At 67.8% G+C, this 55473-nt stretch carries 56 protein-coding genes (2 of these 56 running past the window's edge); 29 read left to right on the top strand and 27 right to left on the bottom strand.

Annotation, left to right across the window (positions count from 1 at the left end; all coding sequences use genetic code 11):
* Positions 1-108, bottom strand: partial view of a sugar ABC transporter substrate-binding protein gene (locus tag ACSHZY_RS13970; RefSeq protein ID WP_435170106.1) — the 5' portion only. Its footprint begins 912 nt before the window's first position; 108 of the gene's 1020 nt are visible here — the first part of the coding sequence; its start codon is at positions 106-108; the stop codon falls past the left edge of the window.
* 116 nt (positions 109-224) lie between these two features.
* On the opposite strand from ACSHZY_RS13970, the gene ACSHZY_RS13965 reads away from it, so the two are divergent.
* The 3 genes from ACSHZY_RS13965 (at position 225) to ACSHZY_RS13955 (ending at position 3415) form a co-directional block, all read left to right on the top strand.
* A complete protein-coding gene (locus tag ACSHZY_RS13965) occupies positions 225-1385 on the top strand; it encodes an ROK family transcriptional regulator (RefSeq protein ID WP_435170104.1) in 1161 nt (386 codons plus the stop codon).
* Between the two features lie 187 nt (positions 1386-1572).
* The gene (locus ACSHZY_RS13960; RefSeq protein ID WP_435170102.1) at positions 1573-2598 is read left to right on the top strand and encodes a fatty acid desaturase; all 1026 of its coding nucleotides are present in this window, start codon (positions 1573-1575) and stop codon (positions 2596-2598) included.
* 115 nt (positions 2599-2713) lie between these two features.
* The gene (locus ACSHZY_RS13955; RefSeq protein ID WP_435170100.1) at positions 2714-3415 is read left to right on the top strand and encodes a TIGR04290 family methyltransferase; all 702 of its coding nucleotides are present in this window, start codon (positions 2714-2716) and stop codon (positions 3413-3415) included.
* A gap of 66 nt (positions 3416-3481) precedes the next feature.
* Here ACSHZY_RS13955 and ACSHZY_RS13950 read toward each other — a convergent pair whose 3' ends face one another.
* Positions 3482-4219: a pseudouridine synthase gene (locus tag ACSHZY_RS13950; RefSeq protein ID WP_435170099.1), complete on the bottom strand. Its 738-nt coding sequence runs from the start codon at positions 4217-4219 to the stop codon at positions 3482-3484.
* A gap of 209 nt (positions 4220-4428) precedes the next feature.
* Between ACSHZY_RS13950 and ACSHZY_RS13945 the strand changes: the two genes are divergently transcribed.
* A complete protein-coding gene (locus ACSHZY_RS13945; RefSeq protein ID WP_435170097.1) occupies positions 4429-5427 on the top strand; it encodes an NAD(P)/FAD-dependent oxidoreductase in 999 nt (332 codons plus the stop codon).
* 23 nt (positions 5428-5450) lie between these two features.
* On the opposite strand, the gene ACSHZY_RS13940 is transcribed toward ACSHZY_RS13945, so the two are convergent.
* The 12 genes from ACSHZY_RS13940 to ACSHZY_RS13885 form a co-directional block, all read right to left on the bottom strand.
* Positions 5451-6218 carry an ATP-binding protein gene (locus ACSHZY_RS13940; RefSeq protein WP_435170095.1) on the bottom strand — a complete coding sequence of 256 codons (768 nt, stop codon included), beginning with the start codon at positions 6216-6218 and terminating at the stop codon, positions 5451-5453.
* Entirely contained in the window at positions 6179-6499 is a 321-nt protein-coding gene (locus tag ACSHZY_RS13935; protein ID WP_435170093.1) for a hypothetical protein, read from the bottom strand. Before ACSHZY_RS13935 ends, ACSHZY_RS13940 begins: the two co-directional genes overlap by 40 nt.
* The gene (locus tag ACSHZY_RS13930) at positions 6489-6644 is read right to left on the bottom strand and encodes a hypothetical protein (protein WP_435170091.1); all 156 of its coding nucleotides are present in this window, start codon (positions 6642-6644) and stop codon (positions 6489-6491) included. Before ACSHZY_RS13930 ends, ACSHZY_RS13935 begins: the two co-directional genes overlap by 11 nt.
* 38 nt (positions 6645-6682) lie before the next feature.
* A complete protein-coding gene (locus ACSHZY_RS13925) occupies positions 6683-7093 on the bottom strand; it encodes a hypothetical protein (RefSeq protein ID WP_435170089.1) in 411 nt (136 codons plus the stop codon).
* A gap of 138 nt (positions 7094-7231) precedes the next feature.
* Positions 7232-7537: a PAS domain-containing protein gene (locus ACSHZY_RS13920; RefSeq protein ID WP_435170087.1), complete on the bottom strand. Its 306-nt coding sequence runs from the start codon at positions 7535-7537 to the stop codon at positions 7232-7234.
* 280 nt (positions 7538-7817) lie between these two features.
* Entirely contained in the window at positions 7818-8744 is a 927-nt protein-coding gene (locus tag ACSHZY_RS13915; RefSeq protein ID WP_435170086.1) for a pirin family protein, read from the bottom strand.
* 4 nt (positions 8745-8748) lie between these two features.
* The gene (locus ACSHZY_RS13910; RefSeq protein WP_435170084.1) at positions 8749-10329 is read right to left on the bottom strand and encodes an MFS transporter; all 1581 of its coding nucleotides are present in this window, start codon (positions 10327-10329) and stop codon (positions 8749-8751) included.
* A gap of 7 nt (positions 10330-10336) precedes the next feature.
* A complete protein-coding gene (locus tag ACSHZY_RS13905) occupies positions 10337-11023 on the bottom strand; it encodes a pirin family protein (RefSeq protein ID WP_435170083.1) in 687 nt (228 codons plus the stop codon).
* A 4-nt stretch (positions 11024-11027) separates the two neighbouring features.
* Positions 11028-11603 (bottom strand): alpha/beta hydrolase, encoded by a 576-nt coding sequence (locus ACSHZY_RS13900; protein ID WP_435170081.1) that lies wholly within the window; start codon positions 11601-11603, stop codon positions 11028-11030.
* Positions 11604-11730: 127 nt separating this feature from the next.
* Positions 11731-12330: a nitroreductase family protein gene (locus ACSHZY_RS13895; protein ID WP_435170079.1), complete on the bottom strand. Its 600-nt coding sequence runs from the start codon at positions 12328-12330 to the stop codon at positions 11731-11733.
* 28 nt (positions 12331-12358) lie between these two features.
* The gene (locus ACSHZY_RS13890; protein ID WP_435170077.1) at positions 12359-13291 is read right to left on the bottom strand and encodes a VOC family protein; all 933 of its coding nucleotides are present in this window, start codon (positions 13289-13291) and stop codon (positions 12359-12361) included.
* Positions 13292-13452: 161 nt separating this feature from the next.
* Entirely contained in the window at positions 13453-14289 is an 837-nt protein-coding gene (locus ACSHZY_RS13885) for an alpha/beta fold hydrolase (protein WP_435170075.1), read from the bottom strand.
* A 123-nt stretch (positions 14290-14412) separates the two neighbouring features.
* Between ACSHZY_RS13885 and ACSHZY_RS13880 the strand changes: the two genes are divergently transcribed.
* From ACSHZY_RS13880 to ureG, 14 genes are all read left to right on the top strand, one after another.
* Positions 14413-15312: a LysR family transcriptional regulator gene (locus ACSHZY_RS13880; protein ID WP_435170073.1), complete on the top strand. Its 900-nt coding sequence runs from the start codon at positions 14413-14415 to the stop codon at positions 15310-15312.
* Between the two features lie 270 nt (positions 15313-15582).
* Positions 15583-17946, top strand: a complete 2364-nt coding sequence (locus ACSHZY_RS13875) for a Hint domain-containing protein (protein ID WP_435170072.1) — start codon at positions 15583-15585, stop codon at positions 17944-17946.
* 107 nt (positions 17947-18053) lie between these two features.
* A complete protein-coding gene (gene hpxO / locus ACSHZY_RS13870; protein ID WP_435170071.1) occupies positions 18054-19208 on the top strand; it encodes an FAD-dependent urate hydroxylase HpxO in 1155 nt (384 codons plus the stop codon).
* Positions 19209-19457: 249 nt separating this feature from the next.
* Positions 19458-20807 carry a xanthine dehydrogenase small subunit gene (locus tag ACSHZY_RS13865; RefSeq protein WP_435170069.1) on the top strand — a complete coding sequence of 450 codons (1350 nt, stop codon included), beginning with the start codon at positions 19458-19460 and terminating at the stop codon, positions 20805-20807.
* Positions 20804-23188, top strand: a complete 2385-nt coding sequence (gene xdhB / locus ACSHZY_RS13860; RefSeq protein WP_435170068.1) for a xanthine dehydrogenase molybdopterin binding subunit — start codon at positions 20804-20806, stop codon at positions 23186-23188. The genes ACSHZY_RS13865 and xdhB overlap by 4 nt, the downstream gene beginning before the upstream one ends.
* Positions 23181-24119: a xanthine dehydrogenase accessory protein XdhC gene (gene xdhC, locus ACSHZY_RS13855; protein ID WP_435170067.1), complete on the top strand. Its 939-nt coding sequence runs from the start codon at positions 23181-23183 to the stop codon at positions 24117-24119. Before xdhB ends, xdhC begins: the two co-directional genes overlap by 8 nt.
* A 13-nt stretch (positions 24120-24132) precedes the next feature.
* The gene (locus ACSHZY_RS13850) at positions 24133-26265 is read left to right on the top strand and encodes a malate synthase G (RefSeq protein ID WP_435170065.1); all 2133 of its coding nucleotides are present in this window, start codon (positions 24133-24135) and stop codon (positions 26263-26265) included.
* Positions 26262-26582 carry a hydroxyisourate hydrolase gene (gene uraH / locus ACSHZY_RS13845; protein ID WP_435170063.1) on the top strand — a complete coding sequence of 107 codons (321 nt, stop codon included), beginning with the start codon at positions 26262-26264 and terminating at the stop codon, positions 26580-26582. Before ACSHZY_RS13850 ends, uraH begins: the two co-directional genes overlap by 4 nt.
* The gene (gene puuE / locus ACSHZY_RS13840) at positions 26579-27991 is read left to right on the top strand and encodes an allantoinase PuuE (protein WP_435170155.1); all 1413 of its coding nucleotides are present in this window, start codon (positions 26579-26581) and stop codon (positions 27989-27991) included. The genes uraH and puuE overlap by 4 nt, the downstream gene beginning before the upstream one ends.
* The gene (locus tag ACSHZY_RS13835; protein WP_435170061.1) at positions 27988-28806 is read left to right on the top strand and encodes a bifunctional allantoicase/(S)-ureidoglycine aminohydrolase; all 819 of its coding nucleotides are present in this window, start codon (positions 27988-27990) and stop codon (positions 28804-28806) included. The genes puuE and ACSHZY_RS13835 overlap by 4 nt, the downstream gene beginning before the upstream one ends.
* Entirely contained in the window at positions 28803-29291 is a 489-nt protein-coding gene (locus ACSHZY_RS13830; protein WP_435170059.1) for an ureidoglycolate lyase, read from the top strand. Before ACSHZY_RS13835 ends, ACSHZY_RS13830 begins: the two co-directional genes overlap by 4 nt.
* The gene (locus ACSHZY_RS13825) at positions 29288-29734 is read left to right on the top strand and encodes an urease accessory protein UreE (RefSeq protein WP_435170058.1); all 447 of its coding nucleotides are present in this window, start codon (positions 29288-29290) and stop codon (positions 29732-29734) included. The genes ACSHZY_RS13830 and ACSHZY_RS13825 overlap by 4 nt, the downstream gene beginning before the upstream one ends.
* Complete coding sequence (locus ACSHZY_RS13820) at positions 29724-30344, top strand: urease accessory protein UreF (protein WP_435170056.1); 621 nt, start codon at positions 29724-29726, stop codon at positions 30342-30344. The genes ACSHZY_RS13825 and ACSHZY_RS13820 overlap by 11 nt, the downstream gene beginning before the upstream one ends.
* Positions 30341-30955, top strand: a complete 615-nt coding sequence (gene ureG / locus ACSHZY_RS13815) for an urease accessory protein UreG (RefSeq protein ID WP_435170054.1) — start codon at positions 30341-30343, stop codon at positions 30953-30955. Before ACSHZY_RS13820 ends, ureG begins: the two co-directional genes overlap by 4 nt.
* On the opposite strand, the gene ureC is transcribed toward ureG, so the two are convergent.
* Genes ureC through urtA form a run of 10 tightly spaced genes read right to left on the bottom strand, consistent with a single transcriptional unit; the run spans position 30952 to position 40377 of the window.
* Entirely contained in the window at positions 30952-32658 is a 1707-nt protein-coding gene (gene ureC, locus ACSHZY_RS13810) for an urease subunit alpha (protein WP_435170052.1), read from the bottom strand. The genes ureG and ureC overlap by 4 nt on opposite strands.
* Positions 32648-32962 carry an urease subunit beta gene (locus ACSHZY_RS13805; RefSeq protein WP_435170050.1) on the bottom strand — a complete coding sequence of 105 codons (315 nt, stop codon included), beginning with the start codon at positions 32960-32962 and terminating at the stop codon, positions 32648-32650. Before ACSHZY_RS13805 ends, ureC begins: the two co-directional genes overlap by 11 nt.
* Positions 32963-32964: 2 nt before the next feature.
* The gene (locus ACSHZY_RS13800) at positions 32965-33519 is read right to left on the bottom strand and encodes a HupE/UreJ family protein (RefSeq protein ID WP_435170048.1); all 555 of its coding nucleotides are present in this window, start codon (positions 33517-33519) and stop codon (positions 32965-32967) included.
* Between the two features lie 6 nt (positions 33520-33525).
* Entirely contained in the window at positions 33526-33828 is a 303-nt protein-coding gene (locus tag ACSHZY_RS13795) for an urease subunit gamma (protein ID WP_271975774.1), read from the bottom strand.
* 10 nt (positions 33829-33838) lie between these two features.
* Entirely contained in the window at positions 33839-34615 is a 777-nt protein-coding gene (locus tag ACSHZY_RS13790) for an urease accessory protein UreD (protein WP_435170046.1), read from the bottom strand.
* A gap of 14 nt (positions 34616-34629) precedes the next feature.
* Positions 34630-35325 carry an urea ABC transporter ATP-binding subunit UrtE gene (gene urtE, locus ACSHZY_RS13785; protein ID WP_435170044.1) on the bottom strand — a complete coding sequence of 232 codons (696 nt, stop codon included), beginning with the start codon at positions 35323-35325 and terminating at the stop codon, positions 34630-34632.
* Positions 35322-36065 (bottom strand): urea ABC transporter ATP-binding protein UrtD, encoded by a 744-nt coding sequence (gene urtD, locus ACSHZY_RS13780; RefSeq protein WP_435170043.1) that lies wholly within the window; start codon positions 36063-36065, stop codon positions 35322-35324. Before urtD ends, urtE begins: the two co-directional genes overlap by 4 nt.
* Complete coding sequence (gene urtC, locus ACSHZY_RS13775) at positions 36062-37174, bottom strand: urea ABC transporter permease subunit UrtC (protein ID WP_435170042.1); 1113 nt, start codon at positions 37172-37174, stop codon at positions 36062-36064. Before urtC ends, urtD begins: the two co-directional genes overlap by 4 nt.
* A 1-nt stretch (position 37175) precedes the next feature.
* Positions 37176-39065 carry an urea ABC transporter permease subunit UrtB gene (gene urtB / locus ACSHZY_RS13770; RefSeq protein ID WP_435170040.1) on the bottom strand — a complete coding sequence of 630 codons (1890 nt, stop codon included), beginning with the start codon at positions 39063-39065 and terminating at the stop codon, positions 37176-37178.
* A gap of 16 nt (positions 39066-39081) precedes the next feature.
* Positions 39082-40377, bottom strand: coding sequence for an urea ABC transporter substrate-binding protein (gene urtA / locus ACSHZY_RS13765; RefSeq protein WP_435170038.1), 1296 nt, complete (start codon positions 40375-40377; stop codon positions 39082-39084).
* Positions 40378-40632: 255 nt separating this feature from the next.
* Here urtA and ACSHZY_RS13760 point away from each other — a divergent pair, with 255 nt between their 5' ends.
* A complete protein-coding gene (locus ACSHZY_RS13760; RefSeq protein WP_435170036.1) occupies positions 40633-40911 on the top strand; it encodes a DUF6525 family protein in 279 nt (92 codons plus the stop codon).
* Positions 40908-42110 (top strand): hypothetical protein, encoded by a 1203-nt coding sequence (locus tag ACSHZY_RS13755; RefSeq protein ID WP_435170035.1) that lies wholly within the window; start codon positions 40908-40910, stop codon positions 42108-42110. The genes ACSHZY_RS13760 and ACSHZY_RS13755 overlap by 4 nt, the downstream gene beginning before the upstream one ends.
* Before the next feature lie 3 nt (positions 42111-42113).
* On the opposite strand, the gene ACSHZY_RS13750 is transcribed toward ACSHZY_RS13755, so the two are convergent.
* Positions 42114-43526 (bottom strand): alkaline phosphatase D family protein, encoded by a 1413-nt coding sequence (locus ACSHZY_RS13750; RefSeq protein WP_435170033.1) that lies wholly within the window; start codon positions 43524-43526, stop codon positions 42114-42116.
* Positions 43527-43720: 194 nt separating this feature from the next.
* On the opposite strand from ACSHZY_RS13750, the gene ACSHZY_RS13745 reads away from it, so the two are divergent.
* The 3 genes from ACSHZY_RS13745 to ACSHZY_RS13735 all read left to right on the top strand — a co-directional run bounded on the left by ACSHZY_RS13745 (position 43721) and on the right by ACSHZY_RS13735 (position 47751).
* Positions 43721-46537, top strand: coding sequence for a GAF domain-containing protein (locus ACSHZY_RS13745; protein WP_435170032.1), 2817 nt, complete (start codon positions 43721-43723; stop codon positions 46535-46537).
* 15 nt (positions 46538-46552) lie between these two features.
* Positions 46553-46909: a response regulator gene (locus ACSHZY_RS13740; protein WP_435170030.1), complete on the top strand. Its 357-nt coding sequence runs from the start codon at positions 46553-46555 to the stop codon at positions 46907-46909.
* Between the two features lie 551 nt (positions 46910-47460).
* The gene (locus ACSHZY_RS13735) at positions 47461-47751 is read left to right on the top strand and encodes a flavin reductase (RefSeq protein ID WP_435170028.1); all 291 of its coding nucleotides are present in this window, start codon (positions 47461-47463) and stop codon (positions 47749-47751) included.
* Positions 47752-47785: 34 nt separating this feature from the next.
* On the opposite strand, the gene ACSHZY_RS13730 is transcribed toward ACSHZY_RS13735, so the two are convergent.
* Both ACSHZY_RS13730 and ACSHZY_RS13725 read right to left on the bottom strand, forming a co-directional pair.
* Positions 47786-48748, bottom strand: coding sequence for an alpha/beta hydrolase (locus ACSHZY_RS13730; RefSeq protein ID WP_435170027.1), 963 nt, complete (start codon positions 48746-48748; stop codon positions 47786-47788).
* A gap of 85 nt (positions 48749-48833) precedes the next feature.
* Positions 48834-49214 carry a winged helix-turn-helix transcriptional regulator gene (locus ACSHZY_RS13725; RefSeq protein WP_435170025.1) on the bottom strand — a complete coding sequence of 127 codons (381 nt, stop codon included), beginning with the start codon at positions 49212-49214 and terminating at the stop codon, positions 48834-48836.
* Positions 49215-49311: 97 nt separating this feature from the next.
* On the opposite strand from ACSHZY_RS13725, the gene ACSHZY_RS13720 reads away from it, so the two are divergent.
* From ACSHZY_RS13720 to ACSHZY_RS13695, 6 genes are all read left to right on the top strand, one after another.
* Entirely contained in the window at positions 49312-50403 is a 1092-nt protein-coding gene (locus tag ACSHZY_RS13720) for a 12-oxophytodienoate reductase (protein ID WP_435170023.1), read from the top strand.
* 163 nt (positions 50404-50566) lie between these two features.
* Positions 50567-51949, top strand: coding sequence for an ethanolamine ammonia-lyase subunit EutB (locus tag ACSHZY_RS13715; protein WP_435170021.1), 1383 nt, complete (start codon positions 50567-50569; stop codon positions 51947-51949).
* Positions 51946-52668 (top strand): ethanolamine ammonia-lyase subunit EutC, encoded by a 723-nt coding sequence (gene eutC, locus ACSHZY_RS13710; protein WP_435170019.1) that lies wholly within the window; start codon positions 51946-51948, stop codon positions 52666-52668. The genes ACSHZY_RS13715 and eutC overlap by 4 nt, the downstream gene beginning before the upstream one ends.
* A 116-nt stretch (positions 52669-52784) precedes the next feature.
* Positions 52785-53549 (top strand): SDR family NAD(P)-dependent oxidoreductase, encoded by a 765-nt coding sequence (locus ACSHZY_RS13705; protein WP_435170017.1) that lies wholly within the window; start codon positions 52785-52787, stop codon positions 53547-53549.
* Between the two features lie 175 nt (positions 53550-53724).
* The gene (locus ACSHZY_RS13700; RefSeq protein WP_435170016.1) at positions 53725-55095 is read left to right on the top strand and encodes an aspartate aminotransferase family protein; all 1371 of its coding nucleotides are present in this window, start codon (positions 53725-53727) and stop codon (positions 55093-55095) included.
* On the top strand, positions 55092-55473 hold the 5' end (the start) of the coding sequence (locus ACSHZY_RS13695; RefSeq protein WP_435170015.1) for an aspartate aminotransferase family protein. 992 nt of this gene lie beyond the right edge of the window; the window shows 382 of its 1374 coding nt (coding positions 1-382); the start codon lies at positions 55092-55094; its stop codon lies off the right edge, out of view. Before ACSHZY_RS13700 ends, ACSHZY_RS13695 begins: the two co-directional genes overlap by 4 nt.

Raw genomic sequence — 55473 nt, 5'->3', positions numbered from 1 at the left:
GGTGTCGGTCTTGGTGATCAGACAGACGGTCGTCGCGTCCTGCGCCAGAACCGGCGACGACAACGCCACCAGCGCCGTCGCGCCCAATGCGATCAGCGGATATTTCATGCGATCCCCTCCCAAGGATTGGCCCCTCCCGGGCCCGCAGGGCGATGTAACGCCATCGGAAAGAAGCTTGTCAATAATAAATCATTCCGATTTATATATTGGCAGGGGGGCCATGAATGACGGGCGCGGCGATCAGGGGATCCAATCAGGCGGGCGTTCGCATTCACAACGAACGCGTGGTGCTGTCGCTGATCCGCCGGCATGGGGAGCTGGCCAAGGCCGATATCGCCCGGCTGTCCGGCCTGTCGCCGCAGACGGCCTCGGTCATCATGCGGGCCTTAGTGGCGGACGGGCTGGTGCTGGCCGGCGATCCACGCAAGGGGAGGGTGGGGCAGCCTTCGGTGCCCATGTCGCTGAACCCGCGCGGCGCATTCTCGCTGGGGTTGAAGATCGGGCGCCGCACGTCCGAAATGGTGCTGATGGACTTCACCGGCACGGTGAGGGAGCGCCGCGCCATCTTCTATCCGCAACCCTTCCGGACCGAGGTGCTGGCCTTCGCCACCGAAGCCGCCCGCGACCTTTCCGGCGTCCTGCCGGAGGAGGAGCGGGCGCGGATCGCGGGGCTGGGCGTGGCGCAGCCCAACGATCTTTGGGCCTGGGGCGCCGACAAGGACTGGCGGCACGAGGATATCACCGACGATCTGGCGCGGGCGACGGGTCTGCCCCTGTTCCTGGCCAATGACGTGACGGCGGCCTGCGGGGCCGAACAGGCCTTCGGCAAGGAGGTGCCGTCGGATTTTGTCTACTTCTTCGTCGGCGCCTTCGTGGGTGGGGGGATCGTGATGGGCGGTCGGCTGATCCCCGGGCGGCTTGGCAATGCCGGGGCGCTCGGCTCCCTTCCGGTGCCGGACGGGAAGGGCGGGGTGCGGCAGCTGATCGACGCCTCCTCCATCCATCTTCTGGAACGGGCGGTGCGCGCGGCGGGTCTTGATCATGGGGACCTGTGGCATGAAGGGTCGCACTGGACGTCGCTGGGCGCCTTGCTGGACCGGTGGATCGACGGCGCGGCGGAGGGTCTGGCCTGCGCCATCGTCGCGGCCCTGGCCGTTTATGATTTCGAGGCGGCGGTGATCGACGGCAGCTTCCCGCCCGCGATCCGCGCGCGGCTTGTGCAGGCCACCGCGGCCGCGCTGTCACGGCTGGACCAGCGGGGGCTGACCCCGATCCGGGTGGCCGAAGGCACAATCGGCCGCACGGCGCGCGAGGTCGGCTCGGCCAGCCTGCCGTTCTTCGCGCGGTATTTCGTGGATCACCGCGTGCTTTATTCGGAACGCTGAGATCCCCGCGGAACGCCGCGATGACGACCTGCCGTCGCCTGACGAGGCAGGTTTCAAGACAAGCGCCCATGGCTGCGCGGGTGCGACGCGGCAATTCGTCCTGCCCTCGACAGATCAGCGTGGTTGTTCTTTGCCTTCCTATGGTAAATACCCCCCTGAGTTCCCTGCAGGACAGCGACACCCCTTGATGTTAGATACGCCTCCTCCACCCCGCACGGCGCGTGAGTGGCTCAGTGTTCTGGCCCGCTATCGCGAGCCGTCCACCCGCCGCAGCCTTTTCGAACTGGCGGTGACGCTGCTGCCCTTCCTCGTGCTGTGGGCTCTGGCCTGGAAGGCCTTGGCCGTCAGTTTCTGGCTGGGGGCGGCTTTGGCCATGATCAACGGGCTGTTTCTTGTCCGGCTGTTCATCATCCAGCACGATTGCGGGCATGGCGCGTTTCTTCCGAACCGGACGGCGCAGGACTGGGTGGGCCGCATCATGGGCGTCTTCACCCTGACCCCCTATGCCGTGTGGCGGCGCACCCATTCGATCCACCATGGCAGCCACGGCAACCTTGACCAGCGGGGAATCGGTGACGTGACCACGCTGACCGTCAAGGAATACGACGCCCTTTCCGCATGGGGGCGTCTCATGTACCGGCTGTACCGCAACCCGATCACGCTGTTCGTGCTGGGGCCGGGCTACCTGTTTCTTTTGCAGAACCGGGTGCCTCTCGGCCTCATGAAGTCGGGATGGCGGTATTGGGGCTCGGCCATGGGCACCAACGCGGTGATCGCGGGCCTTCTGGGGGTGGTCGCGTGGTTCGGCGGCCTGACACCCCTGCTTCTGGTCTTCCTTCCCACCTCCCTCGTGGCGGCGACGGTGGGGGTCTGGCTGTTCTACGTGCAGCACCAGTTCGAGGAAACCCACTGGGCCGCGGGCGAGGATTGGCAGTTGCACCATGCCGCGCTTGAGGGAAGCTCGCACTACGTTCTGCCGCAGCCGCTTCGGTGGCTGACGGGGAACATCGGCATCCACCATGTGCACCACCTTTATTCGCGCATCCCCTTCTACCGCCTGGGACAGGTGATCCGCGATCACCGCGAACTGGCCGAGGCGCAGCGGCTGACCATCCGCGAAAGCTTCGCGACCCTTGGGCTGCACCTGTGGGACGAAGACCGGAGAAAGCTGGTGTCCTTTGCCGACGCGCGTGTCCGGCCGGAGACGGCCTGAAAGGTCCAGGCAGACGCCGACGGGCCAGAGGCTGCCTTCGGCCTATGTAACACGAACGGGCGCGGTTTCCGGAAGGGAGCCGCGTCCGATCCGTGGACGACAAAGGCGAGCGCGTATGGACAATGAAAACCTGAAGAGCCGGATCGAGGATCTGGCGCCGTGGTTTCACAATCTCAGGCTGGGCGGCGTGCAGACCGCTCCGAATCACTTCCTGGGGGATTACCCGAGCTTCAAGTGGGCGGGCTTCCGCCACATCCTGCCGGACGACATGCAGGGCATGACGGTGCTCGACATCGGGTGCAACGCGGGCTTCTATGCACTTGAGATGGCACGTCGCGGGGCGGATCGCGTGGTGGCGGTCGACAGCGATCCGCGCTATCTGGCGCAGGCCCGGCTGGCGGCCGAGGTGGAGGGCGCGGCCATCGAATTCCGGCAGATGTCGGTCTACGATGTGCCGACGCTGGGGGAACGCTTCGACCTCGTCATCTTCATGGGGGTGCTTTATCACCTTCGTCATCCCCTTCTGGCGCTGGACATTATCCGCGAACACGTGGTGGGCGACCGCCTGCTGTTCCAGTCCATGCAACGGGGATCGGACCATGTGGCGGCCATTGCCGAGGATTACGACTTCAACGACAGCACCCCGTTCGAGGGGCCGGACGTCCCGCTGCTGTATTTCATCGAACGGCGCTATGCCGGGGATCCCACCAACTGGTTCGTGCCGAACCGCGCGGGGATGGAGGCGATGCTGCGCAGCGCGGGCTTCCGCGTGATCGAGCATCCCGAGCGCGAAGTCTATCTTTGCGGCCTCGCCTGAGGGCGTGCCATGTCGCCCTGCCTGAGCCGAGGGGCAGGAGGGGAGAACATATCCAGACGCGTGCGTTTACTGAAAGATCAGGGCGATCTCGTCCTCGCTCAGCAGCGTCCACTGACCGGGGGCCAGCCCGTCCGGCAGGGACAGGCCGCCCAAACGCTCGCGATGCAGCGCCTCCACGTGGTTGCCGGTGGCAGCGAACATGCGGCGCACCTGATGATACCGGCCCTCGGTGACCGTCAGCCGGGCTTCGGTGGCGGAGATCACGTCCAGGTCCGCCGGCGCCAGCGGTTTGTCCTCGCCCTCCAGCATAAGCTCACCCGAGGCGAACAGCGCGGCCTCGGTGCCCCTGAGGGGGCGGGCCAGCGTCGCATGGTAGACCTTCCGGACGTGGCGCCTGGGGCTGATGACGCGGTGCAGCAGGTCCCCGTCGTCGGTCAGCAACAGAAGGCCGGAGGTCTGCTTGTCCAGACGCCCGATGGTCGAGATCGCCGGATCGCGCCGCTTCCAGCGCTTGGGCAGGATGTCATACACCAAGGGGCCCGCTTCCTTGTGCGAACAGGTCATGCCCAAAGGCTTGTTCAAAAGGAGGACCATCCCGGCCACGGGATCCAGCGCCTCGCCGGCGATCTTCATGCGGGTCGGCAGATCCCTGGTGACCGGGATGCGCTTTGTGACGTTGGGAAGGCGAACACCGTCCAGGGTAATGCCGCCCGCCCTCGCCATGCGCGCCATCTCGGCCCGCGAGCCATAACCCATGGAGGAAAGGAGCCTGTCGACGCGGGAGGTCGGGATCTTGGCGGTCAACTTCGGTTCCTCCATCAGCCCGCAAGGCGGGTCATCGCGTGACCCCGCAAACGGGATGAACGGCGTTTTTGCAGGCGGAGAGATGCGGGCAGTCGGGCGCGGTGTCAACGCTTCCGTCCGGTGACCGGGCATCTCCGCACCGGGCGTATGTCGCGAAGGCGAGGGAACACCCGCCAAGGGCAGGGCTTTGCAACGGAAGGAACGCGGTGATGAGCCCGGGGAAGAGGTCGATGACGATGACGGACGAAGAACGCCTCGACTGCCTGATCGTCGGGGGTGGCCCTGCGGGGCTGACGGCGGCGCTGTATCTGGCGCGGTTCAACCGGCGTTTCCTTGTGGTGGACGGCGGGCAGGCCCGGGCGTCGTGGATCCCGACCAGCCACAACATCCCGTTGTTCGCCGAAGGCATCGGTGGCCCGGACATCCTCGCCCGTCAGCGGGACAGCGTGGAACAATACGGCCCCCATATCCTGAAGGGCCACGTGTCCGCGCTGCACAAGCGGGCGGACGGATTCACGGCCGAGATTCAATGCGCCACGGGAAAGGCGCGGGAGGTGCGGGCACGCCGGGTGCTGCTGGCCACCGGCGCCGTGGACATCGAGCCCGATCTGCCCGATCTTCCCGACGCGATCCAGCGCGGCCTCGTGCGCTACTGCCCCATCTGCGACGGGTACGAGGCGAGGAACCGCAAGATCGCGGTCATCGGCCATGGCGACCGTGGGCTGGGCGAGGCCGTGTTTTTGGCCCGCACCTATTCCCGCGACGTGACGCTGCTGACGCTTGGGCAAGGGATGAACCTTGACAAGGCGGGACGCGAGAAGGTGAAGGAGCACGCAATCAAGGTGGTGGAGGAGCCCATCGCCGCGCTGGATCAGGATGGGCACCGCATCTTGGCCATCCGCACCCGAAGCGGCACGGAGCATCGCTTCGACATCCTGTATTCCGCCCTGGGCATCAAGATCCGGTCCGATCTGGCCATCGGTCTGGGGGCGGAGCATGACGAGGCGGGGGCGCTGATCGTCGACGACCACAACCGCACCAGCGTGTCGGGGCTTTACGCGGCGGGGGACGTGGTGCGCGCCCTCAGCCAGATCGTGGTCGGGATGGGCCATGCGGCGGTGGCGGCGACGGACATCCACAACCGCTGCGAACTGCCGACGGAGGATGAGCCGGAATGGCCGACCCGCGCCCGCGCGGAAGGGTCCTGACGCCGGGCCATGAAGGCCGGACGCTACCGCCGCATCACGTTCCCGATCTCGGCCTGAAGGTCGTGTTGCTGATGGAATTTCGACAGCTTCGGCAGCCGGAGGTCGTTCTTTTCCGGCAGCTCCGCATAGCCGGTCACCAGCAGGATGGGCAGGTCCGGGAAAAGCTGCCGCGCCGCCAACTGGCCGCCGTGCATCTTCGCCTTGGAGAAGTCGGTGATAAGCAGGTCGAAGGGCGGCTCCGTTTGAAGGATCTCCAGCGCCTTCGCGCCGGGATAGACGGGGGTCACGATGTGGCCAAGGTCTTCCGGCATGTCGACACTGCTCATGAAGATCAGGGCGTCGTCGTCGACCATCAGGATGCGCAGGGAACGGGGGCCGTCCTCCGCCGACGCAGTTTCGGCCGGGGGCGGGTCCTGCACGGGGTTCGCGTCGGTCGCGGGCAGCCACAATTCGCTGGTCGTTCCCTTGCCCAGCCGGCCTTGCAGATGCAGCCGGCCGTTCATCTGCAAGGCCAGCCCGTGGATCATGGACAGGCCAAGCCCGCTGCCCTTGCCGACCCCCTTCGTCGTAAAGAACGGCTGCGTGGCCTTTTCCGGCGTGTCCTCGTCTATGCCCTGCCCGTCGTCCTTCACGGTCAGGCAGACATAGCCATGGGCGGGCGCCCACGGATCCTCCGGGGCCAGGCGATGATCCACCGCGACGGTGATGGTGCCGTCATCGGGCATCGCGTCACGGGCGTTCAGGACGAGGTTCAGCAAGGCCAGGTCGAACTGGTTGTCGTCCACCAGCATAGGGGGACGGGGCGGGCAAGATCCAGCTTCAGCTCGATATGGCCTCCCGCCGAACGTTGCAGAAGATCTTCCGCGCGTTCCACAAGACGGGGCAGGCTGTGCGGCCCCACCGTCAGTTCCTGTCGCCGGGCGAAAGCCAGCGTCCGCTGGGTCAGGGTCGCCTCGTGCTGCGCCCCCTGCATTGCCCCGTCGATCAGCCGGGCGTCTCCGCCGACCCGCTTTTCCAGCAGCTCCAGGTTCGACATGACCGCCATCGGCAGGTTGTTGACGTCATGGGCCACGCCGCCCGTCAACTGGCTCAGGGGCCTCCAGCTTCTGGCTTTGGCGCAGGGCGCGGCGCGCCTGCTCCAGATCGCGTTCGCGCACCTTTGCCTCCGTCAGGGCCCGGCCGACGGCGACGAAGGTCGTGCCGGCGGGATCGGGCACGACCGTCCAGCCGATCCGCTTGTAGTCGCCGGTGCGGGTCAGGATGTGGTTTTCATATTCGACCGGCTTGTCCGTTTGCCCATGCGGGCCAGGATGGTCAGGGTCGGCTGCAGATCCCCGGTGTGGATCAGGCCGGCATAGGGGGTGTTCAGGACTCCGGTTTCCGTGCAGCCCAACACGCGGGACCAGGCGGGGCTGACGGACAGCATCCGCCCCTTGCAATCGGCATGGGCCAGCATGTCGACGGACAGGGTGCAAAGCTGGTCGCACTCTGCCCTCCGGCCGGCGAGGGTCCGGGCCTGCGCCCGTTCCCCGGTGACGTCATGTCCGATACCGTAGATCACGTCCCGTTCCGGCTCGGGGGACAGCGTCCAGACAAAGGAACGCCACGTGCCGACCGCCGCCAGAAGCCGGTCCTCCACCATCATGGGCTGCCGCCGGGCCTTCATGTCGGCCAGAAGCGCGGTGATGAAGGGGATCTCGTCCGGATGGAGGAGTTCGTGAAAGGGCCGGGTCAGCAGACGCTCCTCGTCATGGCCGGCAGGCCGGGTTCACCCGCAGAAGCCCGCCATCATAATCCACCATGGTCAGCAAATCGGGGCTGAGCTCCCAAAGCTGATCCCGTTCCGCCGTGCGGGCCGAAAGGTTGGCGTCGCGCTGCCGCTCCTTGGTGATGTCACGGCCGGTGCAGTAGACCGGATCCCCTTCCGCACCCCCGCCCACGAGATCCAGCGGTAGCTGCCATCCTTGCAGCGGAACCGGTTCGGGAATTGCAGCGCGGGTTGCCCGGACAAGGTCAGGTCGAAGATCGACCGTGTCCGGTCCAGATCGTCGGGGTGCACCATCTCCCAGACCGACATGCGCGTGACTTCGGCTTCCGACCAGCCCAGCATCGTCGTCCATGCGGGGTTGAACGCTTGCAGATAGCCTTGGAATTCAGCGCCCCCATCAGATCGGGGCTGATCTGCCAAGTGCGTCCGCTCGATCGCCTGACATTACAGGTCCGTGTTCAGCTTGCGAAGGGCCGTTTCGCTGGCCTTCAGGCCCGCCGTGCCGCGAACCCGTTCGATATGCGCCCAAGACCGTTCGGTCACCTCGCGCACAAGCGTTGCGAGGGCGTGCCGAGGAAGATCGATGATCGCGCCGAACGCCGCACGTCACGCCGGGCGATCCTCAGGGCAGCGGAATGAACTCCGCATTGTCCCCCGGCGGTAGTTGGAAGCGGCCATGGGCCCAATCCCCCTGCCGCCACGCCTCTTTCGCGGCGTCGATGCGTTCCTGCGACGAGGCCACGAAGTTCCACGAGATGTAGCGCGGACCGTTCAGCGTTTCGCCGCCCAGCACCATCAGTCGGGCGCCGCGGTCGCCGGCGGTCAGGGTGATGTGGTCGCCGGGACGGAAGACCATCATGCGGCCGGCCTCGAACCTGTCGCCCGCCACGGTGATCGATCCTTCAGTGATGTAGACGCCCCGATCCTCGTGGTTGTCGGGGAGGGGCAGCTTCGCGCCCGCCGCCAGCACCACGTCGGCATAGAAGGTGTCGGTGAAGGTCTTCACCGGCGCCGTCTTGCCCCAAGCCGACCCAAGGATCAGGCGGACCTGCTTGCCGCCTTCCTCCAGGAAGGGCAGCGCGTCCTGCCCGTGATGCTCGAAACTCGCGGCCTGATCTTCGGCCTGTTCGGGCAGCGCCACCCAGGTCTGGATGCCGAAGAGCGATCCGGGCTTTGTGCGCATCTCCTCGCTCGTGCGTTCGGAATGGGTCACGCCGTTGCCCGCGATCATCCAGTTCACCTCGCCCGGATAGACCATCTGGTCGGCGCCGGTGCTGTCGCGGTGATGGAACTCGCCCTTGTAAAGATAGGTCACGGTGGCAAGGCCGATATGCGGGTGGGGCCTCACGTCGATGCCGCCGCCGGTCAGGAACTCGGCTGGGCCCATCTGGTCGAAGAAGATGAAGGGGCCGACCATCTGGCGTTGGGGCGCGGGCAGGGCGCGGCGCACCTCGAACCCGCCCAGATCGCGGGCGCGGGGGATGATCAGCGTTTCGATGCTGTCGAGGGTTTCGGGGCAATCGGGATTCTGGGTAGGGTTCCAGCTCATGCTTTCAAGCCTTTCCGATGGTGTGATGGATCTGGGGGGCGGCGGTCAGCAGGGCGCGGATACGGTCCTGAAGCGCCTGTTCGCTGACGCTGACGCGGTCGTGGTGGCGCAGGTGCGACAGCCAGGACGCCTCGTGCCAGGACTCGTACAGGCGCGTCGGCGTGGCGGTGTCCTGCCGCAGCACCCAGCCATAGGCGCCATGCGCGCGGCGGCTGGCCTTCTGTTCCTGCATGAGGGTGACGAAGTGCGCGTGATGGTCCACCGGCACGTCATAGGCGATCCAGATCGTCGTGGGCGCGTCGTTCGCCGGGGTGGCGTCGGGCTGCGGCCAGCTGTGGGCGGGGGTGTGATCCTTGCGCAAGCCGGACAGGCGGGCCCAAAGGGTCGCGGGGATCGCCAGCAGCACGCCCGCCGCGGCCACCAGCAGCGCCGTGGTGATGGAGGCGTGGGTGGCGACGGTGCCCCAGCCAAGGCTGCCCACCGACATCGCGCCGGAAAAGACGGTAAGGTAGATCGCCAGACCCCGCGCCCGCACCCAGTCGGGCAGGGCGGCCTGCGCGGCCACGTTCAGGCTGGACAGGACGGCGATCCAGGACGCGCCGGCCACAAGGCCCGCCAGCAGCGCCGGCAGATGGCCGGGCACGACGGCCAGCGTCACCAGCGCCACGGCGGTGCCGACGGTGCCGGCGATCACGGTCCGGTCCGGCCCCAGCTTCGCCCGAAGGCGCGGCAGTTGCACTGCACCGGCCACGGCGCCCACGCCCACGGCGGCCAGAAGCGCGCCGTACAGCCCCGCACCCCCGCCCAGAACGTTGCGGGCGACCAGCGGCAGCATGGCCCAGAAGGCGCTGGCGAACAGGAAGAAGCCCGCCGCACGCACCAGAACCAGCCGCAGCGGCTTCGTGTGGGCGGCATAGCGCAGCCCCGCGATCATGCCTCCGATCACGTGTTCGGCGGGAAGGGCGCGTGCAGGTTCGGCCGCGGGTTTCCACCAGATCAGCGCCGCGATCACCACCAGCGTGGAAAGGGCGTTCAGGGCGAAGGGCCAGACAAGGCCGAAGGCCGCGATCAGCATCCCCGCCACCGCAGGCCCGATGGCGCGGCTGATGTTGATGCCCATCGAATTCAGCGCGACGGCCGCCGTCAGATCCTCGCGCGGGACGAGCTTAGGCACGATGGCCTGCCAGGCCGGCGCGATGAAGGCGGCGCCGCTGCCCAGAAGGAAGGTGAAGATCAGCAAAAGGACCGGCGTCATCGCCCCGGCCTGCACGACCGCCGCGACCGCGAAGGCCACGACCGACAGGAAGACGTTCACGACCAGCAGCAGGCGGCGGCGGTCCACGATGTCGGCCACGGCCCCCGCAAGGATCGCGAACAGGAAGACGGGCAGCGTCGTCGCCGCCTGCACCATCGCCACGACCTGCGGCGAGGGGGCGAGGTTCGTCATCAGCCAGCCCGCGCCCACATCGTTCATCCAGGTGCCGATGTTGGACACGACCGTGGCCACCCAAAGCACGGTGAAGGCGGTCTGGGCAAAGGGGCGCCACGCGCCGGAGGGTGCGGGGGTGTGCGGGATCGCGGTCATGGCACCCTCACGCAGCCGGATAGGACAGGGGCATGTCGAAGACCAGCACAATCCCGTCGGTCTGCCAGTGCAGGTCGGGCGGCGTTTCGGTCAGCTGAAGGCCGTCGCCGCCGACGATCCGTTCGCCCTCCATGCGGGCCAGCCCCTCCACCAGGTGAACGAAGACGGCCCGGCCCTCGGCCACCTCGATCCGCGTCACGTCACCGTCCTTCGGGCGCAGCAGCGACAGGCGCGTGTCCGATCCCAGCACCAGCGGCCCGCTGGCCGAGGCGAGCAGCCCTTCCGTCAGCGGGGCCGACTGGTAGGCCGGCGTGCCGCCCCGCGCGTCGGGGATCAGCCAGATCTGCAGCACATGCGCCGCTTCGGTGTCCGAGGCGTTCATCTCGGAATGCGTGACGCCGGATCCGGCGCGCATCAACTGCATCTCTCCGGGCGCGATTTCGGCCACGTTGCCAAGGCTGTCCTCGTGCCGGATGGTCCCTGACAGGACCAGCGTCAGGATGTCCATGTCGGCGTGGTCGTGCGGGGCAAAGCCCGCGCCGGGCACGATCGTGTCCTCGTTCAGGACGCGCAGCCGGGCAAAGCCGGGACGGGTGGGATCGTTGAACTCCCCGAAGGAAAAGGTGTGGAAGGCGTCGGCCCAGCCCTTGCGCGAGCGGCCCCGGCTCATGTTTCCGTGGATGAGGATGGACATCGGATCACTCCTTGAAGGCGGTGCGAAGGGCGTCGATCTCGGCTGCCCGGATTTCGTGGCCGCCGTCATGCAGGTGCAGCGTCACGTCGGCGTTCTGGCGGCGGTAGTAACCGGCAAGCGCGTCGGTCAGCGGCCTGGGGCAGATCGGGTCGTGACGGCCGGCGGTGATCAGCACGCGTTGTCCCGCAAGGCCGGCCTGTTCGGGCGGCGTGAAGGGGATCAGCGGGTGCAGCAGCGCGATCCCGTCGAACAGGTCCGGCACCGCAAAGGACATGGAGGCGAGGATGTTCGCCCCGTTGGAATAGCCGAAGGCATAAGCGGGTACGCCGGGCGTCCGGTGGGTGCGCACGAACTCCACCATCCTGTCCGTCCGCACCGCAAGGTCGGCCATGTCGTAGCGGCCTTCGCCCGAGCGCCGGAAGAAGCGGTTGGCACCGTGTTCCGACACCTCGCCCCGGGGCGCGACAAGGCCCGCGCCCGGCCACAGGTCGCGGACCAGGGTGACGAACTGGTGTTCATCCCCGCCCGTGCCGTGGAAGGCGAAGATCAGGGGCGAACCCGATGTGATGAAGCTGTGCATGATGATTGTCCCATGATCTGGGCGAAGTGTTCAGGCCCTCCGCAGGAACAGGATGGCCTGAACGATTGTTGATGGGAATGACCTGATTTCGTCATTCACCGTTGCGCATTATGCAACGGTTAGAACCTTAGCTGAAGGTGTGGAATCGGTCGGCGTCGTTCATGAAGGTCTTTTCGCCGAACGGGGCTTCGTTCGAACCGAAGGGCATCTGCGCGCGCAGCTTCCAGGACGCGGGAAGGCCCCAGGTTGCGGCCACTTCCGCGTCGATCAGCGGGTTGTAGTGCTGAAGGCTGGCGCCAATGCCCACCTCGGCCAGCGCGGTCCAGACGGCCAGCTGCGCCATGCCGCCCGACTGTTCGGACCAGATCGGGAAGTTCTCGGCATAGGCGGCATAGTCGTGCTGCAGCTTGGCCACCACGTCCTGATCCTCGAAGAACAGGACCGTGCCCGCGCCGGCGGCGAAGCTGTCGATCTTGGCGTCGGTGCCCGCGAAGTTGTCGGCCGGCACGATGGCGCGCAGCGTTTCCTTCACGATGCTCCACAGTTTCAGGTGCGCGTCCCCGAACAGGATCACCGCGCGGGAGCTTTGGGAGTTGAAGGCCGACGGGGTCAGCCGGATGGTTTCGCGGATCAGGGCGTCAACCTCGGCCTGCGGCAGGGCAAGGGTCTTGCCAAGCGCGTATTGGGAACGCCGCTGGCGCAGCAGGGGGATCAGGGTGGATGTCATGGTCGTCTCCGGTTCTTTTTGCGCGCGATCAGTCGGTGATCGGCTGCAGGTGGTGTTCCAGACGGGCGCGAAGCGGCTCGTGCTGGTGGGGAAGCTTCAGGGACTGGCCAAGATGGGCGAGGTCCTCGTCGCGGTCGAAGCCGGGTGCGTCGGTGGCCACCTCGAACAGCACACCGCCCGGCGTACGGAAGTAGATCGCCCAGAAATAGTCGCGGTCAATGGGGGGCGTGACCTGCCAGCCGGTGTCCACCAGCGCCTTGCGCACCTCGTCCTGCGACGCGCGGTCGGGGACGGAAAAGGCGATGTGGTGCACCGATCCCGCGCCCTGTTCGGCATGTTCGGCGCCAGGAAGCGTTTCGATGTCGATGATGTCGGCGCCGTTGCCGTTCGCCACGCCGAAGCGGATCACGGAGCCGTCCCGCTCCCGCTCCTCATACCCCATGAAGCGGAGGAGTTCGGCCGTGGCGCCCGCGTCGCGCAGGCGCAGGCTCGCGCCGCGGAAGCCGCGCACCGCCTCGGCCGTGCCGACGCCGCCGGAGGTCCAGCCCTGCCGCGGATCGCCCTCCACCTCCACCAAGGCCAGCGCGTCCTGATCGGGGCCAAGGAAGCGCAGGCGCTTTTCACCGAAGGCGTCCGTCTGGACCATGCCCTGGACGCCCAGCCCGGTCAGACGTTCGGTCCAGAAGCCCATCGAGCCTTTCGGGACGGCGAAGACGGTCTCGCCCACCTCTCCGACACCCGGGCGGGCGGGGGCGATGTGGGGGAAGGGGAAGTAGGTCATCACGGTGCCGGGCGTGCCCCGTTCGTCGCCGTAATACAGGTGATACACGTTGGGCGCGTCGAAATTGACCGTCTTCTTCACGCGGCGCAGGCCCAGCGTCTTGGTGAAGAAGTCGCTGTTGGACTGCGGGTCCGAGGCGAGGGAGGTCACGTGGTGGAGGCCGTTGATGGGAAGGGTCATGGTGTGTCTCCTGATGCGTTGCCCCAAAGATGCGCCTTTCCCGCGTTGATGATAATACCACGCGTTCGGCATTCACCATTGCGATTGGCGCAATGGTGGGGGCGAAACGAAAAGCGCCACGCCCTTTCGGACGTGGCGCGGGTGACGGGATCGGTCCGGCGTCAGGCCTTCACGAAGTCCAGCAGGTCCTTGTTCAGCACGTCGGCGTTCACGGTCAGCATCCCGTGCGAGAACCCGGGATAGGTCTTGAGCGTGCCATTCCGCAGCAGCGTGATGGCCTTGCGGGCGGCGGCGTCGATCGGGACGACCTGGTCATCCTCGCCGTGCAGCACCAGCGTGGGGACGGTGATGGCCCGCAGATCCTCGGTCTGGTCGGTTTCGGAGAAGGCCTTGATCCCGTCGTAATGCGCCTTGGCCGAACCCGTCATCCCCTGCCGCCACCAGTTCTGGATCACACCCTCCTGCACCGCAGCACCTTCGCGGTTGAAGCCATAGAAGGGGCCCGCCGGCACGTCGCGGAAGAACTGGGCGCGGTTGGCGGCCAGACCGTTGCGGAAGCCGTCGAACACCTCCATCGGTGTGCCTTCGGGATTGGCGTCCGTCTTCAGCATCAGGGGCGTCACGGCGGACACGAGCACTGCCTTGGCCACGCGTCCCGCCGGCTGGCCATATTGCGCGACATAGCGGGCCACCTCGCCGCCCCCCGTGGAATGGCCGATATGGACGACGTTGCGCAGGTCCAGCGCTTCCACCACGGCCGCGGCGTCGGCGGCGTAGTGGTCCATGTCGTGCCCATCCGAAACCTGCGCCGAACGGCCGTGCCCGCGCCGGTCATGGGCGATGACGCGGAAGCCCTGCCCGACGAAGAACAGCATCTGCGCGTCCCAGTCGTCCGAGGACAGGGGCCAGCCGTGGTGGAACATGATCGGCTGGGCGTCCTTCGGACCCCAGTCCTTGAAGAAGATGTCGGTGCCGTCGGCGGTGAGGATCGTGGGCATGATATGTTTCCTTTTCATCTGAGCGGGTTGCGTGTCTTCGATGAGGAAAGGCTATGGCACTTGCCCGCCGTTGCCAAGGGCAATAATCATCACGAATGAGTTGCATGGAGTGAAACAATCGGGATGAACAACTACAAGGCGCTCCGCACCTTCCTTATGGCGGCCGAGAAGAAGAGCTTCGCGCAGGTCGCCCGCGAGCTGGACATGACCCCGGCCGCCGTGACCCGCGCCATCGCCGCGCTGGAGGAGGATCTTGGCGTGCAGTTGTTCGTGCGCACCACGCGGCAGGTGTCGCTGACGGCGGATGGGGCGGTCTATGCCGCGCAGATCCAGCCCGCCATGCAGGCGCTGGACGCGGCGCGCCGTGACGTGATGAACGCCCACAAGTCCGATCAGGGCCGCCTGCGGATCAGCGCGCCCACCTGGCTGGGCAAGACGGTGCTGCCGCCGATCCTTGGCGCCTTCCGCGACCTTTATCCGAAGATGTGCTTCGAGATTTCGTTGTCGGACGGCCTCGTGAACATCGTGGACGACGATTACGATCTGGCGATCCGGATCTCCTCCTCCCCTTCGGACAAGTTCACGATCTGGCGCAAAATCTGCGTCATTCCCCGCATCCTCGTGGCCGCGCCCGGAAGCCGCTTTATCGGCATGAAGCACCCGAACGAACTGACGCCGGACGAATGCCTCGCCTATAGCGGCGAAAGCCGGCGCGAGACGTGGAACCTGTCCGACGGCGGGTCGTCGATCACGCTGTCGGCGGGCCGCGCCTTCAGCGCCAACAGTGGCGAGGTCCTGGCCGACATGGCCGCGCAAGGCATGGGCGTGACGCTTCTGCCGGGATTCAACATCGTGGAGCATATCCGCTCGGGGCGGCTGGTGCACGTCTTCCCCGGCTGGACCCCTCCGGACCTTTGGCTGACGCTCTACTACCCGCCCTACCAGGCGCTTCCGCCGCGCGTCGCGACCTTTTCCAAGTTCTTCGAACAACAGGTCCCGGCCTATGTGATCGGGGAGTTCTGATCGGATTCGTCGCCGACCCGGGGCGCTGTTGCTTCCAAGGTCAGCACTCTGGGCGGCCATGCAACCTTAATGATATAAAATCAAACGCTTACAACCCATGCGTGAGCGCCACACCTGACGTTTGTATAGAAATCGGGCAAAGCGTTTCGAAAAAGCCTCAGTCCCGCGGCGATGATCGTGAAAATTACATTAAAGCTTTATACACGAAGGACAATCTGGGAGGGCCGAGGCGAATGAACGCCACTTGATCTGAACGAGGGGACTCCGAGGATGAGCACCAACACCGACGCCAACGCCGCCACCACGCTGAACCAGACCCTTGCCGGCACCACGAGCGCCGACACGCTGACCGGGGGTGGCGGAAACGACACCATCACGGGGGGTGCGGGCAACGACGTCCTTGCAGGCGACGCGCCCCAGACCGGGCAGTGGACCTACAAGCTTTACAACTACGACTTCAGCTCTGCCAACGGACAGGCGCCGCAGATCGCCTCGGGCACCCTGGCCGGCGAAGGCTATGTGAACGGGTTCAACGTCGACGCGCTGGCCAGGCTGACCCGCGGCACCACGACCGATCCCGATGATTTCGGCGTCATCTACACCAGCACGCTGAACCCGACGGTCTCCGGCACCTACACTTTCTCCACCTCTTCGGATGACGGCTCGCGGATGATCATCCGCGACGCGTCGGGCAACGTCGTTCCGTTCACGAACGCCGGCAGCACGGTGACGGGCTATCTGGACAACGACTATCACCAGGGCCTGACCCAACGCTCGGCCACCATCAACCTGCAATCCGGCGTCAAGTACACGATCGAGATCCAGTATTGGGAAAACGCGGGCGGCAACAACCTGTCGGCCACGGTGACGCCGCCCGGTTCGACCACCGCGACCGACCTCGCCACCAGCTCGCTCATCGGCGTTCCGCCCGTCACGACGGCGGTGGACGGGGCCGACAGCCTGTCGGGCGGTGACGGTAACGACACGCTGATCGGCAATGGCGGCAACGACACCCTTCTGGGCGAGGCCGGGACGGACAGCCTGTCGGGCGGCGACGGGAATGACAGCCTGTCCGGCGGCGCGGCCAACGACACACTGAATGGCGGCCTGGGCGACGACACGTTGTCCGGCGGGGCCGGTGCCGACTCGATCAACGGCGGCGCGGGAACCGACACGGCCACCTATGCCGACGCGACGGCGGCCGTGAACGTCAACCTGGGCACGGGCAGCGCGACCGGAGCCGATCAGGGCACGGGCGACACGCTGACCCAGATCGAACGGGTCATCGGCTCCGACTATGCGGACACGCTGACGGGCAGCACCGGCGCGGACATCCTGCTGGGCGGCCTTGGCAATGACACCATCACCGGCGGGGGCGGGGCGGACACCCTCGGGGGCGGGGGCGGCAGCGACACCATCGTCGTGACCAACCTGGCCGGTGCCCGCACCATTGCAGGCGGCGAGGATACGGGCACCGACACCTCGATCGACACGCTGGACACCTCCACCATCACCACCGGCGCGACCGTCCAGTTCACGGGCAGCGAGGCCGGAACCTTCACCGCCGGCAATGCCACCGGCACCTTCACCCAGATCGAGCGGCTGAATCTTGGCAGCGGCGCGGACAGCGTCAACGGGGCCAGCGCCACGACGGGCTTCACCGCCGTCGGCAATGCCGGCAACGACACGCTGATCGGCGGCACGGGCGCGGACGTGCTTCAGGGCGGCGACGGCAATGACAGCCTTGTGGGCGGCGCGGGGGCCGACCGGATGATCGGCGACGCCGGCAACGACACGATCACCTTCGCCCGTGGCGACCAGGCTACGGGTGGCGTGGGCCGGGACGTCTTCACGCTGAACGACGTGCTCGATAACACGCAGAACACGGCGGACGCCTCGATCACCATCGATGGCGGCACCTCCTCCGACGCAAACGGCGTGGCGGATGTGGACGTCTTGGACCTGAGCGCGAACACCGGCTGGCGCAACGCGCCCAGCTCCACGACCGCCGGTTCGGGGACGATCACGCTTTCGGACGGGACGACCATCACCTATTCCGGAATCGAACAGATCATCTGCTTCACCCCCGGCACGCTGATCCGCACCTTGGGTGGCCTTCGCGCGATCGAAACGCTGAAGGCCGGCGACATGGTGGTGACCCGCGACGCCGGGTTGCAGCCGATCCGCTGGATCGGCACGACCACCGTGGCCGGAACGGGGGCCTTCGCGCCCGTCCGCATCCGTCGCGGCGCCCTGCCGGAGTTGACGGCCGATCTCCTCGTCTCTCCCCAGCACAGGATGCTGATCGAAGGCTACCGAGCCGAGTTGCTGTTCGGGGACCGAGAGGTGCTGGCCTCGGCCAAGCACATGGTGGACGACAAGCATGTGACGGTGGAGGAGACGGGCAGCGTCACCTACATCCACATGCTGTTCGACGAACATCAGATCGTGTTCGCCAACGGCGCGGCGGCCGAAAGCTACCACCCTGCCAGCTATGGGCTGGGCGGCCTGGTCGAGGAGGCGCGCGAGGAGCTGTTCGCGATCTTCCCGGAACTGCGCGCCATGCCCGAAGCCTATGGCAAGACCGCGCGCCGCGCGCTGAAGGTGTTCGAGGCGCGGGCCCTCGCCTGGTAACCGTCATGGAACGCCGCGCCGACCCCTCGGCGCGGCGTTCCGCTTTGCGGGCTGGTGCGCGCCGTCCCCTGTGCTAGCGTAAGCCGTTGGCATCGAAGGGGGTCGGGATGAAGGTCATCGTAATCGGCGCGGGGATCGGCGGGTTGTGCGCCGGGCTGGCGCTGCGCCAGCTGGGCCATGACGTGTCCGTGTTCGAGAAGGTGACCGAGATCCGCCCCGTCGGTGCGGGGCTGTCGCTGTGGCCCAACGGCATCCTGTGCCTGAACCATCTGGGGCTGGAGGAGGACGTGAAGGCCCTTGGCGGCCGGATGGACACCATGGCCTATGCCGACGGACCGAGCGGCGAGGTCCTGACCCGGTTCTCGCTCGATCCGCTCTATCAGGGCTCCGGCGCGCGGGCCTATCCGGTGTCGCGGGCGGGCTTGCAGACCATGCTGATGGACCGCTTCGGCCATGACGGCATCCGCCTTGGCGCGGCCCTGCGGCAGGTGACGGAAACGGCAACCGGCGTGCAGGCCCGCTTCACCGACGGTACCGAGGTGGAGGGTGATCTGCTGATCGGGGCCGATGGCGCCCATTCGCTGGTGCGCGAACATATCCTTGGCCGGAAGCTGGACCGGCGGTCGGCGGGTTACACCAACTGGAACGGCCTGATCCCCGCCGACCCGGGGATCGCGCCGGTGGACGGCTGGACGACCTTCGTGGCGGAAGGCAAGCGCGCCTCCGTTATGCCGGTGGGGGAAGGGCGGTTCTATTTCTTCTTCGACGTACCCACCGCCCAGCACAGGGGCGCGACCGCGGATCGGGTGGCCGAGCTGCGCCGGCATTTCGGCCATTGGTCCGCCCCGGTGCAGCGCATGCTGGACGCGATCACCTCGGTCAACCGCGTGGACATCCACGACATCGACCCGTTCGACAGCTGGGTGAAGGGCCGCATGGTCCTTCTGGGCGATTCCGCCCACAACACGACGCCGGATCTGGGGCAGGGCGCCTGCATGGCGATGGAGGATGCGGTCGTTCTTCAGCGGATGCTGGCGGATCACGCCGACCTGCCCACCGCGCTGCGCCTGTATCAGGAATCCCGTGCCCCCCGCGCCCGCGATCTGGTGCTGCGCGCCCGCGACCGCAGCGACGTGACCCACGGCATGGACCCCTCCGCAACCGCCGACTGGTATGCGGGGCTGCGCGGCGACACGGGTGACGGCATCCTGCGCGGGATCCAGAAGACGGTGGATGGCGGGCCTTTCGCATTCCGCCCGTGACATGGGCAAAAGGGGCCGTACCCGCCTGTTTCGCAGGCGGCGGCCGAAACTTCGCGAATGCGCGTCCGGCGTCCATTCCCCTCCCCCAAGGGATGGGAAAGAACGCGAAGGTTCGCCCCCCGCAAACAATCCGTGACCGGGGGACGGCTTCCGAGTTAGACTTCCGCAGGACCTGCCTTACGCCGCATCGGGCAGGCCCGCGGGCCGGACCTTCCGGCGCACCGAAAAAGACCGCGGCGGGTTGATCGAATGGAGATCGCGTTTCACCTGAACGGCGCGCCTGTCACACTGGACGTTTCCCCCACCCGAACCCTTCTGGACTGGCTGCGCGAGGAACGCGGCCTGACCGGCACGAAGGAAGGCTGCAACGAAGGCGATTGCGGCGCCTGCACGGTGATGGTCACGGATGATTCCGGCCCCCGCGCCCTGAACGCCTGCATCCTGTTCCTGCCGCAGCTGCACGGAAAGTCCGTCCGCACGGTGGAAGGGCTGGCCGCCCCCGATGGCCGCGCGCATCCCGTGCAGGCGGCGATGGTGGCCTGCCATGGCAGCCAGTGCGGCTTCTGCACGCCGGGCTTCGTGATGTCGATGGCCTGCGCCCATGCCACGGGGCGGACGGATCATGACGACGTGCTGGCGGGCAACCTGTGCCGCTGCACCGGATACGCCCCCATCGTCCGCGCCGCCGAACAGGCCGCCAAGGAACCGAAGGTGGATTGGCTGGACACGCCCCGCCCACCCGCGCCCGCCCTGCCGATGCGCCCCGACAGCAGCGACGCCCTCGCCCACCTGTACGCATCCCACCCCGACGCGACGCTGGTCGCCGGGGCCACCGATGTCGGCCTGTGGGTGACGAAGGCCCTGCGCGACGTGTCCCCCGTCATCTTCCTGAACGGCGTGTCCGACCTTCAGCGGATCGAGCGGGAGGGCGACACCCTCCGCATCGGCGCCGGCGTCACGGTGGAGGCGCTGCGTCTGGCCACCCGCGACAGCCACCCCGCGCTGGCCGAGCTCTTGCGCCGCTTCGCCTCGCCCCCCGTGCGCAACGCCGCGACGATCGGCGGCAACATCGCCAACGGATCGCCGATCGGGGACGGGCCGCCCGCGCTGATCGCGCTTGGCGCGGTGCTGCACCTTCGGCGGGGCGACACCCGCCGCACGATGCCGCTGGAGGACTTCTTCCTCGACTACCGCAAGCAGGACCGGCGGGAGGGGGAGTTCGTGGAGGCCGTCACCCTTCCCGCCCACGCGCCCGACCTGCGCTGCTACAAGGTGTCGAAGCGGTTCGATCAGGACATCTCGGCCCTGTGCGGCTGTTTCGATGTGACGGTGGCGGGCGGGATCGTGACGCAGGCGCGGATCGCCTTTGGCGGCATGGCGGCGACTCCGAAACGGGCCAGAGCGGTGGAGGATCACCTGCTGGGCCAGCCCTTGTCCCTTGCCACCGCGACCGCTGCCCCCTTCGCGCAGGACTTCACCCCGCTGACCGACATGCGCGCCAGCGCCGACTATCGCCTGACCGTGGCGCGGAACCTGCTGCTGCGATACGTGCACGACCGCCTCGGCCGGCCGGTTTCCGTGCTGGAGGTGCAGCCATGATCGGCAAGCCGCTGCCGCATGACGCGGCCCCCCTGCATGTCAGCGGTCAGGCCCGCTATGTCGATGACATCCCCCTGCCGCAAAATACCCTGCACCTCGCCTTCGGCCTGTCCACCATCGCGCATGGGGTGGTGACCGCCCTCGACCTGTCCGCCGTCCGTGCGGCACCCGGCGTGGTGGAGGTGATCGCCGATCTGGATCCGATGCCCGACTGTTCCCCCTCCACCCATGACGAGCCGTTGTTGGCGGGCGGGACGGTGATGTATCTGGGCCAGCCCCTGTTCCTTGTGGCCGCGACCAGCCACGGGGCGGCGCGCCGGGCCGCGCGGCTGGCCGGTGCCGACTATCACGAAAAGCCCGCCATCCTGACGGTGGACGAGGCGCTGGACGCGGGCAGCCGGTTCGAGGATGGACCGGTGGTCTGGCAGAAGGGCGACATGTCCGCCCTTGCCGCCGCGCCCCATGTCATCGAAGGCCGGATGGAGGTCGGCGGGCAGGAGCATTTCTATCTGGAAGGCCAGATCGCCCTTGCCCTGCCGCAGGAGGACGGGGGCATGGTGATCCACGCCTCCACCCAGCACCCGACGGAAATCCAGCACAAGGTCGCCCACGCCCTCCACCTGCCGATGAGCGCGGTGCGCGTGGAGGTGCGGCGCATGGGCGGCGGTTTCGGGGGCAAGGAAAGCCAGGGCAACGCCCTCGCCATCGCCTGCGCCGTCATGGCCCACCGCACCGGTCGTCCCTGCAAGATGCGCTATGACCGCGACGACGATATGATGATCACCGGCAAGCGTCACGACCTGCGGATCGAATACCGCGCGGGCTTCGACGGCGACGGCCGCATCCGGGGGGTGGAGTTCCGGCACCTGTTCCGCTGCGGCTGGTCGCAGGACCTGTCGCTGGCCGTGGCGGACCGCGCGATGCTGCATGTGGACAACGCCTATTTCCTTCCGGCTGTCCGCGTCGAAAGCCACCGGCTGCGCACGCACATGCAATCAGCCACCGCCTATCGCGGCTTCGGCGGCCCGCAGGGCGTGCTGGGGATCGAGCGCGTGATCGACCACATCGCCCACAGCCTGCGGATGGACCCGCTGGAGGTGCGGCGGCGCAACTTCTACCGCGCGATGGGCAAGGCCCCCGACCCCGAGCCCCAGCGGCTGGAGAAGGTGGAGACGGAGGCCGACCTGACCACCCGCGGCGCCGAGGGGATCGAGCGGCCCGCCCCGCGCCCCGATCCGGGCACCGCGCAGACCACCCCCTATCACATGCCGGTGGAGGATTTCATCGGGCATGAACTGGTGGCCGAACTGGCGAAACGGTCCGACTATGACGCGCGCCGTGCCCGCATTGCCGCATGGAACGCCGACAACCCGATCCTGAAACGCGGCATCGCGCTGACGCCGGTGAAGTTCGGCATCGCCTTCACCCTGACCTGGCTGAACCAGGCGGGGGCGCTGGTGCACATCTATCAGGACGGCTCGGTCCAGCTGAACCATGGCGGGACAGAGATGGGGCAGGGCCTGTTCCAGAAGGTCGCGCAGGTGGCGGCCGGTGTGTTCGGGATCGACGTGGCGGATGTGCGGATCACGGCAACGGACACGGGCAAGGTGCCCAACACCTCGGCCACGGCCGCGTCGTCGGGGACCGACCTGAACGGCATGGCGGTGAAGGCCGCCTGCGATACGCTGCGGGCGCGGCTGGCCGGATTCCTGGCCGAACGCCATCAGGCCTGCCCGGAAGATGTGCGCTTCGCCGCCGGCCGCGTGCGCGTCGGGGGCGAAGGCTACACCTTTGCCGAGGTGGCGGCGCTGGCCTATCAGGCACGGGTGTCGCTGTCGGCCACCGGCTATTACGCCACGCCCAAGATCACGTGGGACCGGCTGCGTGGGCAGGGGCGGCCGTTCCTGTACTTCTCCTACGGTGCGGCGGTGACGGAGGTGGTGATCGACACGCTGACCGGCGAAAACCGCATCCTGCGCACCGACATCCTGCACGACACCGGCCACAGCCTGAACCCCGCGCTGGACATCGGCCAGATCGAAGGCGGCTACGTGCAGGGCGCCGGCTGGCTCACGACCGAGGAGCTGGTCTGGGACGGGAAGGGCCGGCTGACGACGCACGCGCCCTCCACCTACAAGATCCCGGCCTGTTCGGACAGGCCGCGCGATTTCCGCGTGCAGCTGTGGGACCGCCCGAACCCCGAAGACACCGTGGGCAAGTCCAAGGCCGTGGGGGAGCCGCCCTTCGTTCTGGGCATCTCCGCCTTCTTGGCGCTGTCGGACGCGGTGGCGGCCTGCGGGGACGGGACGCGCTATGTCGCGCTGGACGCGCCCGCGACGCCCGAACGCATCCTTCAGGCGGTGGGGCGGCAGCGTGGCTGAGGTCGGGTTCGACATCGAAGGGCTGCGCCGCGCCGTCGCCCGCCACGGCCGCGTCGCCCGCGTGGTCATCGCCGCGCATCAGGGCTCGTCCCCGCGCGAGGTGGGGGCGGCGATGCTCGTCTGGGCCAACGGGACCAAGGGCACGGTCGGCGGCGGCGCGCTGGAATGGGAAGCGATCCGCATGGCCCGTGCCGCCACGGCCACGCGGCTGGAACGGATGCCGCTGGGGCCGAAGCTGGGCCAGTGCTGCGGCGGCGCCGTGACCCTGTTGGTGGAGGTGTTCACCGAGGTGACGCTGACCGGCCCCGTCATCGCGCGCGGGGAAGGGGAGATGCCGCTGCCCGTCCGCCGCATCCTGACGCAGGCGCGCAATCAGGGCGTCCGCCCGAAGCCCCAGCTGATCCAGGGCTGGATGGTGGAGCCTGTGGCCGAAGCCGACCGTTCCCTCTGGATCTGGGGCGCGGGGCATGTGGGGCGCGCGGTGGTCGGCGTGATGGCGCCCTTGCCGGGATTCGCCGTGATGTGGATCGACACCGCCCGCGACCGGTTTCCGGACGTGATCCCCGACGGGGTGTCGCCGCTTTGGGCGCCGGACCCGCTGCGCTTCGTGCCCCACGCGCCCCCGCAGGCCGAGCATCTGATCCTGACCTATTCCCACGCGCTGGATCTGGAGATCTGCCATGCTTTGCTGCGCCACGGCTTCGGCTGGGCGGGGCTGATCGGATCGCAGTCGAAGAAGGTCCGTTTCGCCCGCCGCCTGCGCGCCCTGGGGCAGGACCCGGACCGCATCACCTGCCCCATCGGCGACCCGGCGCTTGGCAAGCATCCGCAGCAGATCGCGGTGGGGGTGGCGGCGCAGCTGATCCCCCGGCGCGCGGCCCCTTGCCAGCGGGCGGGCCGCCCATCAGACATGCAGAACCACGGTGAATGAGGAAGGTGCCAACATGACAACCCACACGGATCGCGCGGGCCTTCAGGTCGCCGTCCCCTTGGCCGAGTTCGTGGAACAGCGCCTTCTTCCCGGCCTGCCCATCGGTGCGGACGCCTTCTGGTCCGGCCTCGCCCGTCTTCTGGCCGAGCTTGCGCCGGAAAACCGAGAGCTTCTGGCCGTTCGCGACCGGATGCAGACCGAGATCGACGGCTGGCTGAAGGCCCGCCGCGACCGCGACTGGGACGCCGCCGCGTGGGAGGAGTTCCTGCGCGAGATCGGCTACCTCCTTCCCGAAGGGCCCGAGTTCAAGGTGGACACCGCCCCCTGCGATCCCGAGATCGCGACGCTGGCCGGCCCGCAGCTGGTGGTGCCGGTGATGAACGCGCGCTTCGCGCTGAACGCGGCGAACGCGCGGTGGGGCAGCCTGTACGACGCCTTCTATGGCACCGACGCGCTGCCGGGTGCGCCGGAAGGCACCGGCTATGACGCGGCGCGTGGGGCGGAGGCGGTGGCGGCCGCCGCGCACTTCCTGGATCAGGCGGTGCCGCTGGTGGGTGGATCGCACGCCAACGTCACCTCCTACGAGGTGAAGGACGGCGCGCTGCTGATCGACGGGGGCGCGCTGACGCTGGCCGATCCGGCGGCCTTTGCGGGCCACGGGCCGCAATCGGTGCTGCTGCGCCACAACGGGCTGCACATCGAACTCGTCTTCGATCCCATGCATCCGGTGGGCGCGGCCAGCCCCTCGGGCCTGCGCGATGTGGTGGTGGAGGCGGCGCTGACCGCCATCCAGGACTGCGAGGATTCCGTCGCCGCCGTGGACGCCGCCGACAAGGTGCTGGCCTATGACAACTGGCTGGGCCTGATGAAGGGCGATCTGGCGGAAACCTTCCAGAAGGGCGACCGCGCGGTGACGCGCCGCCTGAACCCCGACCGGACCTTCACCGCGCCCGACGGCGGCACCCTGACCCTGCCGGGGCGCGCGGTCCTTCTGGTGCGCAACGTCGGCCACCTGATGACCACAGACGCCGTGACCCTGAACGGAAAGGAGGTGCCGGAAGGGCTGCTGGACGCGCTGGTCACCGTCGCCGCCGGGATGCACGATCTGGCGAAGACGGAGGGCCCCCGCAACTCCCGTCACGGCAGCATATACGTGGTGAAGCCCAAGATGCACGGCCCGGCCGAGGCCGCCTTCGCCGACCGCACCTTCGTCCTGGTGGAGGACATCCTGCACCTGCCGCGCGGCACCGTGAAGCTGGGCCTGATGGACGAGGAGCGCCGCACCTCGGTCAACCTGCGCGAATGCATCCGCGCGCTGAAGGGCCGGATCGCCTTCATCAACACCGGCTTCCTCGATCGCACGGGGGACGAGATCCACACCCTGATGCAGGCGGGCCCCGTCTTGCCGAAGGCGGAGATGAAGGACGCGACCTGGCTGGCGGCCTATGAAAACGGCAACGTCGATGCGGGGCTGGCGACGGGCCTGAACGGCAAGGGCCAGATCGGCAAGGGCATGTGGGCCAAGCCCGACAACATGGCCGAGATGCTGGCCGCCAAGATCGGCCACCCGACCGCCGGTGCCAGCACGGCTTGGGTGCCGTCCCCCACCGCCGCCGTGCTGCACGCGATGCATTACCATCAGGTGGACGTGGCCGCACGGCAGGAGGAGCTGACATCCCGCACCCGCGCCAGCCTTCAGGCCCTGCTGACCCCGCCCTTGATGGGTCCCCGCAACCTGTCCGAGGAGGTCATCGCGCGGGAGATCGACAACAACTGCCAGTCCATCCTCGGCTATGTCGTGCGGTGGGTGGATCAGGGGATCGGCTGTTCCAAGGTGCCCGACATCGACAACGTGGCGTTGATGGAGGATCGGGCCACGCTCCGCATCTCGGCCCAGTTCCTGGCGAACTGGCGGATGCACGGGCTGATCACCGACGCGCAGATCGAGGACAGCCTGCGCCGCATGGCCGTCACTGTGGACCGTCAGAACGCGGGCGATCCGGCCTATCGCCCCATGGCACCCGGCTATGACGGCCCCGCCTTCAAGGCCGCGCGCGACCTGATCCTGCAGGGCGCCACCCAGCCTTCGGGCTATACCGAGCCGTTGCTGCACGCATGGCGCCGCACCGCGAAGGAGGTTGCATGACCCGCCTGACCACCCACGTGCTGGACACGGCCCTTGGCCGCCCCGCCGCCGGCGTCCGGATCGAGCTTTGGGCCGAGACGCGGCTGGCCGAGGCCGTGACCAACGCCGACGGCCGCACCGACGCGCCCCTGGCGACCGATCTGCCGACGGGCGCGTATGAACTGCGCTTCCACGCGGGCGATTACCTGCGGGCGACGGGGCAGCCGTACAGTTTCCTCGACCTGATCCCGATCCGCTTCAAGGTGGGGGAGGGGGCGCATTACCATGTGCCGCTGCTGCTGTCGCCCTTCGCCTTTTCGACCTATCGGGGAAGCTGATGAGATACCCCCGCAACCTGTCCGGATATGCCGGAACGCCGCCCGACGCCGCCTGGCCCGGCGGAGCGAAGATCGCCGTCAGCCTCGTCCTGAACCATGAGGAAGGGGGCGAGAACTCCATCCTCCACGGTGATGCCGCGTCCGAGGCGTTCCTGTCCGACATCGCAGGCGCCGCCATGTGGCCCGGCGAACGCCACTGGAACATGGAGTCGATCTACGACTACGGCGCGCGCGCCGGTTTCTGGCGCCTGCACGACATCTTCACCGCGCGAGGCCTGCCCGTCACCATCTTCGGTGTGGCCACAGCGCTCGCCCGCAGCCCCGAACAGGTGGCCGCGATGAAGGAAGCGGGGTGGGAAATCGCGTCGCACGGCCTGAAATGGGTCGAACATCGCGGGATGGAGGAGGCGGAGGAGCGCCGCCAGATCGCCGAGGCCATCCGCCTGCACACCGAGGTTGTGGGCGAACCGCCGCGCGGCTGGTACACGGGCCGCTGTTCGGCCAACACGGTGCGGCTGACGGCGGAAACGGGGGCGCTCGACTGGATCTCCGACACCTATGACGACGACCTGCCCTATTGGCGGGAGGTGGGCGCGCGCGACCAGCTTGTCCTGCCCTATACGCTGGAAGCGAACGACATGCGCTTCGCCACCGCCCCCGGCTACATCACCGGAGAGCAGTTCTTCCAATACCTGAAGGACGCCTTCGACACGTTGTGGGACGAAGGCGACGCCGGACGTCCCAAGATGATGTCCATCGGTCTGCATTCGCGGCTGATCGGGCGGCCGGGCAAGGCCGCGGGGCTGATCCGCTTTCTGGATTACGCGCTGCAAAAGGGCGGCGCGTGGTTCGCGACGCGCGGAGAGATTGCGGCCCACTGGGCCGCCCAACATCCGCATGTGCGGCGCGAACGCCCCTCGCAGATGGACCGCGACGGGTTCGTGGCGCGCTTCGGCGGCATCTTCGAACATTCGCCCTGGATCGCGGAACGGGCCTTCGATCTGGAACTCGGCCCCGCGCATGACAGCGCGGGGGGCCTGCACAACGCCCTGTGCCGCATGTTCCGCAGCGCCGGCGACGCTGAACGGCTGGCCGTCCTGAACGCCCATCCCGACCTTGCGGGCAAGCTGGCCGCGGCGCAGCGGCTGACGGCGGACAGCACCGCCGAACAGGCGAGCGCGGGCCTTGACGCCCTGACGGACGATGAACGGGCGGAGTTCCAGCGCCTGAACGCCGACTACGTGGCCCGCCACGGCTTTCCGTTCATCATCGCCGTGCGCGACAACACGAAGGCCCAGATCCTCGACGCCTTCCGCGCCCGCATCGCCCATGACCGCGACACCGAATTCGCCACCGCCTGCCGTCAGGTGGAACGCATCGCCCTTCTTCGCCTGAAAGCGCTCCTGTGACACAGTACCACTTCCCCGCGGGCGGTTTGCCGCCGCAAACGCAGCTGATGACCGGCCGCGCCGTCTTCACCGACGCCTACGCCTTCATCCCGAAAGGCGTTTTTTCCGACATCGTGACCAGCTTCCTGCCGGGGTGGGAAGACACGCGCCTGTGGCTGATCGCCCGGCCGATGACCGGTTTTTCCGAAACCTTCAGCCAATACGTGATGGAGGTGGCCCCCGGCGGAGGCACCGACGCGCCAGAGCCGGAGGCGGGGGCGCAGGGCGTGCTGTTCGTGACGGACGGCAGCCCGACGCTGACGGTGGCCGGGCAAACCTACCCGTTGCGGGCTGGCCACTACGCCTACCTTCCCGCTGGGGTCGTGTGGACCCTGCGCAACCACGGCGACACGCCCGCCCGCTTCCACTGGATCCGCAAGATCTGGGACGGCGCCGGCCTGCCGCGCCCCGAACCGCTGATCCTGCTTGAGTCCGACATCGCCCCCACCCCCATGCCCGACACGAACGGGGCCTGGGCCACCACCCGCTTCGTCGATCCGGCCGATCTGCGCCACGACATGCACGTGACCATCGTCACCTTCCAGCCCGGCGGCGTCATCCCGTTCGAGGAAACGCATGTGATGGAGCACGGCCTTTACGTGCTGGAAGGGAAGGCCGTCTACAAGCTGAACAAGGACTGGGTGGAGGTGGAGGCCGGCGACTTCATGTGGCTGCGCGCCTTCTGCCCGCAGGCCTGCTATGCCGCGGGGCCGGGGCCGTTCCGCTACCTTCTTTACAAGGACGTGAATCGTCATGCGGGGCTGCGCCTGCGATGATCCGCACCGAGCCCCTGACTGCCGCCGCCTTCGCCCCCTTCGGCGACGTGCTGGACGCCTCCGGCACGCCGGACAAGATCATCAACCAAGGCCTCTGCGGTCGCTTCCATGACCGCGCGCGGCTGGAGGCGGTGGAGGGCCGGCTTGGCCTGTCGATCTTCCGGGCCGAGGCGCGGAGCTTCCCCTATCGGCTGGAGATGCTGGAGCGGCATCCGAACGGCAGTCAGGCCTTCATCCCCATGACGGAACATCCCTTCCTTGTCATCGTCGCACCGGATGCGGGGGGCGTGCCGGGGGCGCCACGCGCTTTCCTGACCGCGCCGCGTCAGGGGGTGAACCTGCATCGCGGCACATGGCACGGCGTGCTGACGCCGCTGCACGAACCGGGGCTGTTCGCGGTCGTGGACCGCATCGGCGACAGCCCGAACCTTCAGGAACACTGGCTGGACCAGCCCGTGTTCATCGACCAGGGACCAAGCGCATGATCGACCATCCCGCCGCCACCGAACTGCGCCGCAAGGGCGATTGGACCGATCCCGCCGACAAGGTGGTTCTGGATTACGAGGCGCGCTTCCTGCGGCGCAAACGTCTGATCTGCGCCTCGGGGCGCGGGGTGCTGGTGGACCTGCCCGAAACGGTCAGCCTCGATCATGGCGATGCGCTGATCGCGGGCGACACGGTGATCGAGGTGGCGGCCGCGCTGGAGCCCGTGCTGGTGGTGACGGGCGATCTGCCGCGTCTAGCCTGGCACATCGGCAACCGCCACACGCCCTGCCAGATCGAGCGCGATCGTCTGGTGATCCGGCGCGACCACGTGCTGGAAGGGATGCTTCAGGGGCTGGGCGCGACCGTCCGCCCCTCGATGGAACGGTTCTCGCCGGAAGGCGGCGCCTATGGCCACGGGCGGACCATGGGCCATGCCCACTGATCTTCTGCGGCTGGTGCAATGGCTGTCGCCGGCCTTTCCCACCGGCGGCTTCGCCTATTCCCACGGGATGGAGCAGGCGATCAACGACGGCGTGGTGAAGGATGCCGGCAGCGCGCAGGCGTGGATCGCGGACGTGCTGCGGATCGGCGCGGGCTGGTCCGACGCGGTGCTTCTGTCCCGCGCGCGGGACGGCGAGGATCTGCGCGACATCGCCCGCGCCCTCGCCCCCTCGGCCGAGCGGTTGCGGGAGACGGAGGAGCAGGGCGCGGCCTTTGCCGCCACGGTGACCGCGCTTGGCGTGCCGGTGGACCCGCAGCCCTTGCCGCTGGCGATCGGCGTGGCCAGCCGTTCGCTGGAGCTGACGACGGCGCAGGTAACAGCGCTGTTCCTGCACGGCTTTGCGGGCAACCTCGTGGCCTGCGCCACGCGCTTCGTGCCCTTGGGCCAGACGCCGGGGCAGCGGGTGTTGCAGGCGCTGCACCCCCTGATCGACGATCTGGCCGAACGGGCATCCACCGCCCCCGTGTCGGCCATCGCCTCGGCCAGCATTGCGGGCGATCTGGCCGCGATGCGCCACGAAACTTTGGATGTGAGGATCTTCAAGACATGAGCACCGGACCCCTTCGCGTCGGCATCGGCGGCCCCGTCGGCGTCGGCAAGACGACCCTGACCGAAAAGCTGTGCGCGGCGCTGGCCGACCGCTGTTCCATGGCCGTCATCACCAACGACATCTATACGCGCGAGGATGCGGAATACCTGATGCGCGCGCAGGTTCTGCCGTCCGAACGCATCCGCGGCGTGGAAACCGGCGGCTGCCCCCACACCGCCATCCGCGAGGATGCGTCGATCAACCTTGCCGCCATCGCCGAGCTGCGGCGGGCCTTTCCCGATCTGGATCTGGTGCTGATCGAATCTGGCGGGGACAATCTGGCAGCCACCTTCTCGCCGGAACTCGCGGACCTCACGATCTATGTCATCGACACGGCGGCGGGGCAGGACATTCCCCGCAAGCGGGGTCCGGGCGTCACCCGATCCGACCTGCTGGTCGTGAACAAGACCGACCTCGCCCCGCATGTCGGCGTGGATCTGGAGATGCTGGAGCGGGACACCCAGACCGCGCGCGGGGCGCGGCCTTACGTGATGGCGAAACTGCGGCAGGCCGAGGGGATGGAGGCGATCATCGCCTTCCTGCAACAGGAAGGCGGCCTGTCCCTGCGCTAGTACAGGAAGTAGCGCTGCGCGAGGGGCAACTCGGTCAGCGGTTCGCAGGTCAGGATCTGGCCGTCGGCCCGCACCTCGTAGGTTTCGGGGTTCACGCTGATCTCGGGGCGGGCATCGTTCAGGATCATGTCCGCCTTGCCGATGTCCCGCGTGCCCTTCACGGCCACGGTCTGCTTTTGCAGGCCAAGCTGGCCGCGCACATCCTCCTCCAGCCCCGCTTGCGACACGAAGGTGACGGAGGACGCGGTGCGCGCCCCGCCGAACGCGCCGAACATGGGCCGCGAATAGAAGGGCATCGCAGGGATGGACCCGTTCGGATCGCCCATCTGCGCCACGGCGATCATGCCGCCCAGCAGCACCATTTCAGGCTTCGCGCCAAAGAAGGCGGGGTTCCACAGCACCAGATCGGCGCGCTTGCCTTCCTCCACGCTGCCGATATGGGGGGCCATGCCGTGGCAGATCGCGGGGTTGATCGTGTATTTCGCGATGAAGCGGCGGACGCGCATGTTGTCGTTGTCGCCCGTCTCCTCGGCCAGACGGCCGCGTTGCAGCTTCATCTTGTGCGCAGTCTGCCAGGTGCGGGTGATGACCTCGCCCACCCGTCCCATCGCCTGACTGTCCGACGACAGGATCGACAGCGCGCCCATGTCGTGCAGGATGTCTTCGGCCGCGATCGTTTCGCGGCGGATGCGGGATTCCGCAAAGGCCACATCCTCGGGGATCGACCGGTCGAGGTGGTGGCACACCATCAGCATGTCCAGATGCTCCTCCACCGTGTTGGCGGTGTAGGGCATCGTGGGGTTGGTCGAGGAGGGGATCACGTTGGCCGATCCCACGACCTTCAGGATGTCGGGCGCGTGCCCGCCGCCCGCGCCTTCGGTGTGGAAGGCGTGGATCGTGCGCCCGCCGATGGCGGCGAGGGTGTTCTCCACGAACCCGCTTTCGTTCAGCGTGTCGGTGTGGATCATCACCTGCACGTCCATCTGGTCCGCCACCGTCAGGCAGCAGTCGATGGCGGCGGGGGTGGTGCCCCAATCCTCGTGCAGCTTCAGGCCGACGACGCCGGCGCGCACCATTTCCACCAACCCCTCAGGCCGGCTGGCATTGCCCTTGCCGGTGAAGGCGAGGTTCATGGGGAAGGCGTCCGCCGCCATCATCATGCGCCCGATATGCCAGGGGCCGGGCGTCACGGTGGTGGCCAGCGTGCCATGCGCCGGCCCCGTGCCGCCGCCCAGCATCGTCGTCATGCCGGAATGCAGCGCGTGTTCGATCTGGTCGGGGCAGATGTAGTGGATGTGGCTGTCCATCCCGCCCGCGGTCAGGATCCTGCCCTCGCCCGCGATCACCTCCGTTCCCGGGCCGATGATGATGTTGACGGCGGGCTGCGTGTCGGGATTGCCCGCCTTGCCGATCTTGTGGATCAACCCGTCGCGCAGGCCCACGTCGGCCTTGTAGATGCCCGTGTGATCCACGATCAGCGCGTTGGTGATGACGGTGTCCACCGCCCCGCCCGCCCGCGTGACCTGGCTTTGGCCCATCCCGTCGCGGATGACCTTGCCGCCGCCGAACTTCACCTCCTCGCCATAGGTGGTCAGGTCGCGTTCCACCTCGATGATCAGGTCGGTGTCGCCCAGCCGGACGCGGTCGCCCGTGGTGGGGCCGAACATGGCCGCGTAAAGCCCACGCGAAATCTCAACCGGCATCGAGCGTCCCCATGACCTGACCGTTGAAGCCCCAGACCTCGCGCGTGCCCCCAAGTGGCACAAGCTGCACCTCGCGCCGCTGGCCGGGCTCGAACCGGACGGCGGTGCCGGCGGGAATGTCCAGCCGGTATCCGCGCGCGGCGGCCCGGTCGAAGTCCAGCCCCCCGTTGGTTTCCGCGAAGTGATAATGAGATCCGACCTGCACCGGCCGGTCGCCCGTGTTCGCGACCATGATCGTGATGGCCGCCGCACCCGCGTTCAGCGTCAGGGTGCCCGCGGCAGGAAAGACCTCTCCGGGGATCATCCTCAGCCCCCGAAGGCCAGAAGGACGCCACCGGCCGCGGCCGCCGCGCCCAGCACGCGCGCGAAGCGGTGCAGCGCAAGGCCCGCGCCGATGCCCGCCAGATGCAGGCCCGCCGTCGCGATCACGAAGCCCGCGGCATAGCCGACCATCTGGCCCTGCGGCCCTTCGGCCCCGTGGGCATGACCGTGGGCCACGCCGAACACCGCCAGCGCCGCCAGAGCGACGGCCGGACCCGGACGCAGCGCCAGCGCCGCCGCCACCCCCACGATGATGACGGAGGCGAGGATCATCGGCTCCACCGCCGGAAGGGCCACCCCCGCCATGCCCATCGCCCCACCCAGAACCATGGCGGCCACGAAGGTCAGTGGCATCGCCCACAAGGCCCGCCCGCCCGTCACCGCCGCCCAAAGGCCGACGGCCACCATCGCCAGCACGTGGTCCGTCCCGCCGATCGGATGGGTCAGGCCCGCCTGGAACGGGCTGCCATGGTCATGCCCCGCATGGGCCAGCGCCAGCGTGGGCGACAGGATCAGGGCGAGTGTCAGGAGATGTTTCATGAAACCTCAGCGGATGGGATGGTGGACGGTGACGAGCTTCGTGCCGTCGGGGAAGGTCGCCTCGACCTGGATGGCGTGGATCATCTCGGGGATGCCGGGCATGCACTGGTCGGCGGTCAGGACCTGTCCGCCCGCTTCCATCAGGTCGGCGACGGAGCGTCCGTCCCGCGCGCCTTCCACCACGAAATCGGTGATCAGGGCCATCGCCTCGGGGTGGTTCAGCTTCACCCCCCGTTCCAGCCGGCCCCGGGCCACCATGGCGGCCAGGCTGACCATCAGCTTGTCGCGTTCCCTTGGCGTCAGATTCATCGTCGTTCCTTCATATCTGCCAAACGCGGGGCAGGGGCGCCCCACGCAAGGCCCGCAGCAGTTGCGCCACCTGCCGGCGCAGCGGCCAGCCATCGCCCGCCCGCATCCGCACCACCATCTTGCCGTCAAAGGCCGAGGCCGCGGCCTCCACCCCCTCCACTCCCAAAGCGGCTCGAGCGCGGTCCAGCGCATCTTCCGCGCCCGGACCGACCATGGCAAGCGTCGCGATCGCCCGCGAGCCTGCCAGCCCCGCCGGACCCGCCTGAAGCGCCCCATCGTTCAGCCGCAGCCATTCCAGCAGAACGGGGCGGCCGTCGCACCACACCTCTCGCCGGTCCGAAAGGTGCAGGTCGCGGACCGTTTCGCCCATCGCGGCGCGGCCCAGCACCAGCATCTCCAGCATCAGGCAGCCGGCGTTCGGGGCAAGGTCGATGCGGGTGATGCGGTCCACCTGCGCGCGATCATACAGGATCGTTTCCTGCGGCAGCCAGTCCAGCCAGCCATCCACCCGGTGCGACACCCGCACCGTCGCCACGCCGCCCCCGGCGTCATAGGCGCGTTCCGCCGTCTGCGTCGTGGCCACGGCGCGGCCCGTCACGTCCAAGGACATCTCCAGCCGGTCCCCGCCCGTCAGCCCGCCGGAGGTGTTGAGGAACACGACCTCGGGCGGCCCCTCCACCCGCGGCAGGATCGCCTTTGCGGATCCCTGCTGGCGCAGCGCGGTCAGGCGCATCCGCCCGCCCTGCATCGCCAGCGCCGCATGGGCCTTGCCAGCGCTGCGTTCCATGCGCACCGGCGCGTTCACACCGACACCGCCGCCTTCATCCGGTCCCGCCCCAACACGTCCCGCGCGCCGGACACGTCCACCGTGCCGCGCTTCAGGATGTAGACGTGATCGGCCAGGTCATAGGCGAAGTCGAAATACTGTTCGACCAGCACGATTGCGATGTCGCCCTTGTCGCGCAGATAGCGGATCACCCGGCCGATCTGCTGGATGATGTTGGGCTGGATGCCTTCGGTCGGTTCGTCCAGCAGCAGAAGCTTCGGGTTCATCATCATCGCCCGCGCGATCGCCAGCTGCTGCTGCTGCCCGCCGGAAAGATCGCCCCCGCGCCGCCCGCCCATGTCGCGCAGGACGGGGAAGAGGTCGTAGACCTCCTCGGGGATCTTGTGGGGCTTGGGCCGGGTGGCGAGGGCAGTCTGAAGATTTTCGGTCACCGTCAGCAGCGGGAAGATCATGCGGCCCTGCGGCACCACGGCCACGCCCCGTTTCGCCAGCGCCTCGGGGCGCAGGAGACCAAGCTCCTCCCCGTCCAGCCAGACCTGCCCGCCGGATCGTGGATGCGTTCCCGCAATGGCCTTCAGCAGCGAGGTCTTCCCCATGCCGTTGTTGCCCATGATGCAGGTCACCTCTCCGGCCCGCGCCTCCATGTCGATGCCGTGCAGGATCTGGCTGCCGCCGTAATGCAGGGTCAGGCCTTCGGTCTTCAGCATCATCCGCGCCCCAGATAAACGTCGATCACCTGGCTGTCGGCGGTCACGTGGTCCAATGATCCTTCGGCCAGCACCGAACCTTCGTGCAGCACCGTCACGCGGCAGTCCAGCCGGCGCACGAACTCCATGTCATGTTCGACCACCACCACGGCGCGCGTGGTGGCGAGACGGCGCAGCAGGGTGGTCGTGTGCTCGCGTTCGGCCAGCGTCATGCCGGCGGCGGGTTCGTCCACCAGCAGCAGTTGCGGTTCCTGCGCCAGAAGCATCCCGATCTCCAGCCATTGCTTCTGCCCGTGCGACAGCTCTCCGGCAATGCGCGGCAGGTGGGGGGCAAGGCCCACCTCCTCGGCCAGATCCTCCACCCGGTCGCGGTGGCGGGACGTGGGGCGGAAGCGCAGCACGGCGAAGGGATTGCGCGGGGCGTGCAGGGCCATCATCAGGTTGGCGAAGACGCTCTGATCCTCGAACACGGTGGGGCGCTGGAACTTGCGGCCGACGCCGGCGCGGGCGATCTGCGCCTCGGTCATCCGCAAAAGGGAGCGGGGCGGGTCGCCAAAGATCACGTCGCCTGCGTCGGGCCGCGTCTTGCCCGTCACGATGTCCATGAAGGTCGTCTTGCCCGCGCCGTTCGGGCCGATCACAGCCCGCAACTCGGCCTTGTCGATGGCAAAGGACAGGTTGTTGATCGCGCGAAACCCCTCAAAGCTGACGGAGACGCCGCGCACCTCCAGCAAAGCGCTCATCGGAACAGCCCCCCGATGCCCTTCGGTGCCAGCAGCGTGACCAGCACGAAGGCAAGGCCCAGCAGCACCTGCCACCAGTCCACCCAGTCGATGGTGTAGAAGCCCAAGGGGATGGACGGCGCCCGCCCGCCCGTGAACCAGCTGGACAGAAGCGACACCACCGCCGCCCCGATCACCGCGCCATAAAGCCGCCCGCGCCCGCCGATCGCGACCCAGACCGCAAGGTAGACGGAGGCGATGGGCATCATTTCGGCCGGGTTGATGATGCCGGCCTGCGGGTAATAAAGCGCGCCGGCGATGGCCGCGATCACGGCCGTCAGGGTGAAGACGAACAGCTTGAACCCTTCGACCGGATAGCCGAGGAAGCGGACCCGCTGTTCATCGTCCCGGATCGCGCGGATCACGGACCCGAACTTGCCGCCCACCACCCAAGCCGCCAGCAGATAGCCCAAGGCCAGCGCCAAGGCCGACGCCCAGAACAGCCACAGCGACGTCGCATCCTGCGAGGCGGACACGCCCGGCAGGTTCTGCAACCCCGACAGCCCGTTGTTGCCCCGCAACCCGCTGTCGTTCTGGAACAGGTACAGCGCCAGCGCCAGCGTCATCGCCTGCGTCAGGATCGACAGGTAGACGCCCGTGACGCGGCTGCGGAACGCGAGCCAGCCGAAGACCGCCGCCAGCAGGCCGGGCACCAGCACGACCAGCAGCAGTTGCAACGGCAGGGAATGCGCAAAGCTCCAGATCAGGGGGATGTCGGAGGTGCCGACGACGCCGAAGATCTGGCCGCCGATGCCCTGCCGGATCTCCTCGGCCGTGGGGGGAAGGGGGCTGCCGGACAGGGCCTGCACCACGATACCTTCGGTCCGCGCGTACATCAGCCACATGCCGATCATGTAGCCGCCAAGCGCGAAGAACGCCATGTGGCCAAGGCTCAGGATACCCGCATAGCCCCAGACGAGGTCCATCGCCACGGCCGCGAGGCACAGGCACAGCGTCATCCCCAGCGTCTTCACGAACGAGGTGGACATCATCCCGCCCCCGGCCATCAGCGTGACGATCACGGTGAAGGCGGCGAGCAGCGCCAGGAAGATCAGGGTCGAACGGCGCATGTCAGTCCCCCGCCGCGCGGCCCTTCAGGGCGATGATGCCCCGCGGCCGGAACTGGATGAAGATGATGATGAACAGGATCATGTAGGTCTGCGCGGCAAGGGTGTTCGACGGATTCAGCCACTCGATCCCCTTTTGCAGGAAGCCGATCAGCGCGGCCCCGGCCAGCGTGCCGAAGATCGACCCCACGCCCCCCACGACCACGGTCATGAAGCTTTGCACGATGTATTGCTGCCCCAGTTCCGACGTCACCTGCGCGAACAGGCCGATGGCCACCCCGGCGATCCCCGCGATGCCCGACCCCAGCCCGAAGGCCAGCATGTTGATCCGGCCAGGGGATATGCCCATGGACGCCGCCATGGTCGGGTTCTGCTGCACGGCCCGCACCTCCAGCCCCAGACGGGTGCGGCGCATGATGAAGAGGTAGAGGCCGAGGAACAGGAGTGCCAGCACGAAGATTGCCACGCGGATCCAGCTGACCTGCACCACGTCGTTGATCACGAGCGATCCCGACAGCCAGTCCGGCGCGGTCAGGGGGCGGGCCTGGGTTCCGAAGATGTTCTTGGCCAGCTGTTGCAGCATGATCGACACGCCAAAGGTGGCCAGCAGGGTTTCCAGCGGGCGTTTGTAAAGATGGCGGATCACCAGCCGTTCCAGCGCGACGCCGGCCGCGAAGGTGACAAGAAAGGCCAGCGGCAGCGCGATCACCAGCGACAGGGTGTAGTTCGGCACGACCTGCTGCACCACGTAGCCGGTATAGGCGCCCATCATGATGAATTCGCCATGCGCCATGTTGATGACGCGCATGACGCCGAAGGTGATGGCGAGGCCGATGGCCGCCAGGAAGTAGATGGAGGCGAGCGACACCGCATCCAGCGTCAGGTCCGCGAACTGCATCGCGCCCACCTTGGTGCCGATGCCGCGCAAGGCGGCGCGGGCGGCGTCCGTCACCTGCGCGTCGGGTTCGGCATAGACATCGGCGATGGTGGCGGAGGCGAGGGCGGCGTCCACCTCATCCTCGGTCGCGGCCGGGGGCACGGCGCCCGAGGCTTCCAGTGCGGAATAGGCGTCGTCGCGGGCGTCCTGCGTGTTCAGGCGGGCGACGGGGATGCCCGCGACCTGACCGTTCTGGATGTGGGCGACCAGCGCCTGCTGCGCACCCTCACGCGTCAGGCGGGCGGGGGCGAGGTTCGCCTGCACCAGAAGGTCATAGGCCCCCTCGCGCCCCAGTTCGGACAGGGGGATCTTTCGGGCGATGTTGCCTTGCGGTTCCCCCAGCGTCGCCACGCGGGTGGTGGCGAGCAGCGGGTTCAACGCCGCCCGCACGTCCAGCGAGAGGGTGGAGCCGAAGCTTTCGATCGCCGCCACCCGCACCGCCGGATCGGGATCGAAGCGCAGGGTCAGCAGGCGTTCCAGCCGCGACAGGGCCGGATCGGGCGCCTTGGCCAGCGCGGCGCGCACCAGCGGAAGGTGGTCGGCCGACGGGTTGCGGGCGATGGCGTCGATGGCCGCCACCCGCGCCGCCGGATCGGGATCGGTCAGCTGGAACTGCACCAGCGCCCCCGAAATCAGGCCCCGCACCCCGGCATTCGGCCGCAGGGTTGTGGCCTTGCCCTCCACCGGCTGGCCCGCAAGGTTTGTCACCGTGTCGCCGTCGGTCAGCACGAAGGTGCCATCCTCCAGCACGCCAAGGCGACGATCCTCCCACGCGGCCAGAACCGTCGCGGCCCGCGGGTCGCCGCTGGCGGCCAGCGCGTCGATCACCGGGCCGATGGTGGTGCGCGACGGCTTCTCGATCTGCTCGCGATGCGCGTCCAGCACGGCCGCCACGTCTTGCGCATGGGCGGGCAAAGCCAGCACCAGCGCCAGCAGAAGGGGCAGCAATCCGCGCATCATCGATCCGTTCGGGTCAGTAGTTCGACTTCTGCTGCACGCAGGTCTTGGTTTCGGTGTTGTACATGCCACAATCCAGTTCCTGCCAATCGGCCTCCAGCACCGCCGAGTCGGGCAAGAAGTCGGTCCAGGCATCGCCGGCCACGGGTTCGGTCTGGCTGATGATGTCGAACTGGCCGTCGTCGCGGATCTCGCCGATCAGGACGGGCTTGGTCAGGTGGTGGTTCGGCAGCATCTTGGCCACGCCGCCGGTCAGGTTTGGAACCTCCTGCCCATACATCGCCTCGCGCACCGCATCGACATCGGTGGTGCCGGCCTTTTCCGCCGCCTGCACCCACATCTTGAAGCCGATCATGGTGGCTTCCATGGGATCGTTCGTTACGCGGGTGTCGTCGCCGGTGAAGGCGTGCCAGCCGTCGATGAAGGCCTTGTTTTCCGGCGTGTCGGCGGACTCGAAATAGTTCCAGGCGGCCAAGTGGCCGACAAGGTTGGTCGTGTCCAGGCCCGACAGCTCCTCCTCACCGACCGAGAAGGCGATGACGGGCAGATCCTCGGCCGAAACACCGGCGGCGGCCAGTTCCTTGTAGAAGCCGATATTGGCGTCACCGTTGATGGTGGAAATGACACCCACCTGCTTGCCGTCCGCGCCAAGCGCCACGACATCGGCCACGATCTTGGACCAGTCCGATTGCCCGAAGGGGGTGTAGTTGGTGAAGATGTCACCCTCCGCCACGCCCTTGTCGCCCAGATAGGCCGACAGGATGTTGTTCGTGGTCCGCGGATAGACGTAGTCGGTGCCCAGAAGGGCGAACTTCTCGACGCCCAGCTCCTCCATCATGTAGTCGACGGCGGGGATGGCCTGCTGGTTGGGCGCGGCGCCGGTGTAGAACACGTTCTTCGAGGATTCCTCGCCCTCGTACTGGACGGGGTAGAACATCAGGCCGTTCAGCTCCTCCAGCACCGGCAGGACGGATTTGCGGCTGACGGAGGTCCAGGCGCCGAAGATCACGTCCACGTCGGACACGGTCAGCAGCTCGCGCGCCTTTTCGGCGAACAGCGGCCAGTCCGAGGCGGGGTCCACGACGACGGCTTCCAGCGGGCGGCCCAGGACGCCGCCCGCCTTGTTCTGCTGGTCCACCAGCATCAGGACAGTGTCCTTCAGCGTGGTTTCCGAGATGGCCATCGTTCCGGACAACGAATGCAGCACCCCGATCTTGATCGGCTCGCCCGTGGGTGCGGTTTGCGCATCCGCCGCACCGGAAACCGCCAGCGCCAACCCCGCGCCGGCCACAACGCATTTCAAATTCAACATGTCCCCACCCTGTCTTCGCGGCGGTCCTTCGTGCCGCCTGTATTCCGGTGATAGGATCATCATCCTGAAGCCGACAAGCGAAGGCGGGGCGTTCAGGGCCACGCGCCCGGATCTGCCTGTGCAGCGGGCAGCGCGCATCCCCACCGCCTGTTTCGCAGGCAGAAGGCGAAAACCAAGGCGGCAAAAATCCCGTTGCCCTTTCGCCCAATCCTCCGTAACTGGGATGTAACGTAATACTATAACGGATATACCGGAATGCGGCGCAACCTGTGCACCAGCCTGAAACGGCGGACCTCGGTCAGCCCGATGGCGCGCTATGACAACCTTCCGCAGGATCTGCGCGGCTGGCTGCGCGACGCCGCCCTGCCGTGGAGCGCGTCATCCGCCCTGCGCCTGTGGCAGCGCGCGATGAAGGAAAACGCCTGCCCGCATCACGCCCGCGCCTGCCTGTGCGCCGCCGAGGCGCGGCTGCTGGCCCGCGACGCCCCCCGCACCTGGGGCACCGATCACCCATCGAACGGAGGACAACGATGATCCACACCCGCCTTCTGACCGCCGCATCCGCGCTGGCCACGTGTCTTGCCACCCCATCCCTGGCCGAGGACGCCGTCTGGCGCGTGTTCATCGGCGATCACGACGCGCCGAAGATCACCGCCTTCGACCTGAACGCGCCCGACACCCGCTGGACCTTCGACATCAAGGGGCAGGCGAAGCTGTATTCCGCCGCCGGGGGCGCGGCGGTCGTGGCCGTGCAGTCCGACGACGATCAGGTGAACCTTCTGAACAGCGGCGTTCGTCTGGTGTCGCACGGCGACCATTCGGACCTGTCGCTGTCGGACCCTTTGGCGATGGACGCGGTCCTGACCGGCCCGCGCCCGTTCCACGTGGTCGCTCACGGGGGCACCACCTCCATCCAGTATGACAAGGGCGGCTATGCCGAGTTCCTGTCGGATGCCGCGCTGACCGACGGCACGGCCGACCCCGTCCGCTTCCCGCAGGGCCGCGCGCATCACGGCTTCGCGCTGCCGTTCGGGGACGTGTTTCTGTCCTCCGTCGCCTCCGACGCGCCGGTGGAGGGGGACGCGGCGCCGCCCCGTCTGGGCCTTCAGGCCTTCACGGCGGAGGGCACGGCGGCGGGTGATCTGGCCACCTGCACCGGCATCCATGGCGAGGCATTGTCCGGCGCCTATCTGGCCGCCGGCTGCAAGGAAGGCGTGCTGACCGTGCGCGAAGGCGACACGCCGCAGTTCAACCTGCTGCCCTATCCCGCCGACTGGCCCGAAGGCACGACCGGCACCCTTCTGGGCGCGCAGGCGATGCAGGTCTTCGTCGGCAACTATGGCGCGGACGGTGTGGTCGTGGTCGACCCCGAGGATGAGCCCCACTTCACATTCGTGAAGCTGCCCTTCCGCCGGGTGGACTTCGTGCTGGATCCGGCAAAGCCGCAATACGCCTATGTCCTGACCGAGGATGGCACCCTGCACCGCCTGAACGTGCTGAAGGGCACGGTGGAGGATGGGGCGCGCGTGACCGGCCCCTATTCCATGGACGGTCACTGGAACGACCCGCGCCCGCGCCTTGCGGCGGCGGGCGGGCAGATCCTTGTCACCGACCCCGCCGAAGGGATGCTGCACGTCGTGTCTGGCGACACGCTAAAGACCACGCAGGACATTCCGGTGGAGGGTGCGCCCTACAACCTCGTCGTCGTGGGCGGCAGCGGGATGCAGCACTAGCCGTCAGAGGGGGAGGACGGGCGACGTCCCGCTGTCCTCCAACTCCCACTGCGCGTGCCACGCACTCCCTTCGCGCCGCAGCGTCAGGTAGTTGCGTTGCGCGACATAGCGGCCGGCCTGTCCGGGGATGCGGCCGATGCGCACCGGATGCCCGTCCAGCGGCGAGTCGCCAAGGCTGGACAGCGCGCCCAGAAACCGCGCCCACCCTTTCGGCGGCGGCCGGTGCGAGATGCCGGAGGCCACGAGCTGGTTCAGCGTCGTGCCTTCCGCCAAACGCATCTGGCCACGGCCCGCCAGATGGATTTCCCCGGACAGAACGGCGATGTCGCCGCCCTTGGGGCCGAGGGTGACCATCCGCCGCAGCATCCGCTGCCATTCGGCGCGGTGGGCGTGGCTTTGCCATTGGTCGCGCAGGTCATCCTCGAACCGCTGCATGCGCGGCACCAGCCCCATCACGTTTTCCAGAAGCGACAGGCGCGGCCCCAGAAGCGGCACGCTGGACATCAGAAGGCACTTCTCGCCCTTCGCCATCGGGGCCTGCCCGTCCATGAAGGCCCATCCGCCGGGGCCCATGATCCGGTCCCGCCGCCGTTCGGACCGCAGGTCGGGGGCCAGAAGGCGCAGGCCGGGGGCGCGCACCTCCCACCCCAGATGGGCGCCGGAGGGGTCGGGGAAGCGCGGGGGCAGGTCGCCTTCCGGCGCGGCGGCCTGGAAGATCAGGAAGGCTTCGCGGGCCACGTCGAACAGGGTGCGGCCGACGGCCGATTCCGTCGCCTTCCGGCGCAGCGAGCCCCAGCCGTCGCAGATGTCATGGTCGTCCCATTGCATCAGCGACGGAATCCGCGCCACGGCCCACGCAAATTCCGGCGAGGCATAAAGCGCGGCATAGCGTTCGAGGAACCGTTCCCGCAGGTGGTGGCGCAGATCGGCCAGCGCCTCATCGGACGGCTCGTCAGGCAGGTTGTCGGGCCAGCCTTTCGTCAGCGGATGGTCGTCCGTCGCCTCATCCGCATAAACCTGATCGCCGCCATGCAACAGAAGGGCGAAGGGGTCCGCCTGATGATCGCGCCCCAGCCGCGCCCACATGGCGTTGCGTTCCGACCCTTCGCGGCCCAGATCGCCGATCTCCTCGCCGTTGCAGGACACGTAGGCGATCCGCAGAGGGCCGGACAGATCGCCCTGCACGGCAAAGGCCGTGCCGTTCCAGCGGTATTCCGACCGGCGCGGGGGCAGGAGGAAGCGGGCGCGGAAGATCGTCACCGCGTCGTATTCGGCAATCGGCACGGCGGGGAGGAAGGTGCCACCCACCTCCACCGGCGGGGGCTGCTGGCCCTTCGGCGCCAGGAACAGCGCGGCCAGATGAACCCCGTCGGGCGCCACGGCGTCCAGAAACAGCACCGGACCGAGTATCTGCATGGCGTGTGTATCCCTGTCTTGCGCGTTGCCACCGCTTTGTGGCGCTTCCGCCCCCGGATGCAACCCGCTGATTTCGCGGCACGCCGGTTCGGGGACAATCCGCCGATCCCGACCGCCTTGCCCCCGGCCACGGATGATGAGACAAGGAACCGTCCCGAGGAACGTAGGTCTCCATGCCGCCCCAAGCTGTTGATGTGCCCCGACTTCCCTTCGATGAACAGGCGCGCTCTCTGGCGCTGCACCAGTACGAGATACTGGACACCCCACCCGAGGATGAATTCAATGACATCGCCGCCATCGCGGCCGAGGTGTGTCAGGCCCCGATCGCGCTGGTGAACTTCGTGGACACCCACCGCCAGTTCTTCAAGGCGCAGGTCGGCCCGGCCCTGTGCGACACCGCGCTCGACACCTCGTTCTGCGGGAAGGCGCTGCTGTCGGACGGGCTGATGATCGTGCCCGACACGCATCGGGACCCGCGGTTCGACGCCAATCCGCTGGTGCGCGGAACCGACGGGGTGCGATTCTATGCGGGCGCCCTTCTGAAGACGCGCGGCGGCTTCCCCATCGGCACGGTTTGCGTTCTGGACAAGAAGCCGCGGGAGCTGGACAGCCACCAGATCCGCACCCTGCGTCTTCTGGCGCGGCAGGCGATGACGCAGGTGGAGCTTCGCGCTTCGCTTGCGGCCACGCAGCGTCTGGCCGCGCATCACCGGCAGGTCATCGACAGTTCCGTCGATTACGCCATCCTGTCGCTGGATCTGGCGGGCAACGTCACCGCCTGGAACCAGGGCGCCGAGAACGTCTTCGGCTGGACCGAGCACGAGATGCAGGGCCGGCCGGGAACAATCATCTTCAACTCCGTCGACCGGACGGTGGGCATTCCGGACATGGAGATGGCGACGGCGCGGGCCGAAGGGCGCGCGGCGGACGAACGCTGGCACGTGCGCAAGGACGGTTCGCGCTTCTTCGCCCTGGGCGAGATGATGCTGCTGAAGGACGACGCCGACCAGCATGTCGGCTATGTCAAGATTCTGCGGGACCGGACGCATGCCCGCCGGCAGGCGCAGCGGCTGTCGCTTCTGTCCCAGGCTTCCAGCGCACTGCTGAGCACGGACGATCCCGCAGCCACCCTGGGGCCCATTCTGGAAGGCGGCACGGACACCATCGGGTTCGAGCAGTGCTATCTTTACGACATCGCCCCGGACAGGCAGCACCTTCTTCTGCGCCATTCGGTCGGCGTGGCCGAGGAAACACGCATGGCGCTGGACAACGTGGCCTTTGACGTGCCGCTGTGCGGGATCGTCGCGGAAACGGCGGAACCGCTGGTCCTGTCCGACCTGCACGTGACGCGCGAACCGCGCCACCAGATCGCCCGGACCACAGGGCTGCGGGCCTATGCCGGCTTCCCGATCTGCGTGCGGGACCGGGCGGTGGGCGTCATCTCGTTCGGCAGCGCCGAGGTCAACAGCTTCGACGAGGAGGCGCTGTCCTTCTTCCAGACCATCGCGCGCTTTCTGTCGGTGGCCCGCGAACGCGCCGACGACGCGCGGGCGCTGCGCGACGCGGAACAGCGGTCGCGGCTGGCGCAGGAAGCCGGCGGCGTCGGCACGTTCGAGATCGACGTCGCGACCGCCACGGTCGTGGGATCCTCAGAGTTCTTTCGGATCTTCGGGGTGCCGGCGCAGGAACGCGCCTCCACCCGCCTGTTCCAGGAGATCGTCATGATCGAGGATCGCGAGCTTGCGTCCCGGGACGCCCTTCACCCCGAGGGGACCGCCCCATCCGACGTGGAGTACCGCATCCGCCGCGCGGACGATGGCAAGCTGCGCTGGATCGCCCGCCGGGCCGAATTCATCCGCGACGACACGGGCCGCATCCGCGCCATGTGCGGAACCGTCCAGGACATCACAGACAAGAAGATGGCCGCGCTTCGGCAGGAAGCGCTGCTGGATCTGGGCAACAGCGTGCGACACGCCATCACCCCCGAGGAGATGATCGAGCTGGCCTGTGGGCTCGTGCTGAAGACGCTGGATGCGACAAGGGCCGGCTATGCCGTCGTGGACCGCCGGGCAGGCCGTTATATCGTCACCGGCGAGTGCGTGGCGGAGGGCGCGGGCCGCCTTTATGGCAGCTATGAACTGTCGGATTTCGAGGACACGACGGCGCAGCTGGAAACCGGGCAGCCTCTTGTCCTGAACGATGCCGTCGCGGAGGTGCAGCTGGCCGGCGATCTGGACAATTACCTTGCCAACCGTGTCGCCGCGCAGATCAGCGTCCCCCAGATGCGGCAGGAGGAGCTGATCGGCGCCCTCTACGTCCACCAGAACGTGCCCCGCCACTGGACGGCCGGCGAAGTCGACTTCATGCGGCGCGTCGCGGACCGTCTTTACGCGGCACTCGCCACGGCGCGGGCGGAAAAGGAACAGGCGGTCCTGAACCACGAACTGTCGCACCGGTTGAAGAACAGCCTGTCGATGGTGCAGGCCATCGCGAGCCAGACGCTGCGGGCCGCCACCGACAAGACCGCGCTTCAGGACTTCCTGCGCCGGATGCAGGCCCTGTCGGCCGCCCATGACGTGCTGCTGCACCGCAACTGGGAAGCGGGATCGATCCGCCAGACCATCCAGTCGACCCTTGCCCCGCTGGTCGGACCCGAACGGATTCGCACCGGCGGCCCCGATGTGGACCTTGGCGCCCGCAGCACGCTGAGCCTGTCGATGCTTCTGCACGAACTGGCCACCAACGCGGTCAAGTACGGCTGCCTTTCGGTGGACGCGGGCCTCCTGCACGTCGTCTGGCACATCGAGGACGTGTCCGAAGGGGAGCGGGATCTTGTCGTCGTCTGGCAGGAGGCGGGTGGCCCCGAGGTGCATCCCCCGACCCGCAAGGGCTTCGGATCCCGGCTCATCCAGATGGGTCTGACCGGAACCGGCGGGGTGGAACTGAGTTATGACCCATCAGGATTTGTCGCGACCATCCGGGCACCCCTGTCCGAGTTGCGGCAGTCGTGATGAGGAAGATGCCCCATGTCTGACCCTACCATCCTCGTTGTCGAGGACGAACCGATCCTGCGGATGGCCGCGCTGGCCATGATGGACGACGCCGGCTTCGAGGCGATCGGGGCCCGATCCTCGGAAATGGCGATCCGCATCCTGGAAACCTGCCCGTCGATCCGCGTGATCTTCACCGACGTGGATCTGGGGCCGGGGGAGGACGGGCTGTGGCTGGCGTCACGCGTGCGGGACGGCTGGCCGCCGGTGGGGATCATCGTCACCTCGGGGCACCGCCATGTCAGCCGGGCGGTGATCCCGGAAGGCGCGGTGTTCCTGGGAAAGCCTTATCTGGAAGAACAGGTTCTGGAAGAAGTCCGCCGCTTCGCCTGAGGCGTCCGTCGCCCACGCGCCGGATCTGCGCGATCATGTCGTCCAATTCGTCCAGAAGCCGGTCGATCCGCCACGCCCCAATGCGGGCTTCCAGCGCCGCTAGATGGCGGCGCTTTTCCAAGGTGGCCTTGGCCATCAGCGCGCGGCCCTGGTCGGTCAGGGTGATCTGCTGGCACTGCCCGTCGCTCCGATCCCGCGCCAGCGCGATGACGCCAAGCAGTTCCGGCGCGCGCAGAATGCGGGTCAGCGAAGGGGAAGGTTGGCCACCATCCGCGACAGGGCGGAGGCGACGACGGTGCCCGACTCCTCCAGCACGCGGATCACGCGCCATTGCTGTTCGGTGACCCCGTGGGTGTTCAGCATGAAAAGCATCCCATGACCGCCTCACGGGCGCGCAGCAGCGCCATGGGCAGGCTTCGCCGCGTTTCGGCAAGGCGGGATCCGTCGTCGATCAACTCGTGCGCTCCCTATCGAGGGATATTTTTCATGTGAAGGATTCTGTTGACAAGCAGCGATGTGTTTAACACGTCAAACAAAGCGGGAGGGAAGCCGTGCCGCGTCTGAGCAGGCACCATTCGCCGGACCTGTCGCCGGGCGCGAGACGGACAGGGAGGCGCGCAATGCCCCCACGCTGGCACGACATGCCTTCCGGCGACCAGGCGCCGGAGGATGCGATCGTGTCCTTCGACTGCCTGTTGCAGGACACGCGCAAGGTCGGAACCCACAACGTCCTGATCAGAAAGGTCATCGACATCCGCGTCCGCCTTGACGGCCACGCGCGGCTGTATGTCGACCGCAGCTTCGTGCACGTGCCGACGCCGCCCGCCTCGCGCGGCGCCTGAACAAGGGGCCGAGTGCCGCCCCCCCCAACCCGCCTTACCTTTTCGGGCGCGGCACCGATCCCGCCACCAGCGTGCGGAACAGGGCCAGCCCCCGTTCCAGATCGGCCGAGGCGGAAGGGATCGCCCGCCGAAAATTCAGGAAGGCGTGGATCAGGCCCCGCGCCTCGTGGAAGGCCAGCGGCACGCCGGCCTTGCCAAGCGCCGCCACCAGCGCGCGCCCCTGATCGCGCAGCGGGTCCACCCCCGCCGTCACCACGGCGGTGGGGGCCAACCCCTCCAGCGAGCCGAACAGGGGCGAGGCGCGCGGATCCGACACGTCCGGCTTGTATTGCAGCATCATGCCCTGAATGAACTCGCGCGTCAGCAGGTAGCCATGGCCGAACGCCTCCTCGGACGGGTAGGTGGTTTTCAGGTCGGCGACCGGATAGAACAGGCATTGCCCCAGAACCGGCACCGCCGCCGGACGGTCCTTCAGCGCCAGTGCTGTCACCAGCGCAAGGTTGCCGCCCGCGCTGTCGCCGCACAGGAACAGCCCCTCCACCACGAAACCAAGATCGCGGGCTTCCGCCAGATGACGGGTCGCGGCCTCGCCGTCGTCGGGCGCGGCGGGCCAGGGGTGTTCGGGCGCAAGGCGGTAATCCACGGCGACGACCGGCAGGTCCAGCAGGCGGCTGATCTGCGCGCAGATCGCCGCATGCGTCGCCAGACTGCCCGTTACGAAGCCGCCGCCGTGATAGAAGACGACCAGCGGGCTCGCCTCCCGCTGGGGACGGACGTCGTAAAGCTGCAGGGCGATGGCGCGGCTGTCCGGGCCCTTGGCGGTCAGATCCTCGATCCGCGCCAGATCGCCGACCGGCAGGTCCGCCTGCCTTGACTTCTCCTCCATGCCGGCGCGCGTGGCGTCCAGGGAAGGGGGCGCACCGGCACTCGCCGCCGCCTGCGCTTCAAGCTGTTTCAGGAAGATCGCAACGTCGGGCCGAATGAAGGGATTGGTCATCTTGTTTTCCTTTCCCATGGAAGAATGGTCGCTGACCGGCCGATTAGCCAGTCCCACGCAACCACCCGCCCTCACGTCGCGTTTTTCAGGCCAAGAAGGGTTCTGCGGCAAGACGCCGGTCGAACGCCTCCCGCGCCGCCTCCACCGCGGCCATGTTCTCGCAGGTCCAGCCGTACAGCGCGCGGAACGGCATCAGCAGCGTGACGCCCAGCGGGCTGAGCGCGTATTCCACCGCGACCGGCGTCGTGTGCAGCACCTTGCGCGTGATCAGGCCGTTGCGCTCCAGCCGCCGCAGCGTCTGGCTGAGGGATTTCTGAGACACCCCTTCCAGCCGCCGCTTCAGCTCGTTGAAGCGTGTGGGCCGTTCGTTCAGCACGGTCAGGATCATCATCGACCACTTGTCGGCGATCTGTTCGAACAGCAACCGGCTGGGGCAATCGACGGAAAAGCGGGTGGCGCCGTCCATGGGTATCCTCCGGGTAACCTGGTGAGGCGAAGGTATCCGATTGACACCAGGTGTTCAACCTATACCTAGCATCCGACATCACCAGAAGGATAAAGCCATGTCCACCGCCCTTTTTCAGCCCTTCACCCTGAAGGGTCTGACCCTGCCGAACCGCATCGTCATGGCGCCCATGACCCGGAACATGGCCCCCAAGGGCATCCCCGGCGCGGCACAGGCAGATTATTACCGCAAGCGCGCCGAAGGGGAGGTGGGCCTGATCCTGACCGAAGGCACCGTGATCGACCGACCGGCCGCGCGCAACCTGCCGGGCATCCCCTTCTTCCACGGCGACACGGCCCTTTCGGGCTGGGCCGAGGTGGTGGAGGCCGTGCATGGTGCCGGCGGCCGGATCGGCCCGCAGGTGTGGCACACCGGATCGACGCGGGCGGGGGAGTGGGAGCCCGAGGCCCCCGTGGAAAGCCCTTCGGCCCTTGTGGGTCCGGCCGATCCGCGCGGCGTTTCCATGACCGAGGAAGACATCGCCGACACCGTGGCGGCCTTTGCCAAGGCGGCCGCGGCGGCCAAGGCCACGGGCTTTGACGTGGTGGAACTGCACGGCGCGCATGGCTACCTGATCGACCAGTTCTTCTGGGGGGAAACCAACACGCGCGGCGACGTCTTCGGGGGCGCCACGATCCGCGAACGGTCCCGCTTCGCCGCCGAGGCCGTTCGCGCCGTCCGCGCCGCCGTGGGCCCCGACTTTCCCGTGATCCTGCGCGTCAGCCAGTGGAAGCAGCAGGACTACGCCGCCCGCCTTGCCGCCACCCCGGACGAGATGACGGACTGGCTTTTGCCGCTGGTGGAGGCGGGGGTCGACGTGCTCCATTGTTCGCAACGCCGGTTCTGGGAACCGGAATTCGCCGATCTGGACCCGGTGCTGAACTTCGCTGGCTGGGCGAAGAAGCTGACGGGCGCCACCACGATCAGCGTGGGGTCGGTCGGGCTGAACTCCGACTTCATGACGGCGTTCGGGGGCGAAAGCTCCGCCCACACCCCCCTCGACGACCTGATCGCGCGGATGGAGCGGGAGGAGTTCGACCTGATCGCCGTGGGACGGGCCCTGATCTCGGACGCCGAATGGGCCCGCAAGGTGCGGCTGGGGCAAGAGGTGCAGGGTTTCGACGCAGGCCATCTGGCCGAACTGCGCTGACATCGGCCACCTTCGCGGGACGGTCAGGTTTTCGGCGGACGGCCCGAAAAAGCGGCAGGCGGCGACCTCGGCCTGTGCTTCGCTACGGTGCGCGACGGTGGGACTGGTCGGCGTCGCCGGCCGGTCCTAGGCTGGGGCCTGTCTGTTTCGGAAAGGCCCCCTCATGCCCCAGTATCGCGCTATTGTCGGGGGGGAATGCTTTGTCTTCGACGGGCTGGCGCAGGTTCTGGCAGCCGCCACCCCGGAACGTTCGGGCGATCAGCTGGCGGGGATCGCCGCCCGCTCCGCGCCCGAACGGGTGGCCGCGCGCTACGTTCTGGCCGACCTGCCGCTGGCGGAGTTCCTGACCACCGCCCTGATCCCCTACGAGGTGGACGAGGTCACGCGCCTGATCATCGACGCCCATGACCGCGCGGCCTTCGCGCCGGTCGCCTCCATGACGGTGGGGGGCCTGCGCGACTGGCTCTTGTCGCCCGCCACCACGACCGCCGACCTGACCGCCGTGGCCCGCGGCCTGACACCGGAAATGGTGGCCGCCGTGTCCAAGCTGATGCGCAACCAGGACCTGATCCGCGTGGCCCGCAAGGCCGAGGTCGTGACCCGCTTCCGCAACACGCTGGGCCTGAAGGGACGCCTGTCGACGCGGTTACAGCCGAACCATCCGGCGGACGATCTGAAGGGCATCGCCGTGGCGGTGCTGGACGGGCTGCTGCGCGGGGCGGGGGATGCGGTGATCGGGATCAACCCCGCCTCCGACAGCGTGGAAAACTGCCTGCACATGCTGACCGCGCTGGACGGGTTGCGCCAGCGGTTCGACATGCCGACGCAGACCTGCGTCCTGACCCACGTGACCAATAGTCTTGAGGTGATGGAACGGGGCGGCCCGCTGGATCTGGTCTTCCAGTCCATCGCCGGGACCGAAGGCGCCAATCGCGGCTTCGGCATCGACCTTGCCCTTCTGGCCGAGGCGCAGGACGCGGCCCTGTCGCTGAACCGCGGCACCGTGGGGCAGGACGTGATGTATTTCGAAACGGGGCAGGGGGCGGCCCTGTCCGCCGGCGCCCATCACGGCGTGGACCAGCAGACGCTGGAGGCGCGGGCCTACGGCGTCGCCCGCGCCTTCCGCCCGCTTCTGGTGAACACGGTCGTGGGCTTCATCGGCCCCGAATACCTCTATGACGGCAAGCAGATCATCCGCGCGGGGCTGGAGGATCATTTCTGCGGCAAGATCCTTGGCCTGCCGATGGGGGTGGATGTCTGCTACACCAACCACGTGGAGGCGGATCAGGACGACATGGACACGCTGATGACCGTGCTGGCCGCCGCCGGCGTCAACTTCGTGATCACGGTGCCGGGCGCGGATGACGTGATGCTGTCCTACCAAAGCCTCGCCTTCGAGGATATCGACTACCTGCGCACGATCAGCGGGCTGGCCCCCGCGCCGGAGTTCCAGCAATGGCTGGCCCGCATGAACCTGGCCGGCGAAGGAACGCGCGCCCTGCCGGACCTGTCCGACATCACCCGCCGCATGGGCTTTGTGGCATGAGCGACCTGATCCGCCACCTGCACGCCCTGACCCCCGCCCGCGTGCGTCTGGACCCGAATGGCGGTGCGGCGCCCCTGTCCGCCGTGCTGGATTTTCAGGCCAGCCACGCCGCCGCCCGCGCCGCGATCCACGGCGCCGTGGACTGGGACGCGCTGGACCTGCCCTTGCCACACTTCCGCGTCCGCAGTCGCGTCACGGTCCGCGCCAACTACCTCCGCCGTCCCGATCTGGGCCGCCTGCTGGACCCGGAGGATGAGGCCCGCATCCCGCACGCCCTCTGCGACGTGGGCATCGTTCTGGCCGACGGGCTGTCGGCCACCGCCGTGACCGTGCAGGCCGCGTCCCTGATCCGCCACCTGCGCCCGGCGCTGGAGGGGCTGACGCTCGGCCCGCTCGCGCTGGTCGAAGGCGGCCGCGTCGCCATCGGGGACGAGATCGCGTCCCGCATGGGCGCCCGCCTGTGCCTCCTCCTGATCGGGGAACGGCCGGGCCTGTCGGTCTCGGACAGCCTCGGCGCCTATCTGACCCATGCGCCGCGCCCCGGAACGCCTGACAGCCTGCGCAACTGCGTGTCCAACATCCACGGCAAGGGCGGCCTGTCCCATGCCGAGGCCGCGCACAAGATCGCCTGGCTGACACGGCAGGCGCTTGATCGCGGGCTTACGGGCACGGCGCTGAAGGATCACAGCCATCTTGCCCTTCCGTCGCAAAGCGGCTGACCGCACCGGTGGCGGGCCTTAAACGGATTATCGCACAGAAAGAAAATCCTGATGCCGCGCATCCAGAAGATTTGGATTGCAAGTGGCCCCGTGCGGCGTATCCTTTTCATATCCTGATGAAACCTCAGGGTCCGAACGGGAGAGTTCCCCTGATCAAATATTGTCTTCTGACCGGCGCAAGCCGTGGCATCGGCCATGCGACCGTCAAGGTCCTGCAACGCGAGGGCTGGCGCGTGCTGACGGTGTCCCGGCAGCCGTTTTCGGACGAATGCCGCTGGCCCAACGCGCGGGAAAGCCACATTCAGGCCGACCTCGCGGACCTGTCGGCGATCCCGGCGCTGGCGGCCGACGTGCGGTCGCGCCTGCAGGACGGGGAGCTGGCGGCGCTGGTGAACAATGCGGGCATCTCCCCCAAGGGGCCGGACGGCAGCCGCCTGGGCGTCGCCCTGTCCGAAGCGGAGGTCTGGACTCGGGTGATGAACGTCAACCTCGTGTCCATCTCCCTCCTCGTGCGCGAATTGCTGCCGGAACTGACCAAGGCGAAGGCGTCCATCGTGAACGTGACCTCCATCGCAGGATCGCGGGTGCATCCCTTCGCCGGTGTCGCATATGCCGCGTCAAAGGCGGGCCTTGCCGCGCTGACACGCGAGCTGGCGCATGAGCTCGGCCCCCTCGGCATCCGGTCCAACGCCATTTCACCCGGAGAGATCGCGACCTCCATCCTGTCGCCCGGAACCGACGGCCTCGTGCAGCGCGAGGTTCCGTTGCAACGGCTGGGCACGACCGAGGAGGTGGCCCGCACGATCCAGTTCCTGTGCAGCGACGCGTCCTCCTACATCAACGGGGCCGAGATCCACATCAACGGCGGCCAGCACGTCTGAACGTTTCTTCTTTGCCGAAATCTGCGGCAGCGCCGCCTCATTGATCGGAACCCGACCAGACGGTCATTCCTCCACGAAGGCGCCCTGCACTCGGTCTTGCCAAGCCGGATTCGCTCCTGTTGGGTGAACCGGAACGACCCGGCAGGGGCCACGCCACAACCAACAGGACAGGACGATGAACACCATCCCCAACTCGCTTCAGGGCCGCGACGTCAAGTATCTGCTGCACCCCGTGACCAACGCCCGCGCGCATGAACGCACCGGCCCGCTGGTGATCGCGCGCGGCGAAGGGATCTACGTGTTCGACGACGCCGGCAAGGAATACATCGAAGGTCTGGCGGGGTTGTGGAGCGTGGGCCTCGGCTTTTCCGAGACACGCCTGATCGACGCGGCGAAAAAGCAGCTGGACACGCTGCCCTACATGCACCTGTTCGCCTCAAAGGGGCAGGAGCCTTCGATCCTTCTGGCCGAAAAGCTGGTGGAGATGACGCCGGCGGGGCTGGACCGCGTGCACTTCACCAATTCCGGGTCGGAGGCGAACGACACCGTCGTCAAGATGGTCTGGTTCTACAACAACGCCATCGGCCGTCCGCAGAAGAAGAAGTTCATCGGCCGCATCAAGGGCTATCACGGGATCACCATCGCGGCGGGATCGCTGACGGGCATCCCGGCCAACCATAAGGGGTTCGATCTGCCGCTGGACTTCGTGCGCCACGTCTCCACCCCGCATTACTGGCGCTTCGGGCAGGACGGGGAAACGGAGGAGCAGTTCTCCGACCGCCTTGCGGCAGAGCTGGAGGCGATGATCCTGGCCGAAGGTCCCGATACGGTCGCGGCCTTCATCGGAGAGCCGCTGATGGGCGCGGGCGGGGTGATCGTGCCGCCGAAGGGCTATTGGGAAAAGATCCAGGCCGTCTGCCGCAAATACGACATCCTGATCGTCGCGGACGAGGTCATCAACGGTTTCGGCCGCACCGGCAACATGTTCGCCTGCGAAACCTATGGCATCCAGCCGGACGTGCTGGTCCTGTCGAAGCAGATCACCTCCTCCTACCAGCCGCTGGCCGCGATCGTGTTCTCGGACGCCATCTATCAGGGCATCGCCGACGGGTCGGAAACGCTGGGCACATTCGGGCATGGCTACACCACCTCGGGCCATCCGGTGGCGACGGCGGTGGGCCTTGAAAACCTCAAGATCATCGAGGAGCGGGACCTTGTCTCCAACGCCCGCGCCATGGGCCGCATCCTGCGCGACGGTCTGGCGAAATACGCTGACCACCCCAATGTGGGCGAGGTGCGGGGCGAAGGCCTGATCGCGGCGGTGGAGTTCGTTTCGGACAAGGCTACGAAGGCGGGCTGCCAGCCGGTGGGCAAGCTGGCGCAGGCGGTGGCCGCCGCCTGTCAGGAACACGGGCTGATCCTGCGCGCCATCGGCGACGCGGTCTGCTTCTGTCCGCCGATGATCATCACCAAGGCGCAGACGCAGGAACTCCTCCGCCGCTTCGACGCTGCCATGGCCCATGTCTTCAAGGAGATGCCCGCATGAACGTCGCGACCAACGACCTGAGCCACGTGATCGCCGCCGACAAGGCCCATGTCTGGCACCATCTGAGCCAGCACAAGGCCTATGAGACCGCCGATCCGCGCATCATCGTCGAAGGCAAGGGCCTGCATGTCTGGGACGCGACGGGCAGGAAGTTCCTTGATGCCGTGTCGGGCGCGGTCTGGACGGTGAACGTGGGCTATGGCCGGACCAGCATCGCCGACGCGGTGCGCGACCAGCTGGTGAAGATGAACTACTTCGCGGGCGCGGCGGGAACCATCCCCGGCGCGCTGTTTGCCGAAAAGCTGCTGGAAAAGATGCCGGGCCTCAGCCGGGTCTATTACTCCAATTCCGGCTCGGAGGCGAACGAGAAGGTGTTCA

Origin of the sequence: Falsirhodobacter sp. 1013 (assembly GCF_051195255.1) — a bacterium.
In the GTDB taxonomy this organism is placed as follows: domain Bacteria; phylum Pseudomonadota; class Alphaproteobacteria; order Rhodobacterales; family Rhodobacteraceae; genus Falsirhodobacter.
Note: the sequence above shows the minus strand (reverse complement) of the source record. Positions and strands in the feature narration are given on the sequence as shown.

What these genes read in the sequence shown, in the direction of transcription:
- ACSHZY_RS13965 (WP_435170104.1), top strand. Translation starts at nt 225, where the DNA reads ATGACGGGCGCGGCGATCAGGGGATCCAATCAGGCGGGCGTTCGCATT.
- ACSHZY_RS13960 (WP_435170102.1), top strand. Translation starts at nt 1,573, where the DNA reads ATGTTAGATACGCCTCCTCCACCCCGCACGGCGCGTGAGTGGCTCAGT.
- ACSHZY_RS13955 (WP_435170100.1), top strand. Translation starts at nt 2,714, where the DNA reads ATGGACAATGAAAACCTGAAGAGCCGGATCGAGGATCTGGCGCCGTGG.
- ACSHZY_RS13945 (WP_435170097.1), top strand. Translation starts at nt 4,429, where the DNA reads ATGAGCCCGGGGAAGAGGTCGATGACGATGACGGACGAAGAACGCCTC.
- ACSHZY_RS13940 (WP_435170095.1), bottom strand. Translation starts at nt 6,218, where the DNA reads ATGCTGGTGGACGACAACCAGTTCGACCTGGCCTTGCTGAACCTCGTC.
- ACSHZY_RS13925 (WP_435170089.1), bottom strand. Translation starts at nt 7,093, where the DNA reads ATGAAGGCCCGGCGGCAGCCCATGATGGTGGAGGACCGGCTTCTGGCG.
- ACSHZY_RS13920 (WP_435170087.1), bottom strand. Translation starts at nt 7,537, where the DNA reads ATGCTGGGCTGGTCGGAAGCCGAAGTCACGCGCATGTCGGTCTGGGAG.
- ACSHZY_RS13915 (WP_435170086.1), bottom strand. Translation starts at nt 8,744, where the DNA reads ATGAGCTGGAACCCTACCCAGAATCCCGATTGCCCCGAAACCCTCGAC.
- ACSHZY_RS13910 (WP_435170084.1), bottom strand. Translation starts at nt 10,329, where the DNA reads ATGACCGCGATCCCGCACACCCCCGCACCCTCCGGCGCGTGGCGCCCC.
- ACSHZY_RS13905 (WP_435170083.1), bottom strand. Translation starts at nt 11,023, where the DNA reads ATGTCCATCCTCATCCACGGAAACATGAGCCGGGGCCGCTCGCGCAAG.
- ACSHZY_RS13900 (WP_435170081.1), bottom strand. Translation starts at nt 11,603, where the DNA reads ATGCACAGCTTCATCACATCGGGTTCGCCCCTGATCTTCGCCTTCCAC.
- ACSHZY_RS13895 (WP_435170079.1), bottom strand. Translation starts at nt 12,330, where the DNA reads ATGACATCCACCCTGATCCCCCTGCTGCGCCAGCGGCGTTCCCAATAC.
- ACSHZY_RS13890 (WP_435170077.1), bottom strand. Translation starts at nt 13,291, where the DNA reads ATGACCCTTCCCATCAACGGCCTCCACCACGTGACCTCCCTCGCCTCG.
- ACSHZY_RS13885 (WP_435170075.1), bottom strand. Translation starts at nt 14,289, where the DNA reads ATGCCCACGATCCTCACCGCCGACGGCACCGACATCTTCTTCAAGGAC.
- ACSHZY_RS13880 (WP_435170073.1), top strand. Translation starts at nt 14,413, where the DNA reads ATGAACAACTACAAGGCGCTCCGCACCTTCCTTATGGCGGCCGAGAAG.
- ACSHZY_RS13875 (WP_435170072.1), top strand. Translation starts at nt 15,583, where the DNA reads ATGAGCACCAACACCGACGCCAACGCCGCCACCACGCTGAACCAGACC.
- hpxO (WP_435170071.1), top strand. Translation starts at nt 18,054, where the DNA reads ATGAAGGTCATCGTAATCGGCGCGGGGATCGGCGGGTTGTGCGCCGGG.
- ACSHZY_RS13865 (WP_435170069.1), top strand. Translation starts at nt 19,458, where the DNA reads ATGGAGATCGCGTTTCACCTGAACGGCGCGCCTGTCACACTGGACGTT.
- xdhB (WP_435170068.1), top strand. Translation starts at nt 20,804, where the DNA reads ATGATCGGCAAGCCGCTGCCGCATGACGCGGCCCCCCTGCATGTCAGC.
- ACSHZY_RS13850 (WP_435170065.1), top strand. Translation starts at nt 24,133, where the DNA reads ATGACAACCCACACGGATCGCGCGGGCCTTCAGGTCGCCGTCCCCTTG.
- uraH (WP_435170063.1), top strand. Translation starts at nt 26,262, where the DNA reads ATGACCCGCCTGACCACCCACGTGCTGGACACGGCCCTTGGCCGCCCC.
- ACSHZY_RS13830 (WP_435170059.1), top strand. Translation starts at nt 28,803, where the DNA reads ATGATCCGCACCGAGCCCCTGACTGCCGCCGCCTTCGCCCCCTTCGGC.
- ACSHZY_RS13825 (WP_435170058.1), top strand. Translation starts at nt 29,288, where the DNA reads ATGATCGACCATCCCGCCGCCACCGAACTGCGCCGCAAGGGCGATTGG.
- ACSHZY_RS13820 (WP_435170056.1), top strand. Translation starts at nt 29,724, where the DNA reads ATGCCCACTGATCTTCTGCGGCTGGTGCAATGGCTGTCGCCGGCCTTT.
- ureG (WP_435170054.1), top strand. Translation starts at nt 30,341, where the DNA reads ATGAGCACCGGACCCCTTCGCGTCGGCATCGGCGGCCCCGTCGGCGTC.
- ureC (WP_435170052.1), bottom strand. Translation starts at nt 32,658, where the DNA reads ATGCCGGTTGAGATTTCGCGTGGGCTTTACGCGGCCATGTTCGGCCCC.
- ACSHZY_RS13805 (WP_435170050.1), bottom strand. Translation starts at nt 32,962, where the DNA reads ATGATCCCCGGAGAGGTCTTTCCTGCCGCGGGCACCCTGACGCTGAAC.
- ACSHZY_RS13800 (WP_435170048.1), bottom strand. Translation starts at nt 33,519, where the DNA reads ATGAAACATCTCCTGACACTCGCCCTGATCCTGTCGCCCACGCTGGCG.
- ACSHZY_RS13795 (WP_271975774.1), bottom strand. Translation starts at nt 33,828, where the DNA reads ATGAATCTGACGCCAAGGGAACGCGACAAGCTGATGGTCAGCCTGGCC.
- ACSHZY_RS13790 (WP_435170046.1), bottom strand. Translation starts at nt 34,615, where the DNA reads ATGGAACGCAGCGCTGGCAAGGCCCATGCGGCGCTGGCGATGCAGGGC.
- urtE (WP_435170044.1), bottom strand. Translation starts at nt 35,325, where the DNA reads ATGATGCTGAAGACCGAAGGCCTGACCCTGCATTACGGCGGCAGCCAG.
- urtD (WP_435170043.1), bottom strand. Translation starts at nt 36,065, where the DNA reads ATGAGCGCTTTGCTGGAGGTGCGCGGCGTCTCCGTCAGCTTTGAGGGG.
- urtC (WP_435170042.1), bottom strand. Translation starts at nt 37,174, where the DNA reads ATGCGCCGTTCGACCCTGATCTTCCTGGCGCTGCTCGCCGCCTTCACC.
- urtB (WP_435170040.1), bottom strand. Translation starts at nt 39,065, where the DNA reads ATGCGCGGATTGCTGCCCCTTCTGCTGGCGCTGGTGCTGGCTTTGCCC.
- urtA (WP_435170038.1), bottom strand. Translation starts at nt 40,377, where the DNA reads ATGTTGAATTTGAAATGCGTTGTGGCCGGCGCGGGGTTGGCGCTGGCG.
- ACSHZY_RS13760 (WP_435170036.1), top strand. Translation starts at nt 40,633, where the DNA reads ATGCGGCGCAACCTGTGCACCAGCCTGAAACGGCGGACCTCGGTCAGC.
- ACSHZY_RS13755 (WP_435170035.1), top strand. Translation starts at nt 40,908, where the DNA reads ATGATCCACACCCGCCTTCTGACCGCCGCATCCGCGCTGGCCACGTGT.
- ACSHZY_RS13750 (WP_435170033.1), bottom strand. Translation starts at nt 43,526, where the DNA reads ATGCAGATACTCGGTCCGGTGCTGTTTCTGGACGCCGTGGCGCCCGAC.
- ACSHZY_RS13740 (WP_435170030.1), top strand. Translation starts at nt 46,553, where the DNA reads ATGTCTGACCCTACCATCCTCGTTGTCGAGGACGAACCGATCCTGCGG.
- ACSHZY_RS13730 (WP_435170027.1), bottom strand. Translation starts at nt 48,748, where the DNA reads ATGACCAATCCCTTCATTCGGCCCGACGTTGCGATCTTCCTGAAACAG.
- ACSHZY_RS13725 (WP_435170025.1), bottom strand. Translation starts at nt 49,214, where the DNA reads ATGGACGGCGCCACCCGCTTTTCCGTCGATTGCCCCAGCCGGTTGCTG.
- ACSHZY_RS13720 (WP_435170023.1), top strand. Translation starts at nt 49,312, where the DNA reads ATGTCCACCGCCCTTTTTCAGCCCTTCACCCTGAAGGGTCTGACCCTG.
- ACSHZY_RS13715 (WP_435170021.1), top strand. Translation starts at nt 50,567, where the DNA reads ATGCCCCAGTATCGCGCTATTGTCGGGGGGGAATGCTTTGTCTTCGAC.
- eutC (WP_435170019.1), top strand. Translation starts at nt 51,946, where the DNA reads ATGAGCGACCTGATCCGCCACCTGCACGCCCTGACCCCCGCCCGCGTG.
- ACSHZY_RS13705 (WP_435170017.1), top strand. Translation starts at nt 52,785, where the DNA reads ATGAAACCTCAGGGTCCGAACGGGAGAGTTCCCCTGATCAAATATTGT.
- ACSHZY_RS13700 (WP_435170016.1), top strand. Translation starts at nt 53,725, where the DNA reads ATGAACACCATCCCCAACTCGCTTCAGGGCCGCGACGTCAAGTATCTG.